A 57671-nucleotide genomic window follows, 5' to 3' on the forward strand; every position below is an offset into this window, starting at 1 on the left:
CTTCGTACTCACCCTCTCGGGCTTTCCTCCGGGCGCTTCCCTTCGGTATTTCGTGTTCCGACTCTATCAGACTCTTTCGTGTCCGATTTCCTCGGTGCCTTTCCGGTTCTCCCTCTCGGGTTTCCCTTTCCGGCGGTTCCGACTCTATCAGATCCTTTCGGGCCCGATTCCCGGTCTCCCGGGGCCAAGTCGGTTTGTCTTCCCGGCTGTTGGGCCGTTCGGACTCCCGAACTCTAGCGGATTTTCCCGGCGACCCGTAATCGGGTCTTCCGGGCCCGATCGAAATGAATTCGGCATGCCGAAAACACTCCCGGCCGGGAGATCGTGCTGAGTTGGGTTGCCGCAGATCCTGCGGCGGACGGTTGTTGCAGAACCGTATCGGCTCCGCGACAACTCGAAGAACCTTACGGACCGAGGAGGGCCGTGTCAACCCCGGCCCTCGCTCCTGTCCACTGGTTTTCTCAGTCGAGGTCGGTGAGCCGGCCGCCCGCGTCCGGCTGGGCGTGCTCCACCCGGCGGAGCAGGCGGATCAGCATCTCGCCGAGGACGCCGCGCTCGTCGGAGGAGAGGTCCTGGAGCAGGTCCTCCTCGAAGTCGCTGGCCATCCGCATGGCCTCCAGCCACTTCGTACGGCCCTCGTCCGTCAGCTCGACGATGACGCGGACCCGGTTGTTCTCGTCGCGGTCGCGCGTGACCAGGCCCTCGCCCGCCATGCGGTCGATGCGGTGCGTCATGGCGGCCGGGGTCAGGCCGAGGCGCTTGGCGAGTTCGCCGGGGCCCAGGCGGTAGGGCTCGCCCGCCAGGAGCAGGGTCTTGAGGACCTCCCACTCGGCGTTGCTGATGCCCAGGGCGGCGACCTGGCGACCGTACGCCACGTTCATCCGGCGGTTCAGGCGGCCCAGTGCCGAGACGACCTTTTCCACCTGGGGGTCGAGGTCGCGGTACTCCCGCTGGTACGCGGCGATCTGCTCGTCGAGGGTCGGCTCCTGGGGGCCGTCGGGCTCGGCGGGCTCGGTGGTCTCAGCCATGTCGCGAGTATGGCACGGGGGTCGTTGGCGTCTAAGTCCTTGAGTGTGTATTGTTAAGACTCTAATTTTAGTGTTGAAGTCTTCAGTCCTGAGCCCTTCAGGTTCGAGCCGTCCGGCTCACCGTTCCGGGGCCGGGTTCTTCGAGCTTCCAGACCTCCAAGGTGGTGAGTGTGACCAAGGCGATGGGTGCAGCGATGCGCCGGATCCAGGCAGGTAACGCGCTGAGCGCGTTCGGACTCGGGTTCACCGTTCCGTATCTCTACGTGTACGTGGCTCAGGTGCGGGATCTGGGTGCGACCACGGCCGGTGTCGTGCTCGCCGTCTTCGCCATGGCCGCGCTCGTGGTGCTGCCGTTCACCGGCCGCGTCATCGACCGGCGCGGGCCGCTGCCGGTGCTGGTCGGTGCCGCGCTGCTCGCCTCCCTCGGCGCGCTGAGCATGGGCTTCGCCTCCAGCGTGCCCGCCGCCGTCGCCTCGGCCGCGCTGCTCGGCGCGGGCACCGCCGTCATGCAGCCCGCGCTCGCGACGATGATCGTCTGGTGCTCCGGCCCCGCGACCCGCACCCGCGCCTTCGCCATGCAGTTCTTCCTCCAGAACCTCGGCCTCGGCATCGGCGGGCTCATCGGCGGCCAGATCGTCGACGAGAGCCACCCCTCCAGCTTCACGCTCCTCTTCTCCATCGAGGCGGTGATGTTCCTGGTGCTCGCCGGGATCGCGGGCTCCGTGCGGATGCCGCGCTCGGCGGTCGTCCCGGACGCGCGTCCCAAGGGTGAGCAGCAGCCCGGCGGCGGGATCCGGGCGATCCTCGGGCACCGGGCGATGGTCCAGCTGTGCGTGCTCGGGTTCGTGCTGTTCTTCGCCTGCTACGGGCAGTTCGAGTCGGGTCTCGCGGCGTACGGCACCGAGGCCGCCGGGATCCAGCCCGCCACCCTCGGGATCGCCCTCGCCGCGAACACGGCCGTCATCGTGGTCGCGCAGTTCCTGGTGCTGAAGTTCGTGGAGCGTCGGCGCCGCAGCCGGGTCATCGCGTCGGTCGGTCTCATCTGGGCCGTGGCGTGGATCGCGGCCGGTTACGCCGGGCTCGGGCACGGCAGCCAGGCGATGGCGACCGCGGCCTTCGTCTCGACGTACGCGCTCTTCGGGCTCGGCGAGGCGATGCTGTCGCCGACCGTGGCACCGCTGGTCGCCGACCTCGCTCCGGAGTCGATGGTCGGGCAGTACAACTCGGCGTTCGCACTGGTCAAGCAGCTCGCGCTGGCGGTCGGTCCGGCGGTGGGCGGGCCCATGGGGGCCGCGCTGCACGGCCCGTACATCGTGACGTTCGTGCTCTTCTCGCTGGGCATCACCGTCCTCGCGCTGCGGCTCGGCAAGAGGCTGACGCTCGCGCAGGACCATCCGATGCTCGCCGCGAAGTCGCGCGTGGTGGCGGTGCACCTGCCGGAGCAGGCGCCCGCCAACGCCTAACCGGGCAGCGCGAACTCGCACCACACCGCTTTGCCGCCGCCCGGTGTGCGGCGCGAACCCCAGGACGAGGCGATCGTCGCGACGATCGAGATGCCTCGTCCTGCTTCGTCCGCGGGGTCGGCGCGGCGGCGGCGCGGCAGGTGGTCGTCGCCGTCCGTCACCTCGATGATCAGGCGGCGGTCGGTGCGGCGGAGCCTGAGGCGCATCGGCGGGGTGCCGTGCTGGAGCGAGTTGGCCACCAGCTCGCTCGCGGCGAGGACGCCGAGGTCGCGCAGCTCCACCGGGAAGCGCCAGGAGGCCAGGACGCCGGAGGCGAACGCGCGGGCGCGGGGCGCCGCTTCGATGCCGCCCAGCAGGTCGAGGGCCGCGTTGTGGAACAGCTCGGCCGTCGGGCCGGTGCGCGCGGGGTGCTGGCAGACCAGGACCGCGACGTCGTCGTCGTGTTCGGCGGTGACGCCGAGCGCGCGCAGCAGCCGGTCGCACACCACCTGCGGGGTGCCGACCGCGCCGGACAGCGCGCGCTCCAGGGCGGCCACGCCCTCGTCGATGTCCTCGCGCCTGCGCTCGACCAGGCCGTCCGTGTAGAGGACGGCGGTGGCGCCGGGCGGCAGGGCGATCGTGCCGGAGGTGTGCAACCAGCCGCCGGTGCCGAGCGGCGGGCCCGTCGGGTCCTCGGCGCGGTGGACGGTGCCGTCCTCATGGCGTACGAGAACGGGCAGGTGGCCCGCCGACGCGTACACCAGGCGGCCCTCGTTGGGGTCGTGCACCGCGTAGACGCAGGTGGCGATCTGGCTGGCGTCGATCTCGGCGGCCAGGCCGTCCAGGAGCTGGAGCACCTCGTGGGGCGGGAGGTCCAGGCGCGCGTACGCCCGCACCGCCGTGCGCAGTTGGCCCATGACGGCGGCGGCGCGCACGCCGCGGCCCATCACGTCGCCGATGACGAGCGCGGTGCGACCGGCGCCCAGGGTGATCACGTCGTACCAGTCGCCGCCGACCGCCGCGTCCGTGCCGCCGGGCTGGTAGGTGGCGGCCACGCGCAGGTCGTCGGGCTGTTCCAGCTCCTGCGGGAGCAGGGAGCGCTGGAGCGTGACGGCGGTCTCGCGGTGGCGGCGCTCGCTGGCGCGCAGCCGCTCGGCGGCCTCCGCGTGGTCGGTGACGTCGGCGGCGAAGACCAGCACGCCGCCTTCGTCCTGGCCGGGGATCTCCACCGGGGTGCAGGTCACCGTGTACGAACCGGCGCCCTGGGTCTTGCGGGACTTGACCGTACGGGGCTTGCGGCTGCGCAGCACCTGGTCCATCAGCGGGAGCAGGCCGAGCTCGTCGAGCTCGGGCAGCGCCTTGGCGGCCGGGGCGCCGAGCGGGCGGGTGCCGAAGGCCGCCGCGTAGGCGTCGTTGACGTACGCCACGCGGTGCTCGGGGCCGTGCAGGAGCGCGACCAGGGCGGGGAGCTGGCCGAGGATGTCGCGCACGGAGAGGTCGTCCAGGGCCGGTGCCTCGGCCGCTTCGTCCGGCCAGGGCTGCGGCTGCGGCCCGGATTCACCGCGGGCCGCGGGCACGGAGCCCTGGCCGGCGCGGTCGGTCCGTGCTGCGGCGCGGCGTTGCGTACCGGGGAGCCGGGCGCTCCAACGCGTGAAGTTCACGGTGTTCCAAGCCTCGTGTGTTGCTGCGGGTGCTGTGCTGCCGGTCCTTGTGCGGTGCTGGGTCGCTGGATCACTCTGTGCAGGTGTGGGCCCACCTATGGTCACACGCTCAGTGTGACGGACCGCACTGACAACCGTCAGTTCTCCTGCGGGGCCGGGCCCTTGGCGGGCGGGCCGCCGCCGGCCGCGATCTCGAACTCGGCGCGCGGGTGTTCCAGCGAGCCGAGCGAGACGATCTCGCGTTTGAAGAGACCGGCGAGGGTCCATTCGGCGAGTACCCGGGCCTTGCGGTTGAAGGTGGGGACGCGGCTCAGGTGGTAGGCGCGGTGCATGAACCAGGCCGGGTAGCCCTTGAGCTTGCGGCCGTAGACGTGGGCCACGCCCTTGTGCAGGCCGAGCGAGGCGACCGAGCCGGCGTACTTGTGCCGGTACTCCTTGAGCCGGGCGCCGCGCACGGTCGCGGCGACGTTCTCGGCGAGGACCTTGGCCTGGCGCACGGCGTGCTGCGCGTTGGGCGCGCACTCCTTGTCCTTCTCCTGGGAGGTCAGGTCGGGCACGGCGGCCGCGTCTCCCGCCGCCCAGGCGTGCTCGGTGTCCGCCACGCGCAGTTCGGCGGTGCACCGGAGGCGGCCGCGCTCGTTCAGGGGCAGGTCGGTGGCGGCGAGGAGCGGGGCGGGCTTGACCCCGGCGGTCCACACGACGGTCCGGGTGGGGAAGCGGGCGCCGTCGCTGAGGACGGCGACCCGGTTCTCGCAGGTGTCGAGCCGGGTCTCCAGGCGTACGTCGATGTTGCGGGCGCGCAGCTCGCGGATCGCGTAGCGGCCCATCTCCTCGCCGACTTCGGGCAGGATCCGGTCGCTGGCCTCGACGAGGATCCACTTCAGGTCCCCGGGCTTGATGTTGTGGTAGTACCGCGCGGTGTAGCGGGCCATGTCCTCCAGCTCGGCGAGCGCCTCGACGCCCGCGTAGCCCCCGCCGACGAAGACGAAGGTGAGGGCGGCGTCGCGGATCGCCGGGTCGCGCGTGGAGGAGGCGATGTCCATCTGCTCGATGACGTGGTTGCGCAGGCCGATGGCCTCCTCGACGGTCTTGAAGCCGATGGCGTAGTCGGCGAGGCCGGGGACGGGGAGGGTGCGCGAGATCGAGCCGGGCGCGATGACGAGCTCGTCGTACGCCAGCCGGATGGCGCCGGTGCCGTCCTCGGGCGAGGCGAGGGTGGTGACGGTGGCGGTGCGGCGCGCGTGGTCGATGCGGTCGGCCTCGCCGATGACGATCCGGCACCGGTCCAGGACCCGGCGCAGCGGGACCACGACATGGCGCGGCGAGATGTTCCCGGCCGCCGCCTCGGGCAGGAACGGCTGGTACGTCATGTACGGGTCGGGGGTGACCACGGTGAGCTCCACGGCGCCGCTGCTCAGCTCGGACTTGAGCTTCCGTTGCAGGCGCAGCGCCGTGTACATCCCGACGTATCCGCCGCCGACCACGAGAATGCGCACAGGTTCTGTCACCACCCCATGACGCAACGGGCCCCGGGCTTTGTCCACAGGCCCGTCAAATTGTGTGACTGGAGGGCACTGCTGGGGCGGGTGGCTCATTCTTCGCGGCGCGGTGAGAGATGCGCAGGTCAGGCGGTGAGTGACACGTGATGGCGCGGGTCCGATTCGGTCAGGTTTCGGTCCTTGGTCCGATCGGGGGGCACACCGTGCGGAAGAACCTCTTCTGAATTGACTCCGGCTCAACTATGTTCGTATCCCGTCGGGGTGTCGGGTCAGGGACCGGTCCCCGGCTGTCAGGGCGGGGAGTCTCCGGGGGGAGACGTTAATACCGGGGGATAAATGCACATTCAGGACTCTCATTGGCAGACTGCCGTCGCAGCGTCCGACGGAAACGGTCGCGTGGGTACGGGTCCGGGCGCGGGCGGATCGCGTTCCGCGCCGCTGCGGGTGGATGCCCAGCGCAATCTTGAGCACGTGCTGCGCGCGGCGCGCGAGGTGTTCGGCGAGCTCGGTTACGGGGCGCCGATGGAGGACGTGGCGCGCCGGGCCAGGGTGGGGGTGGGCACCGTCTACCGGCGATTCCCGAGCAAGGACGTGCTGGTGCGCCGGATAGCCGAGGAGGAGACCTCGCGGCTGACCGACCAGGCGCGCTCGGCGCTCGGCCAGGAGGAGGAGCCCTGGTCGGCGCTCTCGCGGTTCCTGCGCACCTCGGTGGCCTCGGGTGCGGGCCGGCTGCTTCCGCCGCAGGTGCTGCGGGTGGGCGTGGACGCCGAGGAGACCGACGGCCCGCGGCCCGACCTGCTGCGCGACGGGCTCGACGAGGCGCGGGTGCCGCAGCAGCGTCAGGTGGGCCTGGCCGAGCAGGGCCCCGGCTGGGGACGGGTGATCGAGCAGCGGACCGCGCCCGAGCAGGAGCTGGAGCTGGACGACGCGGGGGCGGCCGAGCTGCTCGACGTGGTGGGCCAGTTGGTGGACCGGGCGCGCTCGGCCGGTGAGCTGCGCGGCGATGTGACCGTGGCCGACGTGCTGCTCGTGATAGCCACCGCGGCGCCCTCGCTGCCGGACCCCGCGCAGCAGGCCGCGGCCTCGGCACGGCTGCTCGACATCCTCCTCGAAGGGCTCCGCTCGCGGCCGGCGTAAAGGTGGCGCGGCTCCGTTCCCGGACGGGTCCGCACTCCCTTTCCGCGCTCAACTCCCGTACCCAGAGCGCCTGTTGGGGCTGACGTTGCCCGCTCCCGAGCCTACGAGCCTTCCCCGAACGGGTGACGGCTAGTGCTCGGGTGCGGGAAGTCTCCCCGGATGAGTGGTTGCCGGTCCTGAGGCTCGGCTCCGCTTGTGCTCTGTGGCACGCTTGCCCGGTGGTCGGGTCTGAGCGTGCTTACGGGAGCTTCCGCGATGGGCGTTGAAGAGCGGGACGAGTCGCGCTCGGGCGGCGGCGGGCCGGAATCCGGCGGTCCTGACGGCGGCCTTCCGCCGCGGCAGGTGCCGAGCCAGGGTGGTCCCGGCGGCGGTGCGCCGGGCGGTCACGCGGCCCTTCCGGGACAGCCCGACCGGGATTCCGTTTCCGAGTCCGCGGCCGCTCCCGATCTGGGCGGAACGGTACTGCCAGGCCCCTGGGGCCCCATGGACGGAGTCGGGGACCCCGGGGCGAGCGTGCCGCCGCAGCGCGAGGGCGGTCTCCGCGAGGGCATGACGCTGGAGATCGCCGAGGTCGGCCAGTCCGACGCCGACCTCATCCACGCGATGCGGACCGGCGACGACAGCGCGTACGAGGAGCTGTTCCGGCGTCACTCGCACGCCGTGCGGCGCTACGCCCGCAGCTGCTGCCGCGACGCGCACACCGCCGACGACCTGACGGCGGAGGTCTTCGCGCGCACCCTCCAGGCGGTGCGCGGCGGTGCCGGGCCCGAACAGGCCGTACGCGCCTACCTGATGACCACCGTGCGGCGGGTCGCGGCCTCCTGGACGCGGACCGCCAAGCGGGAGCAGCTGGTCGACGACTTCGCGGTCTTCGCCCAGCAGTCCGCGCGCTCGGCGGAGGTGTCCGACGACGACACCGTCGACCTGGGCGCCGAGGTGCGGGCCATGCACGAGGCCGAGCAGACGCTGGCGATGCAGGCGTTCCGCTCGCTGCCGGAGCGCTGGCAGGCGGTGCTCTGGCACACCACCGTCGAGGAGGAGTCGCCCAGCGACATCGCGCCGCTGTTCGGGCTCACCGCCAACGCCACGGCGGTGCTCGCCAGCCGGGCCAGGGAGGGCCTCAAGCAGGCCTACCTCCAGGCGCACGTCTCCAGCGCGCTGACCGCGGGCGGGGACTGCGCCCGCTATGCCGACCGGCTCGGCGCGTACGCGCGCGGCGGGCTGCGGATGCGGGCCGAGCGCGGGCTCAGCAAGCACCTGGAGGAGTGCGCCAGGTGCCGGGTCGCGGTCGTCGAGCTCAAAGACGTCAACGCCGGGATTCCCGCGCTGCTTCCGGTCGCGGTCATCGGCTGGTTCGCCGCCGGGTTCTCGCTCAAGGCGGCCGGTGTGGTGGCGGGTGGCGCCGCCGGGGCCGCGGGCGCCGGTGCGGCGGCCGCGGCGACGGGCGGCGGTTCGTCCGGCGGCGCGGCGGGGGGTGCCGCGGCCTCGGAGGGGCTGGGCGCCCCGGCCAAGGCGGGCATCGCGGCGGCGGTGGCCGTCGCGGTGGCGGCGGGGGTCGTGTTCGCACTGACCGGCAACGACGCGCCACCGCCGAAGCCCGACGCGAAGCCGCCCGCGGTGGCGCCCGTCGTCCCGCAGAAGCAGCCGCCGCCCTCGCCCGAGCCGCCCGCGGCGCCCGCGGCGCAGCTCCCGCCTCCCCCGCCTCCCCCGGCGCCGAAGAAGCCGTCGGCGAGGCCCACTCCGCCGAAGCCGACGCACCCCCGGCCCACGCCGCCCCGGCCGGTGCCGCCGCCCAAGCCGACACCCCCCAGGCCCACGCCGACACCGCCCCCGCCGCCGCCCGCGCCCGCCGTCTACCAGGTGAACCGCCTGCAGTACGGCCTGCTCGGCGACGGCACCAAGCCCGAGGTGCGGCTCGGCGGGTCGAGCTGGCTGTGGCAGCGCTCGGGCATGCGGGTCGGCGAGCAGCGCTATCCGTACGGCGTGACCGTGCACGGACGGTCCTCGGTGACCATCGACCTCAACCGCCAGTGCCGCACCTACGACGCCTACGCGGGCGTGGACGACCTCACGATGGGGCTCGGCGCGGTGCGGTTCTCGCTGTACGGGGACGGGGCCCGGCTGTGGCAGTCGCCGGTGATGCGCGGCGGGGACCCGGCGGTGCCGGTGCACGCCGACATCTCGGGCCGCAGGACCATCCGGCTGGTCGTCGAGCCCGCGGGCCCGTTCGGCGGGGCGGCGCTCGCGGACTGGGCGCAGTCGCGGATCAGCTGCCGCTAGCGGGCTCCTCGCCGCGGGCGCCGAGCACGGCGTCCAGGAGCGGCGGGATCCCGGCCGGGGTCAGGGCCGCCCCGGCGGCGTGCTCGGCCTCGTACCGTTCGGGCGGGAGCGACCGGCCCGCCCGGGTGGTGACGGACTCCTCGATCTCCGCCTCCGGCACGGAACGCGGGATTCCGGCCCGCCAGGCGGACGCCGCGCCCAGGACCCGTACCGCGAGGGCGGGCTCGTCCAGTTCGCCGAGCCATTGGGCGGCGCGTTCGGCGAGGCCGGCCAGGACGACCTCGCTGCAGTTGGCGGCCTCCGCCGAGCGCAGGGTGCCCGCCATGACGCGCAGGGCCGCCGACGGGCCCGACTCGGCGGCGGTGACCCGGGCCTTCAGAGCGTCGAGCAGCGCGACGAAATGCGGGGGCAGCGGGCCCAGCTGGGCGAACTCGACGGCCTCCTCGTACAGGGCGCGCGCGGTGGCGGTGTCCGCGCGGTCCAGGGCGATGGCGGCCAGGAGGGAGTTCACGTACGGCGTCGTGTCGCCGACCCGGTAGTGCTCGGCCTCCACGGACGCCTGCCTCAGGGCCTTCTCCGCGGCCTCCAGGTCCCCGCCGCGGTAGGCGAGTTCGCCGATCCGGGCGATGAGGAACGGCGTCTCGTGGAGGGCGCCCACCTCGCGCGCCAGCTCCAGCGCCTCCTCGTAGGCGGGCCGGGCCTTGTCGGGCAGGCCGCGCATCATCGCGGCCTCGGCGGTGGCGCTGGCCACCTGGGCGCGCATCCAGCGGTCGCCCACGCGGCGGCTGAGCCGGCGCAGTTCGGCGAGGTCCTCGTCGATGCCCTCGAAGCCGCCAGGGGTGTCGATGGCCATGTGCGCGCGGAACATCAGGGAGACGCCGATCTCCCAACCCCCGCCGTACCGGCGGCAGTTGACGACCACCGAGTCGATCGACTCGCGCATGATGGTCTGGGTGCCGACGTGGAACGTCGTGAACGGCCACAGCAGCCCCGGGAAGCGGGCCGCCTCCGGCCCGCCCGCCTCGAAGGCCTGCCGGAGCTGGAGCAGGCGGTCGCGCACGCCGGGGCTGTCGAGCCCCTGGCGGGGGTTGGTGTCGGAGAGCAGGAAGAAGCGGAGCAGGTCGAGGTGGAGCCGCGGCCAGCGGCGCGGGTCGGCCGGGTCGTCGGGCGGCGGGGAGAGCATCGCGATGGCCTCGCCCCAGGCGGCCCCCTCGATGCGGTAGTTGCGCACCCACCAGAACCAGCCCACCGACAGGGCGAGTTCGGTGGCGGCCGTCTCGTCGGCGGTGGCCGGGGCCGTGGTGCGGCGCAGGACGGCCCGGATGTTGTCGAGCTCCGTCTCCAGGCGCCGGATCCAGGGGAGCTGGTCGCCCGAGCGGATGCGGGGCTCGGCCCGGCGGGCCAGCTCGCGGTAGTACGCGGTGTGGGCGTCGGCGGCCGCGCGCAGCGTCCCGGGCGTCTCGGCGGCCCGCTCGGTGGCGTACTCGTGGATGGTCTCCAGCATGCGGTAGCGCATGCCGGTGCCGTCGGCCGCGGGGACCGCGCCGACCAGGGACTTTTCGACGAGGCCGGCGAGGGCGTCGAGGGCGGCGGTGCCGCCGCAGACCGCCTGGGCGGCGGCGAGGTCCCAGCCGCCCGCGAAGACGGAGGCGCGGCGCAGGACGGTGCGTTCGTCCTCGTCCAGGAGGTCCCAGGACCAGTCGACGACGGCCCGCAGGGTCTGCTGGCGCGGCAGCACGGTGCGGCTCCCGCTGGTCAGCAGCCGGAACCGGTCGTCGAGGCGGTCGGCGATCTGGCGCGGGGTGAGCAACCGCAGCCGGGCGGCGGCCAGTTCGATGGCGAGCGGCAACCCGTCCAGGCGGCGGCAGATCTCGGCGACGGCTTCGGCGTCGGCCTCGGGGTCGAAGCCGGGGCGCACGGCACGGGCGCGCTCGGCGAACAGGCGGTGCGCCGGGACCGGGGGCAGCGGCTCGACCGGGCGGATCGCCTCGCCGGGCACGCCCAGCGCCTCGCGGCTGGTGGCGAGGATACGGAGCCGGGGGCAGCGGGTGAGGAGCGTCTCGGCGAGCCGGGCGGCCGCGTCGATGACGTGCTCGCAGTTGTCGAGGACGAGCAGGGTGTCCGGGCGCCGGGCGAGGTCGTCGACGAGCAGCTCGGTGGGGTCGACGGGGCCGGGCGGCTGGCCCTCGCGCACCAGCAGCGACGTCTCGCGCAGACCGAGCGCGGAGACCACGGCGCCGGGGACGGCCTCGGGCTGGTCCAGCGGGGCGAGCTCCACGAGCCAGGCCGCGGTCTCCGCCCCGGCCGCCGCCCGCTCCGCGAGCCTGGTCTTGCCGGTGCCGCCGGGCCCGGTGAGGGTGACGAGGCGGGAGCCCGCCAAGTCGGCCCGGATCGCGGCGAGTTCGGGCTCGCGCCCCACGAAGGAGGTGAGACGGGGGCGGATGTTGCCTTCGGCGGGGGGCCGGTGGTCCACAGGGGAGCGCGGGAGGCCGTCCGCCTGCGACGCGCCCGCGGCCTGGGGGGCCGGGGGCGCCGGATCCTCCAGCAACTCGGCGTACAGGGCGGCCAGTTCGGGGCCCGGGTCCGTGCCGAGGGAGTCGGCCAGGGTGCGGCGGGCCGTCTCGTACGCGGCGAGCGCGTCGGCCCGGCGGCCCTCGGCCCGCAGCGTGCGGATCAGCTGGGCGTGCAGCGTCTCGTCGTACGGGTACGAGGCGAGCAGCTCCGTCAGCTCGGGCAGCAGCCCGCCCGTGGCGCCGCGCCGCAGGTCCGCCTCGATGCGGTTGCGGCGTGCGGCCAGGCGCTGCGCCTCGGGGCGTACGGCGGCGTCGCGTTCGGGAAGGTCGGCGAGGGCGGGGCCGCGCCACAGGGCGAGGGCCGCGCGCAGCGTCCGGGCCGCGGCCTCGGGATCGCCCGCCGCCAGCTGGGCGGCGCCCTGGGCCGCGCCCTCCTCGAACGCGTACAGGTCGATGTCGTGCGGCTCGGCGGCGAGCCGGTATCCCGCGGGCCCCGACTCCACGGCCTCCCGGCCGAGCGCGCGGCGCAGCCGGCCGACGAGCGCCTGGAGGGCTGCGGGCGCGTCCTGCGGCGGGTCGTCCGCCCATACGTCGTCGATCAGCGTCGCCACGGACACCGGCCGGGGGGCGCGCAGCGCGAGCGCGGTCAGCAGGGTTCGCAGCCTCGGCCCGCCGAGGGGGACGGCGGTGCCGGTGGTGTCATGCGCCTCGGTGGCGCCCAGGATCAGATACCGCACGGCAGCCATTGTGACGGGGACGGCGCGTGCAGGGGGAATCAATAAGCGCCGGGGCCCGCGGGCCGCCTCCCGCTCCCTCGCCGCTTCTCTGCCCTCTGGTCCGCCCTTCGGGCCCTCCCCGGGCTCGCGTTCGCGCCGTGACCTCGCCCGTCGAGGGCGGACCGGGACCGGGAGGGCCGGGCGGGGCGCACACCGCGGCCGACGGACGGTTTACGGAGGTCGCCAAGGGATTCGACCTGGCCTCGGACGCGTCCCGCCACTCCCGGGACGAGTGCGTGCAGGTCCTCCACGACTGCCTCCGGCTCATCCACGACCCGGCCGACGCCCACTCCGAGCGGGCGCACACGCAGATGAACGCCCGCCTCGGCGCCAACGGCGACCCGCGGTGGCGCGGGCCCCGTCAGGAGCGCAGGGTGGGGCGGCGCGGCGGGGTCACCCCGCCCGCCACCGCCCGCTGCCGGGGTGCGGCGGTGCCCGTCCAGCACGTGCCGCGGCGGGCCAGCAGGCGGCGCAGCCACAGCTCGGTGGAGATCAGGTCGGCGAGCCCGTCCAGCGGCAGCGGCTCGCCCGCGGCGGCCGCGCGGACCGCCTTGCGTACGGTACGGGCCTCGATCAGTCCCGCGTCGGCGAGCAACGGCGCCTCGAAGAGCGAGATCAGCGGGTCGGCCGACTGGCGCAGTCCCGCCCGGGACGCGGCGGTCGAGGGCGCGTGGGAGGGGGCGCCCCAGCCGGGAGGCAGATCGCGCACGCCGGACGCCGACAGGACCGTACGCAGGATGGTGGCGCGGGCGCCGGGCTGGACGCGCAGGGATTCCGGCAGGGCCCGGCAGGCGCGGACGACCTGGTTGTCGAGGAACGGGGCGTGCAGGCGCTGGCTGCGCACCTCGGCGGCCTGTTCCAGGATGCGGTGGTCGGCGGCGTACCGGGCGAGGGCCGCGGACGCACGGGCCTCGCCGGGGCGCTGGGAGGGGGCGGGGCGGGTCGCCGATGCCATCAGACGAACCGATACTTCGGCGAGTGCCTCCCCGGTCAGCCAGCGGGCCGCCGGGCCGGGGCGGGTCCACGACAGGGCGGCCAGGGAGATCGACAGGGGGCTCGCCGCGTCGTCGAAGCGGGGTGTGCGCAGGGCGTCCGCCGCCGACTCGATGCCGGTGCGGTAGGGCGTACGGGCCAGGCGGCGGGCCGCCCGGTAGACGGTCAGCGGGACGAAGAGGGAGTTGGCGCTCGGGCCGCCCGCCTTGGCCAGGGCCGTGGCCGGGCGGAGCAGATGGCGGCGCTGACGGTCCATCAACAGATCGGCCAGGCGCGCCGGATGGGCGTCCAGGACCTGGCGGGCGCCGCTCCCGGTGAAGTGGTCGGCGCTGCCGGCGAGGAGGCGGCGGCGGTGGCGCGGGGCCGCGATGAGGGAGGGGCCCGGCTCGTCGGTGAGCGGGCCTTCGAGGTCGGCGTACGGCAGCGACTCCTCGGAGCCCGTCACCACCACGTGGTGCAGGCGGGGGTTGGCGGCCATCGCGCCGGCCCGCTCCAGTTCGGCCTGACGGCCCGCGCCCGGCACGGTCAGGTCGTTGAAGGTGACCGCGAGCAGGCGCTCGCCCGCCCCGGTGCCGTGGCCGAGGACCGTGCCCGGCACTCCGGGCAGCCCGGCCGCGAGCAGGGCGAGGGTGGCGGACGCGGGGCCGCCGGACAGGTCGGCCCCTATGCCGGGGGCCGGGCCCCCGCGGGCGGCGCGCCGCTCGGCCGGGCCCATGCCCGGGACCGGGCCGGGGTCCGGCGGCAGGGTCTCGGGGGCGTGCCGGGGCGCGGTGAGTCTGGCCCGTACCGCCGAGACCAGCGCGTCGCGCACGCCCTCCACCGCGGCGACGGGCTCGCGTTGGGGCGCGGCGACCGCGAGGGAGGCGACCGGTTCGTACCCGGTGATCTCCCGCGAGCCCTCGCGCAGCACGAGCGCGTGGCCGGGCGGGATGCGCCGGACGCCCGCGTAGGGCGTCGAGTCGCCGAGCGCCTCGGGCACGTCGGGGCAGGCGAGGAGGGCGGCGAGGTGCCCGATGTCGAGCTGGGCCTCGATGAGGTCGGCGAGCGGAAGTGCCGCCGTGCCGTAGGCCGTTCCGCCCGCCCAAGGGGTGTAGAAGACGGGCCGCGCGCCGGCCAGGTCGCCGACGACCGTGACGCGGCGGGCGACCTGGGCGACGGCCGTGTAGCTGCCGGGCCAGGCGGTGAGGTGGCGCAGCGCGCCCCCGCGCGCGGCGAACAGGCCGACCCGGAGCTCCTCGTCGGTGGCGGCGCAGCAGCCCAGGACGGCGAGGCGGGTGTCGGCGCCCACGCTGACGATGCGGATCTCGTCGGGCCGCCAGTCGCCCACCGCCCACAGCGGATCCGGGTCGCCCCACAGGAGTTGGGCCCCGACGGGGTGAACGGTGCGCCCCTCCTCGGGCTCACCCACGGCCCCGGCGGTGCCGTAGCCGCCCGTGCCGTAGCCGCCCGCGCGGAAGCTTGCGGCGACGCTGCTCCACCCCACCAACCATCGCATCGCGCCTCCACAGGCTGTGGACAACTCGTGGACAACCCCGTCCGCCCGGACGGCCCGGGGCGGCCGTCGGACGTGCCGGTGACGGCCCCCGGCACGGGACCGGGCAGGGCCGAAGGAGTCCGGGACCCCATGCTGCCACGACAACGGCGCCCCGGAGGGGCTACGGGTAGCGGGCGCAAAAAGTGAACGCGCCCCGGCCGCTGGCCGATTGGCGTCGTCCCCGGGACGTACGGGTCGGGGCCCGGGTGATCGGGAAAGCGTTCCGGGGTCATCGGGCGAGGGTCGATATCCAGCCATTCTCGGGCCGTGGAGGGGCCGCCACACCAGCCTCCCGGGGCCCTCAACACACAGTCCGGGAGGCGCTGTTCGCCTCCCGGACCGGTCCGCCGCCCGCGGGGATTGAGGCGGCGGTGTCCCCCAGCCCACTGGATCCATGCAGCGGGCCGACCCACGCACCACACATGGAAGCGCTCCCCCGGGGGACCTGCGAGAGCGCACGGCCGGGCGCACGGCCACACGTCGGGAGCGCGGCGGCGGCCACTCCCGCCTCACCCCCGGCGCAACGGCCCCGCGATCACGGCGCGCCCCGGGGTGTCAGCAACTGTTCGTACGGAAAACAATCTCGCCATACGGAAGACCGCCTCTTAACGGTCGGGATGCGGCGAACTACGCTGTGTTTACTGCTGTTCCCCACGGGTGGCATATTCCCGAGGGCTCGGCCACATGCTTTTGCGGCCGACGATCCGGACACCACACCGCCCGGGGGAACGCCGTCTGTGTCGAGGGGTGGCGCATGTCCAGGGAGCAACGCGGGCCGAACGAGAAGCTCGGCACCGTTCTCGCCCTCGCGGGAATCAGCAATGCCGGCCTGGCGCGACGGGTCAACGACCTCGGCGCGCAACGGGGCCTGACCCTTCGCTACGACAAGACCTCCGTGGCCCGGTGGGTCTCCAAGGGCATGGTGCCCCAGGGCGCCGCGCCCCATCTCATAGCCGCGGCCATCGGCGCCAAGCTGGGCCGCCCCGTGCCGCTGCACGAAATCGGCCTCGCGGACGCGGACCCGGCCCCCGAGGTCGGGCTCGCCTTCCCGCGCGACGTGTCGGAGGCGGTGCGCTCGGCGACCGATCTGTACCGGCTGGATCTGGCCGGGAGGCGGGCGGGCGGCGGCATCTGGCAGTCGCTCGCGGGCTCGTTCGCGGTCAGCGCGTACGCCACGCCCGCCTCCCGCTGGCTCATCACACCCGCCGACTCCTCGGTGGCCCGCAGCGTCGACCTGACCGACCTGCCCCCGCTGAAGGTCGGCCACAGCGACGTGGCCAAGCTCCGCGAGGCGGCCGAGGACGCCCGCCGGTGGGACTCCAAGTACGGCGGCGGAGACTGGCGTTCGTCCATGGTGCCGGAGTGCTTACGGGTCGACGCGGCCCCGCTGCTGCTCGGCTCGTACAGCGACGAAGTGGGGCGCGCGCTGTTCGGCGCGACCGCCGAACTGACCAGACTCGCCGGCTGGATGGCCTTCGACACCGGCCAGCAGGAGGCCGCCCAGCGCTACTACATCCAGGCCCTACGGCTCGCCCGCGCGGCGGCCGACGTGCCGCTCGGCGGCTACGTCCTGGCCTCGATGTCGCTCCAGGCCACCTACCGCGGCTTCGCCGACGAGGGCGTCGACCTCGCGCAGGCCGCCGTCGAGCGCAACCGCGGGCTCGCCACCGCCCGCACCATGTCCTTCTTCCGCCTCGTGGAGGCGCGCGCCCACGCCAAGGCGGGCGACGGGCACCCGGCCGAGGCCGCGCTCAAGGCCGCCGAGTCCTGGCTCGAGCGCTCGCGCGACGGCGACTGCGACCCCTCCTGGCTCGGCTTCTACTCCTACGACCGCTTCGCGGCGGACGCGGCGGAGTGCTACCGCGACCTGAAGGCGCCCCGGCAGGTGCGCCGCTTCACCGAGCAGGCCCTGTCGCGGCCCACCGAGGAGTTCGTCCGCTCGCACGGGCTGCGGCTCGTGGTGAGCGCGGTGGCCGAGCTGGAGTCGGGGAACCTGGACGCGGCGTGCGCTGCGGGCACCCGCGCCGTCGAGGTCGCGGGCCGCATCTCCTCGGCCCGCACGACCGAGTACGTGCGCGATCTGCTGCACCGCCTGGAGCCCTACGGGGACGAGCCGCGCGTCGCCGAGCTGCGCGAACGGGCCAGGCCACTGCTCGTGACCCCGGCCTAGGGCCTCGACCGGACGTTTACCGGGATTGTCAGTGGGTCAGTGCAGTATGTGGTGAGGGGGTCCGGGGCCGTCCTCCGGGAAGGAACACGGCCGGGGTGGGAGGTGTGTGGGTGACGACGTACGACTGCGACGTGCTGGTGATCGGCGGCGGGATCGTCGGTCTGTCGACGGCGTACGCCCTCACGCAGGCATCGCCCGGGACGCGCGTGACGGTCCTGGAGAAGGAGAGCGGCCCCGCCCGGCACCAGACCGGGCGCAACAGCGGGGTCATCCACAGCGGCATCTACTACAAGCCCGGCTCCCTCAAGGCGCGCTTCGCGGTGCGGGGCGCGGCCGAGATGGTCGAGTTCTGCGCACGGCACGGCATCGCCCACGAGGTGACCGGCAAGCTGATCGTGGCCACCGAGCGCGCCGAGCTGCCGCGGCTGCACGCGCTGGTCCAGCGCGGCCGGGAGAACGGCATCCCGGTGCGCGAGCTGGGCCCGGCGCAGATAGCGGCGTACGAGCCGGAGGTGCGCGGGCTGGCCGCGATCCACGTCGGCACGACGGGGGTGTGCGACTACGGGGCGGTGGCGGCCCGCCTCGCCGAGCTGTCCGGTGCGGACGTGCGCTACGGCGCGGAGGTCGTCCACGTCTCCCGGCGCCCGGAGCTGGGCGCCGCCGTGCGCACGGCCGACGGCACGGTGCTGCGCGCCCGCGCCCTGGTCAACTGCGCGGGGCTGCACTGCGACCGGGTGGCACGGCTCGCGGGCGACGATCCCGGGGTGCGGATCGTGCCGTTCCGCGGCGAGTACTACGAGCTGGCCCGGCCCGGTCTGGTCAAGGGCCTGGTCTACCCGGTGCCCGACCCCGCCTTCCCCTTCCTCGGCGTCCACCTCACCCGGGGTGTCGACGGCTCGGTCCACGTCGGCCCCAACGCGGTGCCCGCCGCGGCCCGCGAGGGCTACGACTGGCGGACGGTGCGCCCCGCCGAGCTGGCCGGCACCCTCGGCTGGCCCGGCACCTGGCGGATAGCCCGCCGCCACTGGCGCTACGGCGCGGGCGAGGTGCGCCGCTCCCTGTCGAAGCGCGCCTTCACGGACGCGGTACGCCGGCTGCTGCCCGCCGTCGAGGAGTCCGACCTGCGCACGGCCCCGGCGGGAGTCCGCGCACAGGCCGTCCTGAGGGACGGCACCCTGGTGGACGACTTCCTGATCCGGGAAACTCCGAGAGTGGTCCACGTCCTGAACGCCCCGAGCCCGGCGGCGACGGCGTCGTTGCCGATCGGAAGAGAAGTGGCGGGAAGGGTACTGGCATCCCTGCCCCACCCCTAGCGCCCCTGGCGAAGCGACGCCGCACCCCTGCCAGCAGCAGGGTCGTAGAATTGGCCGCATTGTGTCTGAGCACCCCCACACCCCAGAAGCCCCGGCCGCGGCGGCCACCGAAAAGGTCCTGCCCAGGGACAAGGCGCCCCGCTTCCCGGGCGGCCCGGCGGCCGACCCCGCCGGCTCGCACCACGAACGCCGCATCCGCAGCTTCCAGCCCCGCCGCAGCCGCGTCACCACCGGCCAGGGCGAGTACCTGGAGCGCCTGTGGCCGGTGTGGGGCTTCGACATCGACGGGCTGCGCAGGATCGATCTGGCCGAGATGTTCGACGGCCTCCCCGTGGTCCTGGAGATCGGCTTCGGCATGGGCGAGGCCACCGCGCAGATGGCCGCGGACGACCCGTCCACCGGCATCCTCGCGGTCGACGTGCACACCCCCGGCCAGGGCAACCTCCTCGGCCTCGCCGAGCGCGGCGGCCTGAGCAACGTCCGCGTGGCCAACGGCGACGCGATCATCCTGCTGCGCGAAATGCTGGAGCCGGACGCCCTGGACGGCCTGCGCGTGTACTTCCCCGACCCGTGGCCCAAGAAGCGGCACCACAAGCGCCGCCTGATCCAGCCCGAGTTCCTCTCGCTCGCCGCGACGCGGATGAAGCCCGGCGCGGTACTGCACTGCGCGACGGACTGGGAGGACTACGCCGAGCAGATGCTGGAAGTCCTCGAAGCCCACCCCGACTTCGAGAACACGGTCGAGGGCGGCGGCTACGCGCCCCGCCCCGCGTTCCGGCCGCTGACCCGGTTCGAGGGCCAGGGCCTCGACAAGGGCCACGTCGTGCACGACCTGCTGTTCCGGCGTGTCGGGCACAGCGGGTAGTGCAGGCACCGTCGCGCATTGTCAGTGACCCTCGTTAGGGTCGTCTGGTGTCCTTCGAGTCGCTTCCGCACCGCCCGCACCCCGGGCAGGCGCCCCAGCAGGCCGGGCCGGGTCTCACGGCCCAGCCCGTTCCGGCGTGCGCGGACGAGCCCCGGTTCGACGCGGTCCCGCCGGACCGGGCGAAGTGGCGCTACCGCCCGCGCCGCGACTTCTGGCGTTCCAAGGCGGTCCGCGCGGGCGCGCTGATCACCCTGCTCGCGCTGTGCGGCCTGGTCATCTTCGCTCTCGTACGGGACCAGACCGGCACCGAGGGCTTCCTGGTGGGGCTCGGGCTCGCGGTGCTTCCGGTGCCGCTGCTCGGCGCCGCGTTCCGCTGGCTGGACCGGGTCGATCCCGGCCCGTGGCGCAACCTCCTGTTCGCCCTGTCGTGGGGCGCCTGCGCCGCCGCCCTGGTCGCGATCATCGCCAACTCGTTCGCGACGCGCTGGATAGCCACGGCCACCGCCGACCCGTCCTCCGCCGACCATCTGGGCGCCAGCGTCATAGCGCCCATCGTCGAGGAGAGCGCGAAGGCGGTGGCCGTCCTGCTGCTGTTCCTCTTCCGCAGACGCGACTTCAAGGGGATCGTCGACGGCGTCGTCTTCGCCGGTTTCACCGCCACCGGCTTCGCCTTCACCGAGAACATCCTGTACCTGGGCAACGCCTTCGGAGAGGACCAGGCCAGCCACAGCGGGGGCCTCGCCTCGACCACGGCGGCGACGTTCTTCGTACGGGTCGTCATGTCGCCGTTCGCGCACCCCCTGTTCACCGTGCTGACCGGCATCGGCTTCGGCATGGCCGCGCTCGCGCCGCCCGGCAGGCGGCTGCGCCGGGTCGCCTTCCCGCTGCTGGGCCTGGTGTGCGCGATGGGCATGCACGCCCTGTGGAACAGTTCGACGCTGTTCGGGGTGTACGGCTTCTACATCGTGTACGGGGCCTTCATGGTGCCGGTGTTCGGGCTGCTGACCTGGCTCGCGATCTGGAGCCGCCAGCGCGAGCTGCGGACGATCGCCGCCGAGCTGCCCGCGTACGCCGCGGCCGGCTGGCTCGGTCCCGCCGAGCCGCTCGCGCTGTCCTCGATGCGGGCCCGCGCCACAGCCCGCGACTTCGCGCACCACCGCTTCGGCGGGAAGCCCGCGGCACGGGCGGTCGCCGAGTACGAGGCGTTCGCGACCGCGCTCGCCTTCCTGCGCCACCGCGCCTACCGCAGCGCGGGAGCCACCGGCCCTGGGCCCGACTTCGCGGCCCGCGAGCAGGAGCTGCTCCACCATCTGTGGGAGCGCAAGCCGGTCGCAGCCCCGGCGCTGCTGTACGCGGCGGGCGCGACGGGCCGGATCTGGCTGCCCCCACAGCCGGGCCCCCCGCACCCCTACACCCAGCACGTGCAGTACACGCCCTACGCTCCGCATCCCCCCTACAACCAACCAGCCCCGGCCCACCACAACCCGTACTTGCACTGACCCCAGACCAAAACGGGCCAAGGGGCGCGGGGAACTGCGCGAGCAAGCGGTCACGGCCCGCAGACGAAAGAGGGGTTCAGGGGCGCGGGGAACTGCGCGAGCAACCACCCACGCCGGACGGACGACAGCGCATCAAGGGGCGCGAGGAACTGCGCGAAACGGGCCACCCCGCAGGGCCACCTCAGGGATTGAGGCCCTTCGACTGAAGCCAGGCCATGGGATCGATACCCGTACCGGACGGCGTGTGCACCTCCAGGTGCAGATGCGGCCCGGTCACATTCCCCGTCGCACCGACGCGCCCGATGACATCCCCCGCCGCCACCTGCTGCCCCACCGACACCGCGAGGGACGACTGGTGGCAGTACCAGAGCTCGCTGCCGTCGTCGAGCGCGATGACCGTGCGGTAGCCGTACGCCCCCGCCCAGCCCGCCGACTTGATCGTCCCGGAGTGGATCGCCTTGAGCGGCGTACCCGTCGGGGCCGCGAAGTCGAGGCCGGTGTGGTGGCCGGAGGACCACATCGAGCCGGCCTCGCCGAACGTGGAGGTGAGCGTGTACGAGCCCACCGGCAGCGAGTAGCTCGCGGCCAGCTTGGCGAGCCGCTCCTCCTCCGCCTTCTTCGCCGCGGCCTCCTCGGCCGCCTTCTTGTCGGCCGCGGCCTGGGCGGTGGCCGCGTCCTGCTTGGCCTTGGCCTCGGCGGCCGCCTTCTCGGCGGCGGCCTTCTGCGCGGCCGCCTTCGCCTCGGCCGCCGCACCGGCCTTCTGCTGCTCGGCCTGCTGGAGGATGCGGGCGCGCAGCGCCTCACCGGCGTCGGTGGCGCCCTGTTCGGCCTCGGCGGTGGACAGGCCGGCCATGGTGAGCGGCGCGGCGGCGATCTTCTGGTCGGCCCGGGCCGCGGCGGTCTTCGGGGCGTCCGCGCCGTGCGCGACGAGTTCGCCGACGCCGGGCAGCGACCCGAGGTCGGGCAGGTTGTCCTTGACGGAGTCGGGCAGGGATATGGAGACCGGCGGCTTGGTCTGCGCGGTGGCCATGCCGCCCGCGCCGACCGCGGCTATGACGCCGACGCCGAGGACGGTGGAGCTGCGGGCGAGGCCGCCGCGCTGCTTGGCCACCCGGTGGCGGCCGCGTACCGGGCGGACGGACTCCTCGGTCGGGTCCCACTCCTCCCAGCTCTCGGTCTCGCCGGGTACGTCCCCGTACAGCGAATGCGGAGGCATGGGGGTGTCGAGGGCAGGCTCGTTGGACGCCACGAAGGCGCGCTCCTTTCCTTCCTTCTCGCCTACCGGGTTAGCTGACGGGTTCGGAGCAGGAAGGTCTCCTACGAGCGCCCGGGAAGGCGCCCGATTCACCCCAAGTTGGTGGTTCCCCGGTTCCCTTGCGGAATTCGGCGCAGGCGCGCGGCGCCGCCTTGGCGGCGGCTGGGACGACCGCGCTGCGTTATCGAACGTTAATAGACAGCAGGGGTGGTTTCCAAGCCGTTCCCACTGATCGTTAACGGTCCTGGCCTGGACTTACCGCACCATAGCCGGGCCAAGCCGGGCGAGTTGACGGCTCCTCGGGGTCACGCGCGTCACACTCCATTTCTGACGGTGTGTCAATTGTTATGCGCAGCGACACCCTTCGGGCACGCACCGTGAGCGCCTCATTTCACGATCCTGACGGTGCGCCGCCGCTCGGGCTGCCCCTCGCTCGGCCGGGTCACCGCGAGCAGCGCCATGTCGTCGCTCGCGCCGCCGCCCGTGTACCGGCGCACGTCGTCGACGAGCGCGTCCAGGACCTCCTCCGGGCCGGGGAAGATCGCCCCGCGCAGCCGGGTGCCCGGGTCGTAGAAGACTCCCTCGGCGTCCCGCGCCTCGGACAGGCCGTCGGTGTAGAGGAGCAGCGTCGACCCGGCGGGAAAGGGGTGCGGATCGGACCGGTCCGGCCACACCCCGAGGTCCGCCATGCCGAGCGGCAGCGCGGGCTCGCTCGGCACGAGGGTGTCGAGGGAGCCGTCCGCGTGCAGCAGGAACGGCTCGGGGTGCCCCCGGTTCACCAGACGTACGGTGCCGTCGCCGCGCGGGATCTCGGCGAGCAGCGCGGTGGTGAACCCCTCGACCGCGTCGAGCCGGTCGCGGCGGGTGCCCTCGCGGGCCAGCGCCCGCTCCAGGCGCTGGGTCACCGCCTCCAGGGACGACTCGTGCTCGGCGGCCTCGCGGAAGGCGCCGATCACCACGGCGACGGCCTCCACCGCCTGGAGGCCCTTGCCGCGTACGTCACCGACGATGAGCCGCACCCCGTACGGGGTGTCCTGCACGGCGAACAGGTCACCGCCGATGAAGGCGTCCGCCTGCGCCGCCTCGTACCGCGCGGCCACGTGGAGGCCGCCGATCCGGGCCGCGGGCGTGGGCAGGACGGCGCGCTGCGCTGTCTCGGCGATGACGCGGGCCGAGGCGAGCTGCTCGTCGCTGCGGCGCAGGATGCGGTTGATGACGAGGGCCAGGGCACCCACCGTCAGCACGGTGAACAGCTCGCTGGCGCCTTCACCCAGGTTGGGAAGATCGTGTATGAACCAGAGCGCCACCACCGCGAGCATCGAGCCCAGGCCGATGGCGGCGGTGGCGCGGGCCGAGTGGAACGGGGCGGCGATCACGGGGGCGCCGGCGAACAGCGCGGCGAACGTCAGGTCGGGCGGGGTCGAGGCGTCGGAGACGAAGCCGACGACGATGAGCAGTACGGGTAGCGCCCGTACCAGGCGCCCGTCGCCCTCCGCTGCCTGCCGCACCCGTCCAGCCTGGCGCCTTCCGGCCGCCCCGGCGACTCGGCGCGCCCAAGCGGGTGCCGGTCAGTGGCGGCGGCAGCGGTGCGGGCCCGGGCGTCCCCGGGCGCAGCTCCCTGGGGTGTGGCGGTGGTTCGCGCCCCGATCGGGCACGCACGGCAGCTCGACCCAGCCGCCGCGGTTCAGTCGGCAGCCGTGCGCGGGGGCCGCGGTCCCGGCGGCCGGCACCCGGGCGACCGGGGCGGGCCCGGCCGTCTTCTCACAGCCGCTCAGGACGAGCGCGCAGACGACGAGCAGCAGCACGGCAGGCACCTTCCGCCGTGTCCTTCGCTGTCCCGACCGCGTCGCCGCTCTCCCGTGCTCACTCATGGCGAGCGCGAGACTACTCCGCGCACGTGCTCCCGGTGGCGGCCGGACCGTCGGTGAGGTGCCGCTCGGCGTACACCGTCAGGGCGTCCCGGACGAATTCCGCCGTCCCCTCGCCGTGCTTGTCGTAGTTGACGCCGAAGCGCGGGTCCTCGACGTACATCCGGCCGAGGCCGATGACGTACGACCTGCCCGCGGGCGCGGTGGCGGACAGCCAGGCGACGTGGCGCCGCGCGATGTCCTGGGCCACGTCGCCGTCGGCGGCGTGGGCGGCCGCGTGGGCGGCTCCCCAGTCCCGGGCGATGTCCTCGTGCTCCTTGAGGAACCCCTTCTTCTGCTCCTCGGTGAGCGAGCGCCACCAGCGGTCGCTCTTGCGGTAGGCCTCCCGGCCCCAGCGCCGGGTCACCTCCTCCTCGTACCGCGTGTGGTCGAAGCCGTCGAACACTTCCTCGGCCATGAGCTCTTCTCCCTTCTCGGTCTTGTGCAGGGTGGTCCGCACGGACGCGATCTGCCGCGCGATGCGCTCGCGCTCCTGTTCCAGGAGGCGCAGATGGGTGCGCAGGGCGGCGCTCGGATCGCGTTCGCCCTCCAGGACCTCGCCGATCACCGGCAGCGACAGGCCCAGCTCCCGCAGGAGCAGGATCCGCTGGAGGCGGACCAGGGCCGCCTGGTCGTAGTAGCGGTAACCGTTGCTTCCGATCCGGCTCGGGGCGAGCAGGCCGAGGTCTCCGTAGTGCCGGAGGGTGCGGCTCGTCGTCCCGGCCTTCTTGGCGATCTCCTGGATCGACCACTCCTTGCTGTTCACATCGACCACGCTAGAACTTGACGTTGCGTAAAGGTCAAGCGTCGTCGGGCGGCACCGGGAAACGCGAAGAGGCCCGGCACTCGAAAGTGCCGGGCCTCTTCGTTCAGTAGCGGGGACAGGATTTGAACCTGCGACCTCTGGGTTATGAGCCCAGCGAGCTACCGAGCTGCTCCACCCCGCGTCGGTAAACACAACTGTACGCCATTCGGAGAGGTGCTCCGCACCATTTACCGTTCCGCCCCCGCGTCGGCGGGAGCCATGCGCCCACCCGCCGGTCGGCGCCACCGGACGCGCCGCACCGTCGGGGGCCGAACACGCTTGAGGGGCCCGGCAGTTGGCGCTTCGCGCCGGTGCCGGGCCCCTCGGGGCGTGCGGGGTGACCGGGTCAGACGGACGAGCCGCGACGGCGGCGCGCGCCGAGCCAGGTGACCGCTCCGCCGAGGGCGACCAGGGCGGCGGCGACACCGGCGTACAGGCCGGTGCGGGAGTCCGTGCCGGTGTGGGCGAGGCTGCCGGTGGCCGGGGCGGTGGTCAGGTTGGCGTTGGCCGCGGCGGCCGGGGCGGCGGCGACGGACGCGGCGGACGCGGAGGCGGGCTTCGCGGACGGCGTTCCGGTGGGCTTGGCGGACGGCTTCCCGGCGGGCGCGGTCCCCTCGCTCTTCGGGCCGAGCGGGAACTGCACCTGGGCGTCGCCGAACGGGTAGTCGTTGTCGGAGGACAGCGCCACCCGGACCTCGGCCGTGATCGGGGTGGCCTTCTTGATCTGGGTGTGGACGCCCAGCGTGATCCGCAGCGGCAGGGTGCGCACGCCGGAGGCGGCGCCGAAGCCCTTCGCGATCGTGGGCAGGGTGACGCTGTTGTCGCCCTCCACCTTCAGGTCCTGCCAGCGGCCGTCGATCAGGCCCTGCACGAAGAAGGCCGGGTTCTTGACCTGCGGGTCGGCGTACGAGAGGTAGAGGCGGCTGGTGAGCGCGCTGTTGAAGACGCCGTCGCCGGTGGCCCGGTAGTTCAGGTCGAGGAACTGGCGCTCGTGCGGGCCGTCCATGGTGGAGCCGGGCTTCTTCGCGAACCAGGTCTTCAGGGAGCCCGCCTTGATCTGCGGGTCCGCCTTGAAGGTGTGGGAGGCCTGGTGGTTTTGCGCCACCTCGCCGTTGAGGCTGGTGGCCGTGAGCTTGAAGTCGCCGTCGTTGGTCGGGTAGTCGGCGCCGAGGCCGACGGTGACCTTCCAGGTCAGCTTGCCGTTGGCCGGAACGTCGAAGCCGTCGCCCATGCCCTTGCCGGCGGGGTAGAACATGCCCTGCCAGCCGCCGTCCTGGTGCCCGACGAAGTACTTGGTGGCGGGCGCGTCCTCCGCGTCGACCTTGAACACCACGTCGTTCGTCCGCAGCGGGCTCGCGCCGGTCACGTCGCCGAGCATCCACGGGTGGAACGCCTGCGTCGTCTGCGTGGGGTTGCGCACCGTCAGCTCGAACGTCTCGGTCGCCCCGCCCCGGGTCAGCGGGCCGTTCGGCGCCGGGGTCCCCATCTCCATCACCAGCGGGCGCCGCGCGTCCTCGGACGGCGCGGCCTGCGCCGACATCGGCATCAGGACGGTGCCGGCGACGGCGGCGACGACAACGGCGGTGGCCGCGGGGCGGAAGAGGCGGTGGGCGATGCGAGCGGACATGGTGGACTCCCCCCAAGGAATCACAAGGGCTCTCTGCGCGGCGGCAGTCGGCGAAGAGGAACGAGAAGGTTCAGCGGGCGCACGGCCGACCGCGGCAGAGCGCCGGGCCGACGGATGTGCTGGGTGGTGCGAAGGTGTCGCCGCTTCGCCGGTCCTGCATCCCCCCGGCCGCTGCGATGTGCTCATCCTCTGTCAGAACCTGACCCTGAACGATCTCCACTCTGTCACCGCTGGGCAACAGCGGTTCCGGCCCCCGAAACGGCGCTCGGGCCCTGGTCAGCCGGTGGTCGGCGCGAGGCTCCGGGCCAGGTCGAGCCAGCGGGCGAGGGTGCGGGCGGCCGCGCCGGAGTCGATCGCGTGCCGGGCCTCGTCGAGGGCCTCGCCGAACGCGTCGCGCAGCTCGCGCTCCTCCAGTCCCCGGTACGCGGCCAGCGCTCCCGCGGCGTTGGCCAGCACGGCGTCGCGCACCGGCCCCTCTTCGCCGTTCATGACGCGGTGCACGGCACGCGCGTTGTAGGCCGCGTCACCGCCGCGCAGCGCGTCCGGCGGGCAGCGCGGAAGCCCGAAGTCGGCCGTGTCCAGACGCTCCTGGCGCACCCGCTTGCCCGCCGCGATCCACACGTCGGTGGGCGCCGCCGTGGTGATCTCGTCGAGCCCGTCACCGCCGCACACCACCAGCGCGCAGGCCCCGCGCGCCGCGAGGACGTCCGCGAGGACCGGGGCGAGCGCCGTGTTGGAACAGCCGACGACGGCGGTGGCCGGGCGGGCCGGATTGGTCAGCGGGGCAAGGTAGTTGATGACCGTCGGCACGCCGAGTGACTTCCTGACCGGCCCGGCGTGACGCAGCCCGTGGTGGAAGCGGGGCGCGAAGGTGAAGGCGATGCCGTTCTCGCGGACGCAGCGCGCCACGGCGTCCGGGGTCAGGTTCAGCGGCAGCCCGAGCGCCTCCAGCACGTCGGCGGCCCCAGCCTTGCTGGACACGGACCGCCCGCCGTGCTTGACCACCGGCACCCCGGCCCCGGCGACGACAACGGCCGCCATGGTGGACACGTTCACGGTGTGCGTGCCGTCGCCGCCGGTTCCGACGATGTCCACGACCGCGGACCCGTCCACGTCCAGCGGAACGACCCGCTCCATCAACGCGTCGAGCAGCCCGTGAACCTCCTCGGCACACTCGCCCTTGGCCCGCAGCGCCACCAGGAACCCGGCGAGCTGCGCCGGTTCGGCCCCGTCGTCCATCACCTGGCGCATGGCCCAGCGGGTGTCGTCGGCGCCGAGGTCCTCGCCCCTGAGGAGTGCGGCCAGCAGGCGCCGCCAGGAGCGGTCGGAATCGGTCACGGGGCTCCCTCGGATGCGGGCCCGGCCGCGGCGAGGAGGCCGAGCGTGTTCCCGCACCCTACCGACCACCGCAGCGAGGAAGCCTCCCCTATCGTGCGCCCATGACCGCCCCGTCCCAGCACCCGCTCCTCTTCCTCGACGTCGACGGCCCACTCATCCCGTTCGGCGGCCCGGACGGACACGCGACCTACGGAACGCCGGGCCCCGAGACCGCCAACCCCCTCCTGAACAGGCTGAATCCGAAGTACGGGCCCCGCCTGGCCGCGCTCTCCCGCTCCTGCGACCTCGTGTGGGCCACCACATGGATGGCCGACGCGAACGAGTGCGTCGCACCCCGGCTCGGCCTCCCCGAGCTGCCGGTCCTCGACTGGCCCGAACCGTCGGACGGGGACGAAGGGGCCGAACGGGCGGGCCTGCACTGGAAGACCCGCGCCGTGCTCGCCCACGCGGCCGGGCGCCCGTTCATCTGGATCGACGACGAGATCACGGAGATCGACCGCACCTGGGTGTCCGCCCACACCGGGGCCCGAACCCTGCTCCACCGCGTCGACCCCCGCCGGGGCCTCACCGACGCGGACTTCACGACGATCGAGGAGTGGCTGCGCGGCACAGGGTGAGGCGCGGACACGGTGATCGCCCCCGCCCGGCGGGGCCACGTCGGTACGCGCCCGGGCCGCGACGGGCCGAAACGGCTTCGGCCCGACCGGAGTCATCCGGTCGGGCCGAGGAATCACCAGGTCAGAAGAGGCGTCTCCGCCGCGCCGACCGGTAGGCCATGTCGGACTCGAACCGACAACCAACGGATTAAAAGTCCGCTGCTCTGCCAATTGAGCTAATGGCCCTTGGCGAGTCACCCCCGAGCATAGCCCGACGCCGCCCGGCAGCCGATCGGGTATCGGCTGTCGGGGCCGTCGCGGGTCGGGGGCAGGGGTCGTCCCGCCGCTCGCGGGGTGGACACAGCGGGTCGAATCCCCCGGGCGCGGCGCTACTCCCGCGGCCGGGCCGAGTCCGTGGGCCGCAGGAACCAGTGCCGGGCGGACGCCAGCCACCACACCGTCGCGAAGCCCAGGACGGCGAGGACCGCGATCGGGGCGTAGTTGAAGGTCTCCCACGTCACCGGGGACACCTGCGGCAGCATGAACAGGACTGTGATGACCGCCACCCAGGCAACCGCCACGACGCCGATCGGGCGCGACCAGCGGCCCAGGTGCCAGGGGCCCCGGGCGAAGGAGTCCCCGCGGAACAGGCGCAGCAGGGTCGGGATCACGTACGCGATGTAGAGGCCGATCACCGCGATCGAGGTCACGGCCGCGTACGCCGTCACGTTGATCAGGTAGGGCAGGCCCAGGACAAGGGCCGCTCCCGCCGCGAGCCACACCGCCGCGACCGGCGTGCGGGTACGGGGGCTCACCGTGTGCCAGAGCCGCGAGAAGGGCAGCGCGCCGTCGCGTGAAAAGGCGTAGATCATGCGGGAGTTGGCGGTCACCGAGGCCATTCCGCAGAACAGCTGGGCGCCGATCACCACGAGCAGGAGCAGCTTGCCGCCGGCCTCGCCGAGGGAGTCCAGGAGGATCTGGGCGGGCGGCGCGCCGGTGTCCGAGTTCAGCTGGGTGTCGTACGAACCGATCGCGTACGTGAAGCCGAGGAGGAGGACGAAGCCCGCTATCCAGGACGTCCAGATGGAGCGGACGATGCCGCGCGGGCCCGCCGTGGAGGCGTCGTGGGTCTCCTCCGTCATGTGCGCGGAGGCGTCGTACCCGGTGAAGGTGTACTGCGCCATCAGCAGGCCGATCAGGACCACGTACGCGCTGTTCGTGAAGCCGGTCTCGTTCACGAAGCGGGTGAAGACGAACGAGGTGGACTGGTGCTTACCGGGGACGAGGGCCAGCGCGGCCACGATCGCCACCACGCCAAGGACGTGCCACCACACGCTCACGCTGTTGAGGAACGCGACGATGCGCACCCCGAAGGTGTTCAGGAGGCCGTGGAGCAGCAGGATCGCCGCGAACAGCAGGATCGTACGGGCCGCGGTGACCTCGAAGCCGAACTGGAGGTTCAGGTACGCCCCGAGGAAGGACGCCGCGCCGAAGTCGACGCCCGCCGTCACCGCGATCTGGCCCAGCACGTTGAACCAGCCCGTGAACCACGCCCACGCCGCGGCCTGGCGGGGCGGGGCGAGGCGGTGGGCCCAGAAGTAGAGGCCGGCCGAGGTGGGATAGGCCGAGCAGATCTCGGCCATCGCGAGCCCGACGACCAGCGTCATCAGGCCGACCACGACCCAGCCCCACGTGATGAGCGCCGGGCCGCCGGTCTTCATGCCGTACGCGTACATCGTCAGGCAGCCGGAGAGCACCGAGATGATCGTGAACGAGACGGCGTAGTTGGAGAAGGCCGACATGCGGCGGGCCAGGACCTGCTTGTAGCCCAACTGGGCCAGGCGTTCCTCGTCCGACCCCGGGGCCCCCTCGGGGGCGCCCTCGCTGGTGGTGCCGACGTCACTTGTCATGCCCCCGGTGATGCCCGCACCGGGGTCCTGACATGCCATCAGCCGGACCAAGGAATGACCAGATCCGATCGCCTACCCGCCCAACGTGGCCGCTAATAGAGCGACTTGTACATGTTCCAGCCCCCGCCGAGCAGCTTCCGCTCGCCGAAGGCACCGTTGCCCGCGCCCGGGTAGAGCCAGAGCGTGCCGTTCTGCTCGCGGGCCAGCAGGTCGGGCCTGCCGTCGCCGTCCAGGTCGCCCGCGCCCACCAGGGCGTCGAAGCCGCCCCAGCCGGCGCCGAGCCGGATCCGGTCGCCGAAGCCGCCCGTGCCGTTGCCGGGGTACGTCCACAGGACACCGGCCGCGTCCCGGGCCAGCAGGTCGCCCCTGCCGTCGCCGGTCAGGTCGCCCGCGCCGACGACCAGGAGCCCGCCCCAGCCCCAGCCCGCCTTGACCGGGTCCTTGAAGCCCAGGGTGCCGTTGTCGGAGTAGACGTACAGGTCACCGCCCGGCGTGCGGGCCACCAGGTCGGCGCGGCCGTCGCCGTCCACGTCGCCGGGCGAGACCAGGGTGTCGTACGCGTCCCAGCCCTTGCCCAGGCCGCGGTACGCGGTCGAGGGCCTCAGCGGGGCCCCGCACTCGGGGGTGTACGCCCGCAGCTCGCCGCTCGCCATCCGCACCAGGACGTCGTTGCACCGGTCGCCGTTCACGTCCCGGTACGGGATCGCCGCGGTCAGCGCGTTCGCCCCGGTCCAGCCCTCGCCCTGGGCCTGCGCCTCGCCGGCGACACCGGGTCCGGTCCGCAGGTCGAAGCGGCCGGACGGAGTCAGCGCGAGGAGGTCGGCGCGGCCGTCGGGGCCGCCCGCGCCGACGAAGTCCCGCGCGACGGGAGCGCCGCCGGTCAGGCCGACCGTTCCGGTCCTGGTGAGGGCCGGGCCCTGTCCGTCGGCCGGGGTCACGGTCAGGGTCCAGGTGTAGGCGCCGTTGGGGGCGTACTGCCCACCGTCGGCCTTCCCGTCCCACTCGGGCAGCACCAGGCCGCGCGTCTCACCGCCGGTCAGGGTGCGGACGGTCGCGCCCGCGCCGTTCCTGAGGGCGAGCTGCCAGGAGGCGGCGGGCTTGCTGAGCCACCAACGGGGCCGCCAGGAGCTGGAGTTGAGCTCCACGCGGGCGGGTGTCTCCGTGTCGAGCGCGCTCAGCGGCGAGGTGGGGACGCCGCTCGGGACGACGTGGACGGTGTCCTCGGCGTCCGCGTACGCGACCGGCCCGCCGAACCGGTCCACGGCCCAGCCCTTGCCCGGCTCGGACCGCTTGGGCGTGCCCAGCGCGCGGGTGCCCGAGGCGCCCCGCACATCGGTGACGCTCAGCACGCCGCCCTGCTGCCACGCCACGTACCCGTCGCCGAGCCGGGCGCTCTGGTGCGCGGGCAGCGCGACGTTCCGCCTGGCGGCGGTGTCGTACACCCCGGAGCTCGAACTCCCGCACTCCCACAGGAGGTTGGTGCCGTTGGCCTGGAGCGAGGTGAGGTCGCAGTCGCTCACCTTGGCGGTGGCGAGGGTCTTCCCGGTGCGCACGTCGACGGCCTCGGCGGAGCCGGTGCCGGTCTCCAGCCAGAGGGTGGAGCCGTTCAGGGCGTAGGCCTGCTGGCCCACCACCGTGTCGGCCTTGCCGGTGTAGACCGGCTGCCATGTGTCCAGGTCGAAGACCTCGACTCGCGAGGGCAGCCCCGCGACCCGGGCGACTCCGTACCTTCCGGAGGCCTCGAAGGGCGAGCCGGGCTGCTGGTAAGTGGCCACCGGACTGGACGTCGTACGGGGCAGCGACTCACCCTCGCCGAGGGCACTGAGGCCGTCGCCGTTGATCCCCTGGAAGGCGAGTCTGCCGTCGCCTGTGGACTGGATGTCCGCGCACCAGAGCGTGTCGCAGTCGCGGAAGAGGTTGGTACTGGCGCCCCGGTCCACCCGCTCGCCTGCCTTCAGCGGTCCGCCGACAGTGAGGTCGATGCCGCGCAGCCCCGTATCGTTCCAGGGCTTCTGCTCGACCGTGCTCAGCCTTCCCTGCCCGAGGGAGATTCCGGTGACAGCGGTACGGATCTGCGGGGCCGCGCCCGTCTTCGTCACGGTGAGCGCGCCGTCGGCGCTCTGCCGCACCGATACCACCTCGGAACCGGCGCCGTCGTCGGCGGCCCGCGCGATCAGCATGCTCCCGTCGGGCGTGAACGCCGCATTCCACCCCGCCTTGTCGAGCACGAGCTGTTCGGCGCCGCCGGTCAACGGCACCGCGAAGATGCCCTGGTTGCCCGGCCCGACGTACCTGGCCAGGAGCAGTCTGTCCCCCACCACGCCCACCAGCCGCGCACCCGTACGGTTGACCGTCACCTCGGCGACCGGCTTCGACAGATCGGCGGCACTCCACACCCGGACGCGTGGGGTCGTGCCCCACCACGAGGCGAACCGGTCACCGTTCATGGGCGTGCTGCTGGAGAACGGCACCGCGGTCGTCCGCGCCTGGCCGGACCTGTCGACCCAGAGCATGGTCCGCTTCTCACCGCTCGGCGTCGACGGGTCTCGCATCGACGTGTAGATGAGCACGCCGTCCCTGTTCTGCGCGCCTCCCGTCTGCAGGACGTTGGTACCGTCGGGCACACCGGTCACGGCGCGGTCCTGGACCTCGGCGCCGTCCCAGGTCAGCACGTGCAGGCCCACGGCGCCCGCATACGTCAGAACGGAGTCGCCGAACGCGGCGGCGAACGACTGCCCCGGGCTGAGCGTGAGGGTCCGTTCCGAGCCGTCCTTCATGTTGCGCTGGACGACCGTGTGCGCACCGGGTCCCCAGAAGACGACGGTGTCCCCGCCCGTCGGCTCTGCTACCCGCAGCCCCTCCGGGACGGGCACCGGCGTGACGGATCCGTCGGCGTAAGAGGTCCAGTTGTAGCCGTCACCCGCCTGACCCCACAGGTAGCCCGTCGCCCCGCCGCCGACCAGGAGGCCCGCGTTCGGGTCGGGCTGGTGCACCGCCGGAATCGTCACCTCCCCCGGAGCGGAGTCCGCGTACGCCGCTCCCCCCGTCAGCGGCACCAAGCCCGTCGCCATCCCGACGACGGCCGCGGACACCGCGACCGCACCCCGCATCCGCATGTGCTGTCTCAATTCCGGTTCCTCCCCAGCGGCCCCGACGGGCCCCGCCCTCAGTGGCGCACGGGGAAGCGCGGCACGCCGACGCGTGTCGTGCTCAGTGTGAAGCCCAAGCCCCCCGGCCCTGCCCCCCGTGCGAAGTGTGCGCCGACCCTAACAGCAGGCCCACAGGAATCTCCCAGGACAAACAGCAGGGCCCGCACCACACCCGGAGGGTGTCGTACGGGCCCTGATGAGCCGTCAGGCAAAGGCGTCAGCCGTTGCGCTTCCAGCGGGGCTTGTCGTCGCGGCGGCCGCCGAAGGAACCGGTGTTGGAGCCAGAACCGCGGTGGTCGTCACGGCGGCCGTAGGGGCGGTCGTGGCCGGAGCGGAAGCCGCCGCCCGAGGGACGGTCGTCGCGGCGGTCGCGGTTGAACGGACGGTCGCTGCCACCGCGGTTGAAGCCGCCACGGTCGCCACCGCGGTCGTCACGGTTGAAACCACCCGAGGGACGGTCGTCGCGACGGAAACCACCCGAGGGACGGTCGTCACGGCGGAAGCCGCCACGGTCGCCACCACGGTCATCGCGGTTGAAACCACCGGAGGGGCGGTCGTCACGGCGGAAACCACCGGACGGACGGTCGTCACGGCGGAAGCCGCCACGGTCGCCACCACGGTCGTCACGGTTGAAACCACCGGAGGGGCGGTCGTCGCGACGGAAACCACCGGAGGGGCGGTCGTCACGGCGGAAGCCACCGGAGGGGCGGTCGTCGCGACGGAAGCCACCCGAGGGGCGGTCGTCACGGCGGAAGCCACCGGAGGGACGGTCGTCGCGGCGGTCGCGGTTGAAGCCACGGTCTCCGCCACGGTCACCACCACGGTCGCCACCGCGGTTGTCGCGGCGGTCGAAGTTGCCCCGGTCGTCGCGGCGCTGGAAGCCACCGCGGTCCTCGCGGGACTCCTGCTGGGCCGGCATGGCAGCGGCGGCGGCAGCAGCCGCGACCTCGGCCTCGGCTTCGGCGACGACCTCGGCGACGGCGGCCTCCGGGTCCTCACCGCGCTCGCGGGCGGCGCGGGCCACCAGGCGGTCGGCCTCCTCGCGCAGCTCGGCGGCACGCCGGGTCAGGCGCTCCAGCTGCTGGGTGAGGTCGGCGACCTCGCGCTCGGCCTGCTTGGCCGAGTTGTTCGCGGAGTCGGCCTGGACCTCGGTCAGCGAACGGGCGCCGGTGATCTCGGCGACCTCCGGGTCGAACGCGCCGGCGCTCTGGATGATGTGGCGCGAGGCGTCGACGCCCGCGTCCTCCATCAGCCGGAAGATCTGGCGGCGCTGGTGCGGCAGCGACAGCGAGACGACGACACCGGACTTGCCGGCACGGGCGGTACGGCCCGAGCGGTGCAGGTAGTCCTTGTGGTCACCGGCCGGGTCCACGTTGAGGACCAGGTCGATGCCGTCGACGTGGATGCCGCGCGCGGCGACATCGGTGGCGACCAGGGCGTTGACGTAGCCCTTCTTGAAGTCCTCCAGGACGCGGGTGCGGGCACCCTGCGTCATGCCGCCGTGCAGCGCGTCGGCCTTCACGCCCGACTCGCACAGCTGCTCGGCGATGCGGTCCGCGCCCAGCTGGGTGCGGACGAAGATGATCGTGCGGCCCTTGCGGGCGGCGATGGCGGCCGTGACCGGCGCCTTGTCCTTCGGCTTCACGACGAGGACGTGGTGGGTCATGGTCGAGACGTTGCCCTGCGCGCTGTCGACCTCGTGCGTGACGGGGTTCGTCAGGTAGCGCTTGACCAGGGTGGAGATCTCGTTCTCCATCGTGGCGGAGAAGAGCATGCGCTGGCCGCCGCCGGGGATCTGGTCGAGCAGCTCGGTGACCTCGGGCAGGAAGCCCAGGTCGGACATCTGGTCGGCCTCGTCGAGGACGGCGACCTGGACGTTGGCGAGCGAGCAGGCGCCGCGGTTGATGAGGTCGCGCAGACGGCCCGGGGTGGCGACGAGGACGTCGACGCCGCGCTCCAGGGCGTAGATCTGGTTGCTCATCGACGTACCGCCGCAGACGACCTTCATCTTCAGGCCGAGCACGTCGCCGTACGGCTGGAGGGCGTCCGCGACCTGCATCGCGAGCTCACGCGTCGGCGTGAGGATGATCGCGCGGGGCTTCTTCTTCTCGGTGTGCCCGCCGGCCAGCGCGGCCAGGGTGGGCAGACCGAAGGAGAGGGTCTTGCCGGAGCCGGTGCGGCCACGGCCGAGGATGTCCTTGCCGGCCAGGGCGTCCGGGATGGTCGCGGCCTGGATCGGGAAGGGGGTGGTCACCCCGTTCTGGGCGAGCTTGCGCACGACGCCCTCGGGCAGACCGAGGTCCGCGAAGGTGACGGTCGGCTCGGTGTTCTCGTCCGCCTCGGACTCGACGATCTCGACGACCTCGATGACGTCGGAGGCCGCTACGGCCTCGACGACGTCGTTCTCACGGGGCTCGATCGAGTCGTTGTTCTCGTTCTCGGGCAGGACGGAGTGATCAGTGCTGGAAATGGACATGCGAAATGCGAAACCTTCCGGAGTCTCGGCACGCGCCCGTCAACTCCGTGAATTCGCAATTCGACCGCCTCAATGCGGTCAGCCACGGCTAGGGAGAGTACGCGCCACACGGCGCTCTTCTGTGTCGGCGCCGGGCAATGGGATCAAACGATCTACTACCATACGCACCCCCACCCCCCTAAGGCAAACCGAGTCCCCCTAAACCGGTCCGACCTGCGGTGATGCGCTGGGCTCCGACTGAAGCGGAGGCTGGTTCCGGCGCAGCGCGCTGTTGTGCGTGTCGGCCCCCGGGGTCGTGGACGGCGAGGGCGCCGGGGTCGGCGGCGCCGGGCTCGGCGACGGCGAGGCGGGCGGCGGGCTGGGCGCGGGGTGGCTGGCCGGCGGGGCCGGCTGCGAGGCGCCGCCCCGCGAGGGTTTGGCGGGCCCCGGGCCGCCGGGCTTCGGATTGCCGCCCGCCGAGGGGGCGGCCGCGGCCGCGGCCCCGGGCGACCCGCTGGGGCCGGCCGCACCGGACGGCCCGCCGGCCGTCTTCGCGTCGTGCTTGCCGGTACGCCCCTTGCCCGCGCCTGCTCCGCCCTTGCCCTCCTCCGGCCTGGCCGCCTCGCCGTGCCGCCCGCCGGACGCCGAGGGCTTGGGGCCGCTCTCGTTGTCGCTCACGCTCATACAGCCCGCCGACGCCGTGAGCACCAGGACGGTCACGGCCAGCTCGGCCAGGCGGGCAGGGGTGGTCAACTGGCGCACGGGGGCACCTCCGGGACGGGAGAGCGATGGGGTCGTACGTTCCAACTCCCGGCCCCCCGCCGGGGACACGCCCGGGCCGCACCCGGCTTGCGCCCGACATCCGTCCGAGCGCGACCAGAGGGCCGGGCGGCCGCACCCGCCCCCATCGGCAGCCCCCGGGGTCTCAGCCGTACCCGAGCGCGTGCAGCCGTTCGTCGTCGATGCCGAAGTGGTGGGCGATCTCGTGAACCACCGTCACCTCCGTCTCGGCGACGACTTCCTCGCGGGTGGCGCACATCCGCAGCGTGGGGCCGCGAAAGATGGTGATCCGGTCGGGCAGCACCCCCGCGTACCACTCGCCGCGGTCGGTGAGCGGGGTTCCCTCGTAGAGGCCGAGCAGCTCGGGGTCGTCCGCCGGGGGCTCGTCCTCGACGAACACCGCCACGTTGTCCATCAGCCGCGTCAGCTCCGGCGGGATCCGGTCCAGCGCCTCGCCGACCAGTTCCTCGAACTCCTCGCGCGTCATCTCCAGCACCCGGCCATTGTCGGGCACGCTCCGGCATACGGGCGCGCCGAAAAGGGCATACGGCCCCAATGCGAGCCATGTCCGTATCCCGCCAGGCCCTGGCCCGGGCGGCGGGCCTGTGCTGCGTCGTGCTGGTCGGCGCGTGGCTCGGGCTCCTGGTCGTCGGCAACGTCCGCACCCCCGTGGGCCCCATGGACACCACCATGACCCTGCGTCCCTCCCTGACCGGCGGCACCAAGATCAACGTGTCGCCGCTCGGCGCCCTCGAACTCCGCTCGCACCTGGCGCCGCTCCGCCTGGACGTCGATGTGGACCGGCTCGACCCGGAACGCGCCCAGGCCCTGGTCAGCCACCCCGAGCGGATCTCCGGGCTCCAGCAGGAGATCGCCCGCGACGTCGGCCAGGGCGCCCGGGACGTGGCCCTGCGCTCGTGCGTGGCGGTCGTCTCGGGCGCGACCGCGCTCGGCCTCGCCGTCTACCGCCGCCCGCGCCGCGCCCTGGCCGCCGGCGGGCTCTCGCTCACCCTGCTCGCCGCGTGCGGCCTCTCGGCGTACGCCACCTGGAACCCCGAGTCGGTCATGGAGCCGAAGTACTCGGGCCTGCTCACCTCGGCCCCGCAGGTGGTGGGCAACGCGCGCTCGATCGTGACCGAATTCGGCGTCTACCAGGAGGAGTTGGCGAAGCTCGTCACCAACGTCACCAAGCTGTACGACGCCGCCTCCACCCTCCCCGCCTACCAGCCGGACCCGGCCACCCTGCGCGTGCTGCACGTCTCGGACATCCACCTCAACCCGGCCGCGTGGCACATCATCGCCTCGCTGGTCACCCAGTACCGGATCGACGTGATCATCGACTCCGGCGACACCATGGACCACGGCAGTACCGCCGAGAACCGCTTCCTGGACGCGATCCCCGACCTGGGCGCCCCCTACGTCTGGGTGCGCGGCAACCATGACTCGACGGCGACCCAGCGCTATGTGGCCGGGCTCAAGGGGGCGCACGTCCTGGACGACGGGCAGGCCGTCACGATCGCGGGCGTACGCATCGCGGGGATCGGCGACCCGGAGTTCACCCCGGACCGCTCGACGGCGGACACCGACCCCGACGGCGCCGAACGCGCGGCCGGGGGCCGGCTCGCCGCCGCCCTGCGCGCCCAGAGCCGCGCGGGCACCCCGGCCGACATCGCGGTCACCCACGAGCCGGCGGCGGCGCGGGAGACCGACGGCACGGTCCCGCTGGTCCTGGCCGGGCACCTGCACCGCCGCGAGACGGAGGTCATGAAGCTCGGCACCCGCCTGAAGGTGGAGGGCTCCACGGGCGGCGGCGGCCTGCGCGCCCTCCAGAACAAGGACCCGGAGCAGGTCCGCGCCTCGGTGCTCTACCTCGACAGCACCACCCGCCGCCTCCAGGCCTGGGACGAGGTGACGCTGGGCGGCCTGGGCCTGACCACGGCCGAGGTGAGCCGCCATCTGCCCACCCCCCGGTGACCTCCCGGGAAACCGTTTTGGCGATACCTCCCCGCATCCCATATGCTTCTCACGTCCCCGACGCGCTGCGAAGCGCCCAGGCGGGCCAATTAGCCCTCATCGTCTAGTGGCCCAGGACGCCGCCCTTTCAAGGCGGTAGCACGGGTTCGAATCCCGTTGGGGGCACGCACAATCCTGTGCGAGACTTGTTCTCGCACAAAGCTTGGTCCTGTGGAGCAGTTTGGAGTGCTCGCCACCCTGTCAAGGTGGAGGCCGCGGGTTCAAATCCCGTCAGGACCGCTGTAGTTCACTTCGGTGGACTACGTGGCTGGGTAGCTCAGTTGGTACGAGCGATCGCCTGAAAAGCGATAGGTCGCCGGTTCGACCCCGGCCCCAGCCACCACCCGAAGGCCCCGCTCCCCGAGCGGGGCCTTCGCCGTTCCCGAGCCGCCCCCACCCGCGGCCCGCGCCCACGCCGTTCCCCGCGCCCTGGAGGAGCACCCCAGGGAGAGCGCGTCCAGGGCCGAGTGGTCGCGCCCTCCCCCAGGGAGCCCCCGTAGGGCGCCCGGAGTTACGTGTCCTCCCCCGAGCGGGCCCGGGACCGCAGGCCCCGTACGGCCAGGGCCAGCCCTGCCGCTGCCACCAGCACGGCCAGCAGGGCCCAGTCCGGGACCGTGTCGCCGATGTTCTTGGTCCACTCCTCCACCGCGTACGAGTCGTCCACATTGAGCAGGCCGGGCAGTGCCGTCGCTCCGTCGTAGGCCAGGAACAGGGCGCCCAGGGCGATGAAGAACAGGCCGGAGAGCAGGGACGTCGTGTGGAGTTCGAGGCGGCCGAGCTTCAGGACCCGGCCGCGCAGCCACTTGCGGCCGCCCAGTTCGAAGCGCTCCCAGAGCAGGGCGAGCAGGAAGAGGGGGACCGCCATGCCCAGGGCGTACACCGCGAGGAGCAGGCCGCCGTAGACCGGGCTGCCGCTCACCGCCGCCACCGTCAGGACGCTGCCCAGGATCGGGCCCGCGCAGAACCCCGCGAGGCCGTAGACCGCGCCCAGCGCGTACACGGACAGCGCGGTCGTGGGGCGGATCCGCCCCGACAGCTCGGTCATGCGGCGGCTCGCGAAGCCCATGCCGACGATCTGCGCGACGCCGAGCGCGATGATCAGCCAGCCGCCGAAGAGCACCAGCTGGTCGCGGTGGCCGTAGAAGATCCGCCCCGCGTACGAGCCCGCCGCGCCCAGCGGCACCAGGGTGGTGGCCAGGCCCGCGTAGAAGATGCCGGTGCGGGCCAGCAGCTTGGTGCGGCTGGAGATCGAGTACGCGAAGAACGCGGGCAGGAGCAGCGCGCTGCACGGGCTGAGGAGGGCGAGCAGGCCGCCCAGGAATGCCGCGAGGTAACCGATGTCCGGGGTCACTTCTTGGCCGCCGCCGCGTCGATGACCTGCTCGAACGAGTCCAGCGGCTGGGCTCCGGCGAGCGGGGTGCCGTTGATGAGGAAGGACGGGGTGGAGCTGGCGCCCAGCCCGTACGCCTCGTCCTGGTCCTTCTTCACCGCCGCCTTCGCCGCGGCGCTGTCCAGGTCCGCCGCGAAGCGGGCCGCGTCCGGCACGCCCGCCTCCTTGGCCAGCTCCTTCACGCGCTCGGCGCCGAACCCCTTCTCCTTGGAGCCCTCGGCGTAGGCCGCCGCGTGGAACTGCCAGAACTTCCCCTGCTGCCCGGCCGCCCAGGCCCCGCGCGCGGCCGCCTCCGACTCGGCGCCGAAGATCGGGAAGTTGCGCCACTCGATGCGCAGGGTGCCGTTGTCGACGTACTTCTTCACCAGCGCGGGCTCGGTGTCGCGGGCGAACTTGCCGCAGTAGGAGCACTTGAAGTCGGCGTACTCGATCATCACGACCGGCGCGTCCGCGCGGCCCTGGGCCAGCGGGTCCTTCGCGTCGCGCCGGGCCAGCCCGGCCAGTTCGGGGTGGGCGCCGGTGGTCGGGTCGGCGGCGGACGCGGAGTCGTTCACGGTGGGCTTCGCGCCCGGGGACGTCGCCTGGTAGGAGGCGATCCCGAGGACGGCCGCGGCGGCCAGCACGGCCGCGCCGATCAGATACGGCTTCCGGGACGCGGCGGCCCCACTGCTCTTCGCGGACTTGCTGGACTTCGGGGACTGCGTGTTCTTGGGCATGCGGAACTCCGGTGCGTACGGCGAATCCCGTACGAGAAGGGACCCGTACGAGAAGGGAAGCTGAGGGAGAGGGGACGGCGGTCGCTGGACCGGCCGTCTAGACCCTGAGCACCGAGAGTTCGACGGGGCCGGGCGCGGTGAGCGTGGGGCCGCGCACCGGCGGGTTGCGGTGGGCCGCGTACAGGCCGCACAGCGCGGCGGGGGCGCCCCGGTCCTCCAGGACCGGCGCCTGGTCGTGGGCGGTGCGGGCCCGCACGGGTGCGGCGGGATCGGAATCCTGGTGCCGGCCGCCCTGCTTGCAGCCGGGCGCGGCCGAGCCGTCCGTGAAGGCGGGCGCAGACGCCTTCTTCGCCGCCACACCGGAGGCGGGGGCGGCCGAAGCCGTCGAGGCCGGCCCGCACAGCACCGCCGCGAGCACCCCGAGCACGAGCAGCAGCGCCGCGGTGAGGCGGCGGCGCGGGGCACGGGAGCGGGGCATGCCCGAAATGGTACGGGGTGGGCTCCGGATCACGCCGAAATGCGTTCGCCACTCGTCCGCGGCGGGTGAGATCCTGAATCAGGTATGTCTACTTCCTTCGCCGATCTCCAGACGCTGCTCGACGGGGCCTCGCTGCGCGACGCCCACCGCCTGGGCCGCCGTCTCGAAGGCGCCCGCCGCATCCGCAAGCCCGAGGCCCGGCAGGCCGTGCTCGACGAGATCGCCGCCGAGGCCCAGAAGTCCGCCGACCGCATCGCCCGGCGGTCCGCCCGCGTGCCCGGGATCACCTATCCCGAGCAGCTCCCGGTCAGCCAGAAGAAGGACGAGATCCTCGAGGCGATACGCGACCACCAGGTCGTGATCGTCGCGGGTGAGACCGGCTCGGGCAAGACCACCCAGATCCCCAAGATCTGCATGGAGCTGGGCCGCGGGGTGCGCGGCATGATCGGGCACACCCAGCCCCGCAGGATCGCGGCCCGCACGGTCGCGGACCGCATCGCGGAAGAGCTGAGGACCCCGCTCGGCGAGGCGGTCGGCTGGAAGGTCCGGTTCACCGACCAGGTCGACCAGGACGCGACGTTCGTGAAGCTGATGACCGACGGCATCCTGCTCGCCGAGATCCAGACGGACCGCGAGCTGCGCGCCTACGACACGATCATCATCGACGAGGCCCACGAGCGGTCCCTCAACATCGACTTCCTGCTCGGCTATCTGGCCCAGCTCCTGCCGAAGCGCCCCGATCTCAAGGTCGTCATCACCTCGGCGACCATCGACCCCGAGCGGTTCTCGCGGCACTTCGGCGACGCCCCGATCGTCGAGGTCAGCGGCCGTACGTATCCGGTGGAGGTGCGCTACCGCCCGCTCCTCGAAGAAGACACGGCAGACTCCGACCGCGACCAGATCACCGCGATCTGCGACGCCGTGGACGAGCTCCAGTCCGAGGGCCCCGGCGACATCCTGGTCTTCCTCTCGGGCGAGCGCGAGATCCGCGACACCGCGGACGCGCTGATCAAGAAGAACCTCCGCTCGACCGAGGTGCTCCCCCTCTACGCGCGCCTCTCGCACGCCGAGCAGCACCGCGTCTTCCAGCAGCACAGCGGCCGCCGGATCGTGCTGGCGACCAACGTGGCCGAGACCTCGCTGACCGTGCCGGGCATCAAGTACGTCATCGACCCCGGCACCGCCCGCATCTCGCGCTACAGCCACCGCACCAAGGTGCAGCGCCTGCCGATCGAGCCGGTCTCGCAGGCCAGCGCCAACCAGCGCAAGGGCCGCTGCGGCCGTACGTCCGACGGCATCTGCATCCGGCTCTACTCCGAGGACGACTTCCTCACCCGCCCGGAGTTCACGGACGCCGAGATCCTGCGCACCAACCTGGCCTCCGTCATCCTCCAGATGACCGCGGCCGGCCTCGGCGACATCGAGAAGTTCCCCTTCATCGACCCGCCGGACCACCGCAACATCCGCGACGGCGTCCAACTCCTGCAAGAACTGGGCGCGTTGGACCCGACGGAGAAGGACCCGAAGAAGCGGCTCACCCAGCAGGGCCGCAAGCTCTCGCAGCTTCCCGTGGACCCGCGCCTGGCCCGCATGGTCCTGGAGGCCGACAAGAACGGCTGCGTCCGCGAGGTCATGGTGATCGCGGCCGCGCTCTCCATCCAGGACCCGCGCGAGCGCCCCAGCGACAAGCAGACGCAGGCCGACCAGCAGCACGCCCGCTTCAAGGACGAGACCAGCGACTTCCTCGCCTTCCTCAACCTGTGGCGGTACGTCCGCGAGCAGCAGAAGGAGCGCGGCTCCTCCAGCTTCCGCCGGATGTGCAAGCAGGAGTTCCTGAACTTCCTGCGCATCCGCGAGTGGCAGGACATCTACTCGCAGCTGCGCACGGTCGCCAAGACCATGGGCATCCACCTCAACGAGGAGGACGCGCCCGAGCAGTCGGTGCACACCTCGCTGTTGGCGGGCCTGCTCTCGCACATCGGGCTGAAGGACACCGACAAGAACGAGTACCTGGGCGCCCGCGGCGCCAAGTTCGCGGTCTTCCCGGGCTCGGCGCTGTTCAAGAAGCAGCCCAAGCTCGTGATGTCGGCGGAGCTGGTGGAGACCTCCCGGCTGTGGGCCCGGGTCAACGCGAAGATCGAGCCCGAGTGGGTCGAGCCGCTCGCCCAGCACCTGGTCAAGCGCACCTACAGCGAGCCGCACTGGGAGAAGGACCAGGCCGCGGTGATGGCGTACGAGCGCGTCACGCTGTACGGCGTGCCGATCGTGGCCAACCGCAAGGTCAACTACGGCCGGATCGACCCCGAGGCCTCCCGCGAGCTGTTCATCCGCAACGCGCTGGTCGAGGGCGACTGGCGCACACACCACAAGTTCTTCGCGGACAACCGCAAACTCCTCACCGAGGTCGAGGAGTTGGAGCACCGCGCCCGCCGCCGCGACATCCTGGTGGACGACGAGACGCTGTACGACTTCTACGACCAGCGGGTGCCCGAACACGTCGTGTCCGGCGCCCACTTCGACTCGTGGTGGAAGCACAAGCGGCGCGACGAGCCCGAACTCCTCGATTTCGAGCGCGAGATGCTCATCAACGAGAAGGCCGGGGCCGTCACCAAGGACGACTATCCGGACTCCTGGCGCCAGGGCCCGCTGAAGTTCCGGGTGACCTACCAGTTCGAGCCGGGCGCGGACGCGGACGGCGTGACCGTGCACGTGCCGCTCCAGGTCCTGAACCAGGTCACCGACGAGGGCTTCGACTGGCAGATCCCGGGCCTGCGCGAGGAGGTCGTCACCGAGCTGATCCGCTCCCTGCCCAAGCCGATCCGCCGCCATTACGTACCGGCGCCCAACTACGCCGCGAAGTTCCTGGACCGTGCGGTGCCGTTGCAGGAGCCCCTGCCGGTGACGCTGGCCCGCGAGCTCCAGCGGATGGTGGGCGTCCCGGTCACGGCCGACGACTTCGACCTGAGCCGCGTCCCGGACCACCTCAAGATCACCTTCCGGATCGTCGACGAGCGGCGCCGCAAGCTCGCCGAGGACAAGGACCTGGAGGCGCTCAAGCTCCAGCTGCGCCCCAAGGCCCGTCAGGCCCTCTCGAAGGCCGCCGCGGCGACCGCGGGCCCCTCGGGCGAGTCCATCGAGCGCTCGGGCCTCACGGACTGGACGATCGGCACCCTGACGAAGGTCTTCGAGACGCGCAGGGCGGGCCAGCCGGTGAAGGCGTACCCGGCGCTCGTGGACGCGGGCGAGACCGTCTCCGTACGCCTCTTCGACACCGAGGCCGAGCAGCAGCAGGCGATGTGGCGCGGCACCCGCAGGCTGATCCTCCTGAACATCCCGGTGAACCCGGCCAAGTTCGCCTCGGACAAGCTCACCAACCAGCAGAAGCTCGCCCTGTCGCGCAATCCGCACGGCTCGATCCAGGCGCTCTTCGACGACTGCGCGATGGCGGCGGCGGACCAGCTGATCGCCGACCACGGCGGCCCGGCATGGGACGAGGAATCGTTCCGCGCGCTGTACGACAAGGTCCGCGCGGACCTGGTGGACACGACGGTGCGCACCGTCGGCCAGGTGCAGCAGATCCTGGCCGCCTGGCAGGCCTGTGAGCGCCGCCTGAAGGCCACGAACAGCCTGACCCTGGTCGCCAACGTGACGGACGTACGGAACCAGCTGGCGGCCCTCGTGCCGCCGGGCTTCGTGACGAGGACCGGCCTCAAGCGCCTGCCCGACCTGATGCGCTACCTGGTCGCGGTCGACCGCCGGCTCCAGCAGATGCCGACGGCCGTCCAGCGCGACACCACGCGCATGGAGAAGGTCCACGAGATGCAGGACGAGTACGCCTGGCTCCTGGAGCAGCTGCCGCAGGGGCGGCCCGTCCCGCAGCAGGTCCTGGACATCCGCTGGATGATCGAGGAGCTGCGGGTGAGCTACTTCGCGCACGCGCTGGGCACGGCGTTCCCGGTCTCCGACAAGCGGATCGTGAAGGCGATCGACGCGGCGGCGCCGTAGCGCGGCTATCGCTGTGAGTGAGTTCGACCTGACCCGCTGACCTGCTGTACAGTCTCACTCGCAGCCAAGCACCAACGGGCTGCGAAACAAGGTCCTGTGGAGCAGTTTGGAGTGCTCGCCACCCTGTCAAGGTGGAGGCCGCGGGTTCAAATCCCGTCAGGACCGCAGTAGATCAAGAGCCCGCATCCGTCACCGGATGCGGGCTCTGGTGTTTCCGGGCACCGACGCCTGCCGGGCGCAGCCGTCGCCGGGCGCCCTTCCCCCGCCGGGCGCGGCCCTGCGGGCCTCCGTGCGGCCCTCGCGGCCCCCGGCGGCCCCGCGGCGGAAGCCCCGAGCGTTCGGCCCCCTCGGGGCCCGCGGGAGCCGGCCGCCCCCGGTCGCCCCGGATACGGGGTTCTCGCCGTCTTGACGGGGGCACCTGCCGCCGGTACCCCTGCAAGGGAGAGGGGTTCGGGGGCTCCCCAGGAGGTGGTGCATGACGGCGCCGTCGAGGCACGAGATAAGGGCGCTGCTGCGCGCCCACCTGTCGGCCGCTCTGGGCTACCGCCACCTCACCCGGCACTGCGCGGTCTGCCACCGGCTCCTGCGGCTCGCCATGGAGGTCGGCGAGCCCGCGCGGCCCGAGGACGAAAGTCCCCCCAACCGGTGACCTATGGCGGGCCGGTGGCCGTCCGCGCGGTGGGAGGCTCGAACAGGAGGGCTCCTGACGGTGTGACGGGAGTCACGGAATGAGTTTCGGGAACGGGTGAACTTACACACCTCATACAACGCCCCGATTTAATATGTGCAATTGCACCGCCCGTGAGGGCCGGGACGGGGGGCCACCGGAACCACCCCCTCCGGTGCGGCGGCGGGACGGCCCGGGAGCCTGTCGGAAGTGCCGGACAAGGCCGGACATAAAAAAATCGCGCTGGACCCGGCGGAGTCCAGCGCGATCAATGACGCAGCCCGTTGGGGCGGGCTGGGCGTCATGTGGAGCTATAGGCGGGCCGATCGGGGTGGGGGCCCCGGAAACGCCCGGATTATTGGGGTGTTGTTCAGGCCTCGCTGCGCTGCTGCGGAATACCCGCCAGCAGTGCGCGGACCTCTGCCTCGCGGTACCGGCGATGCCCACCCAGCGTGCGGATGGACGTGAGCTTGCCGGCCTTGGCCCAGCGGGTCACCGTCTTCGGGTCCACGCGGAACATCGTGGCAACCTCAGCCGGGGTCAGCAGCGGCTCGGCATCAGGGGTGCGAGCGGTCATGAGCGGCCTCCTCGGGAGAACCGAACCTTCTCGGTTCTTTCCTCTAAATTCTGCACCTTGACCCGCGTTGCCCGAAATGGCGGACGCGAGCCGAGTCGGTTATAGGACGAACGGCTTGTCCTCGGCACTACAACTACACCATCCGTCCAGCCACGTCGGCCAAACCGATGGAATTGCCCTCCCAGGTGTTCATCAGCGACGGAAGCCGATGGACCATGCCATAGCGGACAGTCACGCCACAGTGACGATCAGTCACAGAGCGATCAGGAGTCGTCAGACCCCCCATAGCAAGCAATACCGAGCAATCCGCCCTTAGTTGGGCGGAAGGGATCCTCCCCGGACCCCTTGTCCTATTTTGGCACGAGGGTGGGGTCTGGGCGCAAGGGTGAGATAAGTGCGGTCCGTCACGCTTGGGGCAAAGGCCCGGATCAGGACCTACGTCCTGCGACGAATCCGTGAAGACCCGGTGAAGCGCCCACGAACCGCCCCGAAGCGGCCGCGCGGACCGCACGACGGTCCCACGACGGCCCCTCAGAACCGGCCGCGGGACCTCAGTTGGCCATCCTGCGTTCCTTGACGGCCCGCCAGCGCTCCGTGAAGCGGCCGTACGCCTCCTGCGCGCCCGCGTCGTCACCGGCCCGCAGCGCGGCGATCCCCTCGGCCACATCGGCCGCCGAGCGGTCCGCCTCCAGACTGTCCCGCGAGAGCGCGTGCACGAGGCCGCCGTAGTCCAGCTCGACCAGCGAACGCGGATGGAATTCCTCCAGCCAGCGCCCGACGTCCACCAGACCCTCGGTCAGCGGCCCCTCGTCGATGTGGTCCCGCAGCGTCCGCAGTGCCCTCGCCAGGCGGCGGCGCGCCTGGACCATCGGGGTCCGGTAGCGCAGCACGGGCGCCGTCGCGCCCTCACCCCGGGCATACTCGCGCTCTTCGTCCGAAAAGACTGTGAACCAGCTCACAGGCACGTGCCAAACGCTGGTCAAGATCCAGGGCCGGGCGTCCGGGTTCCGCTCCCGCCAGCGCTCGTAGTCCGCCTCGGCCTGCCGGCGCACCACCGGAGGCAGCAGCGCGTCCAGGACCGGCTCGGGGAACTGCCCCGCGAGCCCCTCCAGCGCCTGCCAGCCGCGCAGCCGGGTCCGCCAGGGGCACACGCAGACCACCCCGTCGACCTCCGCCACGAACGCCTCGCCGCTCTCGTGCACCGGCACCGGGACGGGCGGGGTGGGCACCAAGTCGGCCAGCGCGCGCCGGAGTTCGTCCTGGGCACTGGGAGCGCGGCCGCGCTCCGCGTAGCGCAGCCAGTGCCCGCGCTCGGGCTCGGGAAAGGCGGCAAGGGGCTCGTACACCCGCAGGTAGGACGCGTACGGAACGATCACCGAGGACACCACCGCCATGCCCCGCATCGTCCCACGGGCGCGCCCCCGCGTGCTCCCCGCGGGGTGATCCTGAGCACTGCGCCTGATCTACGGGCGCGTAGGACTTAACCTGCTCCCGAACCAGGCCTGCCCCACCCGCAGGCGGGCCGTCAACCGCCGCTTCGTACTTGGGAGTCACCACCGTGACCGATGTGACCGGAGCCGATGACGTACTGCACACCCTCTTCCGCTCCGACCAGGGCGGACACGAGCAGGTCGTGCTGTGCCAGGACCGAGCCACCGGGCTCAGGGCCGTCATCGCCATCCACTCCACCGCCCTGGGCCCGGCCCTGGGCGGTACGCGCTTCTACCCGTACGCGACCGAGGCGGAGGCCGTCGCCGACGCCCTCAACCTGGCGCGCGGCATGTCGTACAAGAACGCCATGGCCGGGCTCGACCACGGTGGCGGCAAGGCCGTGATCATCGGTGACCCCGAGACGATCAAGACGGAAGAACTCCTGCTCGCCTACGGCCGGTTCGTGGCCTCCCTCGGCGGGCGCTACGTGACGGCCTGCGACGTCGGCACCTACGTCGCCGACATGGACGTCGTGGCACGCGCCTGCCAGTGGACCACCGGCCGCTCCCCCGAGAACGGCGGCGCGGGCGACTCGTCCGTGCTGACCGCCTTCGGCGTCTTCCAGGGCATGCGGGCCTCGGCCCAGCACCTGTGGGGCGACCCGACGCTGCGCGGCCGCAAGGTCGGCGTCGCGGGCGTCGGCAAGGTCGGCCGCCACCTCGTGGAGCACCTGCTCTCCGACGGCGCCGAGGTCGTGATCACGGACGTGCGCGAGGAATCGGTACGCCTCATCACGGACCTGCACCCCGGTGTCACCGTCGCCGCCGACACCGAGGCGCTGATCCGCACCGAGGGTCTCGACATCTACGCCCCCTGCGCGCTCGGCGGCGCCCTGAACGACGACAGCGTGCCGGTGCTCACCGCGAAGGTGGTGTGCGGCGCGGCCAACAACCAGCTCGCGCACCCGGGCGTGGAGAAGGACCTCGCGGACCGCGCGATCCTCTACGCGCCCGACTACGTCGTGAACGCGGGTGGCGTGATCCAGGTGGCCGACGAGCTCCACGGCTTCGACTTCGACCGCTGCAAGGCCAAGGCCTCGAAGATCTTCGACACCACGCTGGCCATATTCGCTCGTGCGAAGGAAGACGGCATTCCGCCGGCCGCCGCGGCCGACCGGATCGCCGAGCAGCGCATGGCGGAGGCACGTCAACACTGAGCCCGTGGGGGACTCGCCGACCGGGCTGAGAGACATGACTCACGCCGGTCGGCGGGTCGGGCGCCAAGAAGAGGTTAAAATCGCGGTTGACCAGCGAGGACAGGGCTCTTTGTTGGTTCTGCCAAGTGGCGCGTCATGCGGGCGGCGTACCGTATGGCCGCGGAAGCAGGTACCGTTGAAGCCCTACGGACGCGGTCTCTCCACGGAGAGTCCGTTCCGGATCATGAACGCGTGTCAAGACTCTGGGGCCGTCGAGCCCCGTCACCGAGGGGGTCGAGCCATGGGGCGCGGCCGGGCAAAGGCCAAGCAGACGAAGGTCGCCCGCCAGCTGAAGTACAGCAGCGGCGGGACTGACCTGTCGCGTCTGGCCAACGAGCTGGGCGCATCTACTCCGAACCCGACAGTGAGCCAACCGCCGAACGCGGAGCCACTGGAGGACGACGAGGACGACCCGTATGCCCGCTATGCGGACCTGTACGGGAATGACGACGAGGACGAGGACGAAGAGTCCGGCCCGTCGTCGCAGCGCCGCGGCGCTTGACTTCGCTGATCCCGCTTTTCGCAGCAACGCACGTTTTCGCTGCTCTGAGCACACCGACCCGGTCCGGGGCCTTCGCCCCAGACCGGGTTTCGTGCTGCCGGTAGCGGCCTACTTGGCGTAGTCGCCGGTGAGCTCGGCGCCGTCGCGGTGGTCCCCACGCTCCAGGACCTCCCCGGCGACCCAGGCGTCCACGCCGCGGTCCGCGAGGGTCTGGAGCGCGACGTCGACCGAGGCCTCCGGGACGATCGCCATCATGCCGACGCCCATGTTGAGCGTCTTCTCCAGTTCGAGCCGCTCCACGTTGCCCGCCCTGCCGACGAGGTCGAAGACCGCGCCCGGCGTCCAGGTCGAGCGGTCCACGGTGGCGTGCAGGTGGTCCGGGATGACCCGGGCCAGGTTGTTGGCAAGACCGCCGCCGGTGATGTGGCTGAAACCGTGCACCTCGGTGGTGCGGGTCAGCGCCAGGCAGTCGAGCGAGTAGATCTTGGTGGGCTCCAGGAGCTCCTCGCCGAGCGTGCGGCCGAACTCCTCGACCTCCTGCTCCAGCGTCATCCCGGCCCGGTCGAACAGCACATGACGGACGAGTGAGTACCCGTTCGAGTGAAGACCGGAGGACGCCATCGCGATGACCGCGTCGCCCTCGCGGATCCGGTCCGCGCCCAGGAGCTGGTCGTACTCGACCACGCCGGTGCCGGCGCCCGCGACGTCGAAGTCGTCGGGACCGAGCAGGCCCGGGTGCTCGGCGGTCTCGCCGCCGACCAGCGCGCAGCCCGCCAGGACACAGCCCTCGGCGATGCCCTTCACGATGGCCGCGACCCGCTCGGGGTGCACCTTGCCGACGCAGATGTAGTCGGTCATGAACAGCGGCTCGGCACCGCACACGACCAGGTCGTCGACGACCATGCCGACGAGGTCGTGGCCGATGGTGTCGTACACGCCCATCCTGCGGGCGAGGTCGACCTTCGTGCCGACGCCGTCGGTGGCCGAGGCCAGCAGCGGGCGCTCGTAGCGCTTGAGGGCGGAGGCGTCGAAGAGTCCGGCGAATCCGCCGAGGCCGCCCATGACCTCGGGCCGCTTCGTCTTCTTCACCCACTCCTTCATCAGCTCGACGGCGCGGTCGCCCGCTTCGATGTCGACGCCCGCGGCTGCGTAGCTGGCACCAGTGGTCTCGGATGACATGGCTCAGAGAACTTTCGTGTCGTACTGCAGGGTTTTACGGGCGGCGCAGGGCGTCGGCGGCCGCGGTCGCGGCGGGGCCGGAGGCCAGCTCGGACTCCAGGAGCTGCTTGCCGAGCAGCTCGGGGTCGGGGAGCTCCATCGGGTACACGCCGTCGAAGCAGGCGCGGCACAGGTCGTCCTTGGGGATCGTCGTCGCCTCGATCATCGCGTCGGTCGAGATGTACGAGAGCGAGTCGGCGCCCAGGGACGTGCCGATCTCCTCGATGGTCATGCCGTTGGCGATCAGCTCCGCGCGGGTGGCGAAGTCGATGCCGAAGAAGCAGGGCCACTTCACCGGCGGCGACGAGATCCGGATGTGGACCTCGGCGGCGCCCGCCTCGCGGAGCATCTTCACGAGCGCGCGCTGGGTGTTGCCGCGGACGATCGAGTCGTCGACGACCACCAGGCGCTTGCCGCGGATGACTTCCTTCAGCGGGTTCAGCTTGAGTCGGATGCCGAGCTGACGGATGGTCTGCGAGGGCTGGATGAACGTACGGCCCACATAGGCGTTCTTCACCAGGCCCGAGCCGTACGGGATGCCGCTGGCCTCCGCGTATCCGATGGCGGCGGGGGTGCCGGACTCCGGAGTCGCTATCACCAGGTCGGCCTCGACCGGTGCTTCCTTGGCGAGTTTCCGGCCCATCTCCACTCGGGAGAGGTAGACGTTCCGGCCCGCGATGTCGGTGTCCGGGCGCGCCAGGTAGACGTACTCGAAGACACAGCCTTTGGGCTTCGCTTCTGCGAATCGGGAGGTGCGCAGGCCGTTCTCGTCGATGGCGACGAGCTCGCCCGGCTCGATCTCGCGGACGAAGCTGGCGCCGCAGATGTCGAGGGCGGCGCTCTCGGAGGCGACGACCCAGCCGCGCTCCAGGCGGCCGAGCACCAGCGGGCGGATGCCCTGGGGGTCCCGGGCGCAGTACAGCGTCTGCTCGTCCATGAAGACCAGGGAGAAGGCGCCCCGCACCTGGGGAAGGACCTGGGCGGCCGCTTCCTCGACGGTCAGCGGCTTGCCGTCGTCGTCCGTCTGGCCCGCGAGCAGCGCGGTGACCAGGTCGGTGTCGTTGGTGGCGGCGAGCTGGGTGGCCCGGCCGTTCTCCTTGGGCAGCTCGGCGACGAGCTCCGCGAGCTGCGCGGTGTTCACCAGGTTGCCGTTGTGGCCGAGCGCGATCGAGCCGTGGGCGGTCGCCCGGAAGGTCGGCTGAGCGTTCTCCCACACGGAGGCACCCGTGGTCGAGTAGCGGGCGTGACCGACCGCGATATGACCCTGGAGGGAACCGAGCGAGGTCTCGTCGAAGACCTGGGAGACAAGTCCCATGTCCTTGAAGACGAGGATCTGGGAGCCGTTGCTGACCGCGATGCCCGCGGATTCCTGGCCCCGATGTTGGAGGGCGTAGAGCCCGAAGTAAGTGAGCTTCGCGACCTCTTCACCCGGAGCCCAGACACCGAAGACGCCGCAAGCGTCCTGGGGGCCCTTCTCACCGGGGAGCAGGTCGTGGTTGAGTCGTCCGTCACCACGTGGCACGCCACCGAGTGTAGGCGAGATCGACCACTGGTCCGAATTGGGGATACGGACAGCTGGGCGCCCTGCCCGCTTTTGTAGCTTTCGCGCTTCGGCCTCCCGCGGCCGTCCCCTTGTGGGCTTCGATCACGTCCCCGCAGGTGGGCCCGGGTGCGGGTCGGCCCCCGTGGTGTTTGCGACTGCGTCCGGGGTGGGGCGCGGGGCCGGGCCGAGTGTGACGGAGTTCGCTTCCGGCGCGGGGTCGGGCCGGGAGCCGGGTCCTGAGGCGTGTGCGCTGCGTGAGGAGGCCGCGGCCCGCAGTCGCCGCTCGCGCGCCTTCCCGTGCCCCTGAACTGGGTCCGGGCCCCGGGCTGCGCACCGCACATCGACGATCTTCAGCCCGCGGACCGTACGTGTCCGGTCGCGCCCTCGCGGCGGAGCCGCACCATGTCACAGGCCCGCGCCCCCAGCGGCGTCCATGCCGCCGGGCTGAGCAGCTTCAGCCCGTCCGGCGCGAGGCGGGGTCCGGGGCGGAGCCCCAGGAAGACGGCCTGCACACCTCTCGCCCGGGAGGCGACGCGGCGGAGTGTCACAGCGGGAAGGGGCGGGGCGCTCCGGACTACGACATCACCGGCAGCACCGCCGACAGGTCCGCGCGCTCGCCGCTCGCCGCGGCCTTCGCCGACTCCAGCGCCTCGGCCCAGCCCGTGCGGCCGGTGGCGAGGCGGATCCAGGTGAGGGGGTCGGTCTCGACGACGTTCGGCGGGGTGCCCCGGGTGTGCTTCGGACCGGCCACGCACTGGACCACCGCGTAGGGCGGGATCCGCACCTCCACCGAGCCGCCGGGCGCCTTCACGGCGAGCGCGTCGGCGAGCAGCCGGGTGCACGCGGCGAGCGCCTGCCGGTCGTGGGGGACGGCGAGTTCGGGCACGGCGTGGTTCAAGTCGTCGGTGTGGACGGTCAGTTCGACGGTCCGGGTCACCACGACGTCGGCGAAGGTCATCGCACCGAACCGGGTCGGCATGAGCCGGGTGTCGGCGGTGGTCGCGAAGAGCTCGGCGGTGCGGGCGGCCCGCTGCTCGTACAGCGCGTCGAGATCGTTGACCGAGGACGCCAACTCCCTTGTGCCGTCCGAGACTTGACCGGCGACGTCGGCCGTACGGAACGGCCACTCAAGGAGCGCCACCTCCTGCTTGAGCGGCTCGGCCTCGGCGAGGTAGCGGTCCAGCATGCCGAGGGCCATGGTGAGGTGCACGGCGAGCTCGCGCACCGTCCAGTCGCCGAGCCGGGTGGGCCGGGCGAGCTGCTCGGGCGTGAGCGTGCGGACGGCTTCGCGTACGAGGGCGAACTGGGCGAGGACGGCGGCCCGGGTCTTCGCCGGGTCGAACCTGCGGGTGCGCTTGGAGGCCGGGGGCATGAAGACGAGCCTACGCCGGACCGGGGTAGCCCCCCAGACCGTTTTCGACCTGCGCGAACGCCCGCTCGGCGCGCTCCGCGGCATCGGCCACGACACAGCGGGCGGCGTCGCCACCGAGGATGCGGCGCCGCCCAGTCGATGGCGCTGGTGAACGCGCTGGGCGCCGCCGTGTTCGGCACGCTGCTCAGCCGGGTGTACGAGGCGAAGGTTCCGGGCGGCTCGACCAGCGCCGTCGCCCAGTTGACGGGCGGAGCCCGCGACCACGCGGTGCACGGGTTCGTCACCGCGATGGACGTGGTGTCCGGTCATGGCCCCGGCTGCGGCCTTGGCCGCCGCCGGGCGGCTCGACCAGCGCCGTCGCCCAGTTGTCGGGCGGAGCCCGCGACCACGCGGTGCACGGGTTCGTCACCGCGATGGACGTGGTGCCCCTGGCGGCCGCCGGGGTCATGGCGTCGGCCGCGGCCTTGGCCGCCCGACTGCCCGCCGAGCCCCGCGCCACCGCAGCACCGGTCGAAGACCGCGAACTCGCCGCCGCCTGAACGTACTTCGGCCCCGTACTCCCTCAACAGGGGTACGGGGCCGAGGAGTTGGCGTACGGCTAGGCCAGCAGGGCCGGGATGGTCGCCTCGTGGGCCGTGCGCAGCTCGTCCAGGCCGAGGCTGAACTCGCCCTGAACCTCGACGGCTTCGCCGTCCACGACACCGATCCGGGTCGCCGGGAGGCCGCGCGCGCCGCACATGTCGGTGAAGCGCAGCTCCTCGGAGCGCGGCACGGACACGATCGCCCGGCCGGCCGACTCGGAGAACAGGAAGGTGAAGGCGTCGAGCCCGTCCGGCACGACCAGGCGCGCGCCCTGGCCGCCCTTGAGGCAGGACTCCACCACGGCCTGGATCAGACCGCCGTCGGACAGGTCGTGCGCGGCGTCGATCATGCCGTCGCGCGAGCCCGAGATCAGGATCTCGCCCAGCAGCTTCTCGCGGTCCAGGTCCACCTGGGGCGGCAGGCCGCCGAGGTGGTTGTGCACGACCTCGGACCAGGCCGAGCCGCCGAACTCCTCGCGCGTGTCACCGAGGAGGTAGAGCAGCTGGCCCTCCTGGGCGAACGCGATCGGGGTGCGCCGGTTCACGTCGTCGATCACGCCGAGCACCGCGACCACGGGGGTCGGGTGGATCGCGGTCTCGCCGGTCTGGTTGTAGAGGGAGACGTTGCCGCCGGTCACCGGGGTGCCGAGCTGGAGGCAGCCGTCCGCGAGACCACGGGTGGCCTCGGCGAACTGCCACATCACGTCCGGGTCCTCGGGGGAGCCGAAGTTCAGGCAGTCCGAGATGGCGAGCGGCTTCGCGCCGGAGGCCGCCACGTTGCGGTAGGCCTCGGCGAGCGCGAGCTGCGCACCGGTGTACGGGTCGAGCTTGGTGTACCGGCCGTTGCCGTCGGTCGCCATGGCCACGCCCAGGTTCGACTCCTCGTCGATCCGGACCATGCCCGCGTCCTCGGGCATCGCGAGCACCGTGTTGCCCTGTACGAAACGGTCGTACTGGTCGGTGATCCACGCCTTGGAGGCCTGGTTCGGCGAGGCGACCAGCTTGAGGACCTGGTCCTTCAGCTCGTCACCGTTCGACGGACGGGCCAGCCTGCCCGCGTCGTCGGCCTGGAGCGCGTCCTGCCAGGAGGGGCGCGCGAACGGGCGGTTGTAGACCGGGCCCTCGTGCGCCACCGTGCGCGGCGGTACGTCCACGATCTGCTCGCCGTGCCAGAAGATCTCCAGCTGGGAGCCCTCGGTCACCTCACCGATGACGGTGGCGATGACGTCCCACTTCTCGCAGATCTCCATGAAGCGCTCGACGTGCTGCGGCTCGACGACCGCGCACATCCGCTCCTGCGACTCGCTCATGAGGATCTCCTCCGGCGAGAGGGAGGAGTCGCGCAGCGGCACGGTGTCCAGCTCGACGCGCATGCCGCCGGAACCGGCGCTCGCCAGCTCGGAGGTCGCGCACGACAGGCCCGCGCCACCGAGGTCCTGGATGCCCGCGACGAGCTTCTCGCGGAAGATCTCCAGGGTGCACTCGATGAGGAGCTTCTCCTGGAACGGGTCGCCGACCTGGACGGCGGGCCGCTTGGCGGGACCCGTCGACTCGAAGGTCTCCGAGGCCAGCACCGAGACGCCGCCGATGCCGTCGCCGCCGGTGCGGGCGCCGTACAGGATGACCTTGTTGCCGGGGCCGGACGCCTTCGCGAGGTGGATGTCCTCGTGCTTCATCACGCCGATGCAGCCCGCGTTGACCAGCGGGTTGCCCTGGTAGCAGGCGTCGAAGACGACCTCGCCGCCGATGTTCGGCAGGCCCAGGCAGTTGCCGTAGCCGCCGATGCCCGCGACGACGCCGGGCAGCACGCGCTTGGTGTCGGGGTGGTCGGCCGCACCGAAGCGCAGCGGGTCCACGACCGCGACCGGGCGGGCGCCCATGGCGAGGATGTCGCGGACGATGCCGCCCACGCCGGTGGCCGCGCCCTGGTAGGGCTCGATGTAGCTGGGGTGGTTGTGCGACTCGACCTTGAAGGTGACCGCGTACCCCTGGCCGACGTCGACGACGCCCGCGTTCTCGCCGATGCCGACGAGCATGGCGTCGTTGTCGGGGACCTTCTCGCCGAACTGGCGCAGGTGGACCTTGCTGCTCTTGTAGGAGCAGTGCTCGGACCACATGACGGAGTACATGGCGAGCTCGGCACCGGTCGGGCGGCGGCCGAGGATCTCCCGGATGCGCGCGTACTCGTCCTCCTTGAGGCCGAGCTCCTTCCAGGGCTGCTCGACGTCGGGCGTCTCGGCGGCGTGCTTGACGGTGTCGAGGCTCATGAGGCGTTGACCAGCTTCTTGAGGATCGAAGTGAAGAATCCGAGACCGTCGGTACGACCCGTACCGATCAGCGGCTCCACGGCGTGCTCGGGGTGCGGCATCAGGCCGACGACGTTTCCGGCGGCGTTGGTGATGCCGGCGATGTCACGGAGCGAGCCGTTGGGGTTCACGTCCAGGTAGCGGAACGCGACCCGGCCCTCGGCCTCCAGCTCGTCGAGCGTGCGCTCGTCGGCGACGTACCGGCCGTCCATGTTCTTCAGCGGGACCTGGATCTCCTGGCCCGCCTCGTAGTCGGCGGTCCAGGCCGTCTCCGCGTTCTCCACCCGCAGCTTCTGCTCGCGGCAGATGAAGTGCAGGTGGTTGTTGCGGAGCATGGCGCCCGGCAGCAGGTGCGACTCGGTGAGGATCTGGAAGCCGTTGCAGATGCCGAGGACCGGCAGACCGGCCTTCGCCTGCTCGATGACGGTCTCCATCACCGGCGAGAACCGGGAGATGGCACCGGCCCGCAGATAGTCGCCGTAGGAGAAACCACCGGCGAGGACGACCGCGTCGACCTGCTTGAGGTCCTTGTCGCGGTGCCAGAGCGAGACCGGCTCGGCGCCCGCGATGCGGACGGCGCGCAGACTGTCCCGGTCGTCGAGCGTCCCGGGGAAGGTGACCACCCCGATACGAGCGGTCACTTGGACCGCTCCTCGACCTTGACGGTGAAGTCTTCGATGACGGTGTTGGCGAGGAAGGTCTCGGCCATCTCGTGGATGCGGGCGAGAGCGGCCTCGTCGACCGGCCCCTCGACCTCGAGCTCGAAACGCTTTCCCTGACGTACGTCGCCGATCCCCTCGAAGCCGAGACGGGGCAGTGCGCGCTGCACCGCCTGTCCCTGCGGGTCGAGGATTTCCGGCTTGAGCATGACGTCGACTACGACGCGTGCCACTGGCACTCCCGGTGTGGTGTGGTGCGAAGGCGGTTCCCTCAGAGTACCCGCCCCGAAAATCTACGCGGGTAGATATCGCTAACGCCTGATCACGTTCCGGTTTCGGCCGCGACAACGCGTGGGAAAAATCCCGAGAAAAAGTCGCCGAAGTCATTGCGTCGGGACACGCGGATGCAATTGGCTGGGCTTCACA

General features: G+C 72.4%; 43 protein-coding genes, 6 tRNA genes and 1 riboswitch. Of the genes, 19 read left to right on the forward strand and 30 right to left on the reverse strand.

The genetic code is table 11. The features are described from left to right. Positions 1–461 precede the first annotated feature (461 nt). Complete coding sequence (locus tag AC07F3_RS37530) at positions 462–1028, reverse strand: MarR family winged helix-turn-helix transcriptional regulator (RefSeq protein ID WP_479119294.1); 567 nt, start codon at positions 1026–1028, stop codon at positions 462–464. Between the two features lie 182 nt (positions 1029–1210). On the opposite strand from AC07F3_RS37530, the gene AC07F3_RS37535 reads away from it, so the two are divergent. Beyond that, positions 1211–2491: an MFS transporter gene (locus AC07F3_RS37535; protein ID WP_479119390.1), complete on the forward strand. Its 1281-nt coding sequence runs from the start codon at positions 1211–1213 to the stop codon at positions 2489–2491. Here AC07F3_RS37535 and AC07F3_RS37540 read toward each other — a convergent pair. Together AC07F3_RS37540 and AC07F3_RS37545 are read right to left on the reverse strand one after the other, a co-directional pair. Further along, complete coding sequence (locus AC07F3_RS37540; RefSeq protein WP_479119296.1) at positions 2488–4131, reverse strand: ATP-binding SpoIIE family protein phosphatase; 1644 nt, start codon at positions 4129–4131, stop codon at positions 2488–2490. The two genes, AC07F3_RS37535 and AC07F3_RS37540, sit on opposite strands and share 4 nt — an antisense overlap. A gap of 137 nt (positions 4132–4268) precedes the next feature. Next, complete coding sequence (locus tag AC07F3_RS37545; protein ID WP_479119391.1) at positions 4269–5627, reverse strand: NAD(P)/FAD-dependent oxidoreductase; 1359 nt, start codon at positions 5625–5627, stop codon at positions 4269–4271. Positions 5628–5966: 339 nt separating this feature from the next. On the opposite strand from AC07F3_RS37545, the gene AC07F3_RS37550 reads away from it, so the two are divergent. Together AC07F3_RS37550 and AC07F3_RS37555 are read left to right on the forward strand one after the other, a co-directional pair. Further along, positions 5967–6767: a TetR/AcrR family transcriptional regulator gene (locus AC07F3_RS37550; protein ID WP_479119297.1), complete on the forward strand. Its 801-nt coding sequence runs from the start codon at positions 5967–5969 to the stop codon at positions 6765–6767. A 255-nt stretch (positions 6768–7022) separates the two neighbouring features. Then, a complete protein-coding gene (locus tag AC07F3_RS37555; protein ID WP_479119298.1) occupies positions 7023–9047 on the forward strand; it encodes a sigma-70 family RNA polymerase sigma factor in 2025 nt (674 codons plus the stop codon). Here AC07F3_RS37555 and AC07F3_RS37560 read toward each other — a convergent pair. Together AC07F3_RS37560 and AC07F3_RS37565 are read right to left on the reverse strand one after the other, a co-directional pair. Next, positions 9034–12297 (reverse strand): AfsR/SARP family transcriptional regulator, encoded by a 3264-nt coding sequence (locus AC07F3_RS37560; RefSeq protein ID WP_479119299.1) that lies wholly within the window; start codon positions 12295–12297, stop codon positions 9034–9036. The two genes, AC07F3_RS37555 and AC07F3_RS37560, sit on opposite strands and share 14 nt — an antisense overlap. Positions 12298–12697: 400 nt before the next feature. Then, complete coding sequence (locus tag AC07F3_RS37565; protein ID WP_479119300.1) at positions 12698–14824, reverse strand: asparagine synthase-related protein; 2127 nt, start codon at positions 14822–14824, stop codon at positions 12698–12700. Between the two features lie 793 nt (positions 14825–15617). Between AC07F3_RS37565 and AC07F3_RS37570 the strand changes: the two genes are divergently transcribed. From AC07F3_RS37570 to AC07F3_RS37585, 4 genes are all read left to right on the forward strand, one after another. After that, positions 15618–17033 carry an MFS transporter gene (locus AC07F3_RS37570; RefSeq protein ID WP_479119301.1) on the forward strand — a complete coding sequence of 472 codons (1416 nt, stop codon included), beginning with the start codon at positions 15618–15620 and terminating at the stop codon, positions 17031–17033. Positions 17034–17143: 110 nt separating this feature from the next. Continuing rightward, positions 17144–18346, forward strand: a complete 1203-nt coding sequence (gene lhgO / locus AC07F3_RS37575; protein ID WP_479119303.1) for an L-2-hydroxyglutarate oxidase — start codon at positions 17144–17146, stop codon at positions 18344–18346. 118 nt (positions 18347–18464) lie between these two features. Beyond that, positions 18465–19211, forward strand: a complete 747-nt coding sequence (trmB, locus tag AC07F3_RS37580) for a tRNA (guanosine(46)-N7)-methyltransferase TrmB (protein ID WP_479119393.1) — start codon at positions 18465–18467, stop codon at positions 19209–19211. 47 nt (positions 19212–19258) lie between these two features. Beyond that, positions 19259–20710 carry a PrsW family intramembrane metalloprotease gene (locus tag AC07F3_RS37585; RefSeq protein WP_479119304.1) on the forward strand — a complete coding sequence of 484 codons (1452 nt, stop codon included), beginning with the start codon at positions 19259–19261 and terminating at the stop codon, positions 20708–20710. Between the two features lie 181 nt (positions 20711–20891). On the opposite strand, the gene AC07F3_RS37590 is transcribed toward AC07F3_RS37585, so the two are convergent. The 7 genes from AC07F3_RS37590 to trpD all read right to left on the reverse strand — a co-directional run bounded on the left by AC07F3_RS37590 (position 20892) and on the right by trpD (position 27642). Continuing rightward, positions 20892–21959 (reverse strand): M23 family metallopeptidase, encoded by a 1068-nt coding sequence (locus AC07F3_RS37590; protein WP_479119306.1) that lies wholly within the window; start codon positions 21957–21959, stop codon positions 20892–20894. Between the two features lie 11 nt (positions 21960–21970). Then, a riboswitch (cyclic di-AMP (ydaO/yuaA leader) is annotated at positions 21971–22109 on the reverse strand. 242 nt (positions 22110–22351) lie between these two features. After that, a complete protein-coding gene (locus AC07F3_RS37595; RefSeq protein ID WP_479119307.1) occupies positions 22352–23473 on the reverse strand; it encodes a PP2C family protein-serine/threonine phosphatase in 1122 nt (373 codons plus the stop codon). A gap of 60 nt (positions 23474–23533) precedes the next feature. After that, entirely contained in the window at positions 23534–23779 is a 246-nt protein-coding gene (locus tag AC07F3_RS37600) for a hypothetical protein (RefSeq protein WP_479119309.1), read from the reverse strand. Positions 23780–23849: 70 nt separating this feature from the next. After that, positions 23850–24638, reverse strand: a complete 789-nt coding sequence (locus tag AC07F3_RS37605) for a MerR family transcriptional regulator (protein ID WP_479119311.1) — start codon at positions 24636–24638, stop codon at positions 23850–23852. Positions 24639–24745: 107 nt separating this feature from the next. After that, positions 24746–24819, reverse strand: a tRNA-Met gene (locus AC07F3_RS37610). A gap of 204 nt (positions 24820–25023) precedes the next feature. Next, on the reverse strand, positions 25024–26304 hold the full coding sequence (locus AC07F3_RS37615) for a hypothetical protein (protein WP_479119313.1): 1281 nt from the start codon (positions 26302–26304) through the stop codon (positions 25024–25026). A gap of 276 nt (positions 26305–26580) precedes the next feature. Next, complete coding sequence (gene trpD, locus AC07F3_RS37620) at positions 26581–27642, reverse strand: anthranilate phosphoribosyltransferase (RefSeq protein WP_479119315.1); 1062 nt, start codon at positions 27640–27642, stop codon at positions 26581–26583. A 101-nt stretch (positions 27643–27743) separates the two neighbouring features. On the opposite strand from trpD, the gene AC07F3_RS37625 reads away from it, so the two are divergent. Then, positions 27744–28259, forward strand: a complete 516-nt coding sequence (locus AC07F3_RS37625; protein ID WP_479119316.1) for an HAD domain-containing protein — start codon at positions 27744–27746, stop codon at positions 28257–28259. A 152-nt stretch (positions 28260–28411) separates the two neighbouring features. Here the strand turns inward: AC07F3_RS37625 and AC07F3_RS37630 are convergent. The 6 genes from AC07F3_RS37630 to AC07F3_RS37655 all read right to left on the reverse strand — a co-directional run bounded on the left by AC07F3_RS37630 (position 28412) and on the right by AC07F3_RS37655 (position 37028). Continuing rightward, positions 28412–28484, reverse strand: a tRNA-Lys gene (locus AC07F3_RS37630). A gap of 143 nt (positions 28485–28627) precedes the next feature. Then, positions 28628–30148, reverse strand: coding sequence for an amino acid permease (locus AC07F3_RS37635; RefSeq protein WP_479119317.1), 1521 nt, complete (start codon positions 30146–30148; stop codon positions 28628–28630). Positions 30149–30240: 92 nt separating this feature from the next. Further along, positions 30241–33276 (reverse strand): FG-GAP-like repeat-containing protein, encoded by a 3036-nt coding sequence (locus AC07F3_RS37640; protein ID WP_479119319.1) that lies wholly within the window; start codon positions 33274–33276, stop codon positions 30241–30243. A 238-nt stretch (positions 33277–33514) separates the two neighbouring features. Continuing rightward, positions 33515–35773 (reverse strand): DEAD/DEAH box helicase, encoded by a 2259-nt coding sequence (locus AC07F3_RS37645; protein WP_479119321.1) that lies wholly within the window; start codon positions 35771–35773, stop codon positions 33515–33517. 198 nt (positions 35774–35971) lie between these two features. Next, a complete protein-coding gene (locus AC07F3_RS37650) occupies positions 35972–36514 on the reverse strand; it encodes a hypothetical protein (RefSeq protein WP_479119322.1) in 543 nt (180 codons plus the stop codon). 163 nt (positions 36515–36677) lie between these two features. After that, positions 36678–37028, reverse strand: a complete 351-nt coding sequence (locus tag AC07F3_RS37655; protein WP_388972199.1) for a metallopeptidase family protein — start codon at positions 37026–37028, stop codon at positions 36678–36680. Positions 37029–37096: 68 nt separating this feature from the next. On the opposite strand from AC07F3_RS37655, the gene AC07F3_RS37660 reads away from it, so the two are divergent. From AC07F3_RS37660 to AC07F3_RS37675, 4 genes are all read left to right on the forward strand, one after another. Beyond that, a complete protein-coding gene (locus AC07F3_RS37660; RefSeq protein ID WP_479119324.1) occupies positions 37097–38506 on the forward strand; it encodes a metallophosphoesterase family protein in 1410 nt (469 codons plus the stop codon). 92 nt (positions 38507–38598) lie between these two features. Continuing rightward, positions 38599–38671: transfer RNA gene (locus tag AC07F3_RS37665), tRNA-Glu, on the forward strand. Positions 38672–38710: 39 nt separating this feature from the next. After that, a tRNA-Asp gene (locus AC07F3_RS37670) sits at positions 38711–38785 on the forward strand. Between the two features lie 26 nt (positions 38786–38811). Next, positions 38812–38888: transfer RNA gene (locus AC07F3_RS37675), tRNA-Phe, on the forward strand. Between the two features lie 168 nt (positions 38889–39056). Here the strand turns inward: AC07F3_RS37675 and AC07F3_RS37680 are convergent. From AC07F3_RS37680 to AC07F3_RS37690, 3 genes are all read right to left on the reverse strand, one after another. Then, positions 39057–39896, reverse strand: a complete 840-nt coding sequence (locus AC07F3_RS37680; RefSeq protein ID WP_479119325.1) for a cytochrome c biogenesis CcdA family protein — start codon at positions 39894–39896, stop codon at positions 39057–39059. Continuing rightward, complete coding sequence (locus tag AC07F3_RS37685) at positions 39893–40651, reverse strand: DsbA family protein (protein ID WP_479119326.1); 759 nt, start codon at positions 40649–40651, stop codon at positions 39893–39895. The genes AC07F3_RS37680 and AC07F3_RS37685 overlap by 4 nt, the downstream gene beginning before the upstream one ends. A gap of 97 nt (positions 40652–40748) precedes the next feature. Next, entirely contained in the window at positions 40749–41129 is a 381-nt protein-coding gene (locus tag AC07F3_RS37690) for a hypothetical protein (RefSeq protein WP_479119328.1), read from the reverse strand. A gap of 84 nt (positions 41130–41213) precedes the next feature. On the opposite strand from AC07F3_RS37690, the gene hrpA reads away from it, so the two are divergent. From hrpA to AC07F3_RS37705, 3 genes are all read left to right on the forward strand, one after another. Next, positions 41214–45134: an ATP-dependent RNA helicase HrpA gene (gene hrpA / locus AC07F3_RS37695; protein WP_479119329.1), complete on the forward strand. Its 3921-nt coding sequence runs from the start codon at positions 41214–41216 to the stop codon at positions 45132–45134. Positions 45135–45224: 90 nt separating this feature from the next. After that, a tRNA-Asp gene (locus tag AC07F3_RS37700) sits at positions 45225–45299 on the forward strand. Between the two features lie 310 nt (positions 45300–45609). Next, the gene (locus AC07F3_RS37705) at positions 45610–45783 is read left to right on the forward strand and encodes a DUF6274 family protein (RefSeq protein ID WP_189390238.1); all 174 of its coding nucleotides are present in this window, start codon (positions 45610–45612) and stop codon (positions 45781–45783) included. Between the two features lie 388 nt (positions 45784–46171). On the opposite strand, the gene bldC is transcribed toward AC07F3_RS37705, so the two are convergent. Both bldC and AC07F3_RS37715 read right to left on the reverse strand, forming a co-directional pair. Beyond that, positions 46172–46378, reverse strand: a complete 207-nt coding sequence (bldC, locus tag AC07F3_RS37710; protein ID WP_003949541.1) for a developmental transcriptional regulator BldC — start codon at positions 46376–46378, stop codon at positions 46172–46174. A gap of 551 nt (positions 46379–46929) precedes the next feature. Then, positions 46930–47772 carry a DUF8083 family protein gene (locus AC07F3_RS37715; protein ID WP_479119331.1) on the reverse strand — a complete coding sequence of 281 codons (843 nt, stop codon included), beginning with the start codon at positions 47770–47772 and terminating at the stop codon, positions 46930–46932. Between the two features lie 164 nt (positions 47773–47936). Here AC07F3_RS37715 and AC07F3_RS37720 point away from each other — a divergent pair, with 164 nt between their 5' ends. Both AC07F3_RS37720 and AC07F3_RS37725 read left to right on the forward strand, forming a co-directional pair. Beyond that, complete coding sequence (locus tag AC07F3_RS37720) at positions 47937–49025, forward strand: Leu/Phe/Val dehydrogenase (RefSeq protein WP_479119333.1); 1089 nt, start codon at positions 47937–47939, stop codon at positions 49023–49025. A gap of 280 nt (positions 49026–49305) precedes the next feature. Then, positions 49306–49566 carry a DUF3073 domain-containing protein gene (locus AC07F3_RS37725; RefSeq protein ID WP_114041155.1) on the forward strand — a complete coding sequence of 87 codons (261 nt, stop codon included), beginning with the start codon at positions 49306–49308 and terminating at the stop codon, positions 49564–49566. A gap of 108 nt (positions 49567–49674) precedes the next feature. Here AC07F3_RS37725 and purM read toward each other — a convergent pair whose 3' ends face one another. The 4 genes from purM to AC07F3_RS37745 all read right to left on the reverse strand — a co-directional run bounded on the left by purM (position 49675) and on the right by AC07F3_RS37745 (position 53699). Next, positions 49675–50745: a phosphoribosylformylglycinamidine cyclo-ligase gene (purM, locus tag AC07F3_RS37730; RefSeq protein WP_479119334.1), complete on the reverse strand. Its 1071-nt coding sequence runs from the start codon at positions 50743–50745 to the stop codon at positions 49675–49677. 34 nt (positions 50746–50779) lie between these two features. Next, a complete protein-coding gene (gene purF, locus AC07F3_RS37735) occupies positions 50780–52306 on the reverse strand; it encodes an amidophosphoribosyltransferase (RefSeq protein ID WP_479119335.1) in 1527 nt (508 codons plus the stop codon). Positions 52307–52677: 371 nt separating this feature from the next. Next, the gene (locus AC07F3_RS37740; protein WP_479119337.1) at positions 52678–52875 is read right to left on the reverse strand and encodes a hypothetical protein; all 198 of its coding nucleotides are present in this window, start codon (positions 52873–52875) and stop codon (positions 52678–52680) included. Positions 52876–52901: 26 nt separating this feature from the next. Continuing rightward, the gene (locus tag AC07F3_RS37745) at positions 52902–53699 is read right to left on the reverse strand and encodes a maleylpyruvate isomerase family mycothiol-dependent enzyme (protein WP_479119338.1); all 798 of its coding nucleotides are present in this window, start codon (positions 53697–53699) and stop codon (positions 52902–52904) included. Here AC07F3_RS37745 and AC07F3_RS37750 point away from each other — a divergent pair. Next, entirely contained in the window at positions 53698–53850 is a 153-nt protein-coding gene (locus AC07F3_RS37750) for a hypothetical protein (protein ID WP_479119339.1), read from the forward strand. The two genes, AC07F3_RS37745 and AC07F3_RS37750, sit on opposite strands and share 2 nt — an antisense overlap. A gap of 214 nt (positions 53851–54064) precedes the next feature. Further along, entirely contained in the window at positions 54065–54238 is a 174-nt protein-coding gene (locus AC07F3_RS37755) for a hypothetical protein (RefSeq protein WP_479119340.1), read from the forward strand. Positions 54239–54297: 59 nt separating this feature from the next. On the opposite strand, the gene purL is transcribed toward AC07F3_RS37755, so the two are convergent. Genes purL through purS form a run of 3 tightly spaced genes read right to left on the reverse strand, consistent with a single transcriptional unit; the run spans position 54298 to position 57478 of the window. Further along, positions 54298–56547, reverse strand: a complete 2250-nt coding sequence (purL, locus tag AC07F3_RS37760; RefSeq protein WP_479119341.1) for a phosphoribosylformylglycinamidine synthase subunit PurL — start codon at positions 56545–56547, stop codon at positions 54298–54300. After that, positions 56544–57227, reverse strand: a complete 684-nt coding sequence (gene purQ, locus AC07F3_RS37765; protein WP_386151645.1) for a phosphoribosylformylglycinamidine synthase subunit PurQ — start codon at positions 57225–57227, stop codon at positions 56544–56546. Before purQ ends, purL begins: the two co-directional genes overlap by 4 nt. After that, a complete protein-coding gene (gene purS / locus AC07F3_RS37770) occupies positions 57224–57478 on the reverse strand; it encodes a phosphoribosylformylglycinamidine synthase subunit PurS (protein ID WP_479119342.1) in 255 nt (84 codons plus the stop codon). Before purS ends, purQ begins: the two co-directional genes overlap by 4 nt. Positions 57479–57671 lie beyond the last annotated feature (193 nt).

Source organism: Streptomyces sp. NPDC045846, assembly GCF_056431605.1.

Excerpts from the sequence above, each read along its gene's own strand:
- AC07F3_RS37530 (WP_479119294.1), bottom strand. The coding sequence starts at position 1,028 with ATGGCTGAGACCACCGAGCCCGCCGAGCCCGACGGCCCCCAGGAGCCG.
- AC07F3_RS37535 (WP_479119390.1), top strand. The coding sequence starts at position 1,211 with ATGGGTGCAGCGATGCGCCGGATCCAGGCAGGTAACGCGCTGAGCGCG.
- AC07F3_RS37550 (WP_479119297.1), top strand. The coding sequence starts at position 5,967 with ATGCACATTCAGGACTCTCATTGGCAGACTGCCGTCGCAGCGTCCGAC.
- AC07F3_RS37555 (WP_479119298.1), top strand. The coding sequence starts at position 7,023 with ATGGGCGTTGAAGAGCGGGACGAGTCGCGCTCGGGCGGCGGCGGGCCG.
- AC07F3_RS37565 (WP_479119300.1), bottom strand. The coding sequence starts at position 14,824 with ATGCGATGGTTGGTGGGGTGGAGCAGCGTCGCCGCAAGCTTCCGCGCG.
- AC07F3_RS37570 (WP_479119301.1), top strand. The coding sequence starts at position 15,618 with ATGTCCAGGGAGCAACGCGGGCCGAACGAGAAGCTCGGCACCGTTCTC.
- AC07F3_RS37615 (WP_479119313.1), bottom strand. The coding sequence starts at position 26,304 with ATGTCCGCTCGCATCGCCCACCGCCTCTTCCGCCCCGCGGCCACCGCC.
- AC07F3_RS37625 (WP_479119316.1), top strand. The coding sequence starts at position 27,744 with ATGACCGCCCCGTCCCAGCACCCGCTCCTCTTCCTCGACGTCGACGGC.
- AC07F3_RS37635 (WP_479119317.1), bottom strand. The coding sequence starts at position 30,148 with ATGACAAGTGACGTCGGCACCACCAGCGAGGGCGCCCCCGAGGGGGCC.
- AC07F3_RS37645 (WP_479119321.1), bottom strand. The coding sequence starts at position 35,773 with ATGTCCATTTCCAGCACTGATCACTCCGTCCTGCCCGAGAACGAGAAC.
- AC07F3_RS37660 (WP_479119324.1), top strand. The coding sequence starts at position 37,097 with ATGTCCGTATCCCGCCAGGCCCTGGCCCGGGCGGCGGGCCTGTGCTGC.
- AC07F3_RS37685 (WP_479119326.1), bottom strand. The coding sequence starts at position 40,651 with ATGCCCAAGAACACGCAGTCCCCGAAGTCCAGCAAGTCCGCGAAGAGC.
- AC07F3_RS37690 (WP_479119328.1), bottom strand. The coding sequence starts at position 41,129 with ATGCCCCGCTCCCGTGCCCCGCGCCGCCGCCTCACCGCGGCGCTGCTG.
- hrpA (WP_479119329.1), top strand. The coding sequence starts at position 41,214 with ATGTCTACTTCCTTCGCCGATCTCCAGACGCTGCTCGACGGGGCCTCG.
- AC07F3_RS37705 (WP_189390238.1), top strand. The coding sequence starts at position 45,610 with ATGACGGCGCCGTCGAGGCACGAGATAAGGGCGCTGCTGCGCGCCCAC.
- bldC (WP_003949541.1), bottom strand. The coding sequence starts at position 46,378 with ATGACCGCTCGCACCCCTGATGCCGAGCCGCTGCTGACCCCGGCTGAG.
- AC07F3_RS37715 (WP_479119331.1), bottom strand. The coding sequence starts at position 47,772 with ATGGCGGTGGTGTCCTCGGTGATCGTTCCGTACGCGTCCTACCTGCGG.
- AC07F3_RS37725 (WP_114041155.1), top strand. The coding sequence starts at position 49,306 with ATGGGGCGCGGCCGGGCAAAGGCCAAGCAGACGAAGGTCGCCCGCCAG.
- purM (WP_479119334.1), bottom strand. The coding sequence starts at position 50,745 with ATGTCATCCGAGACCACTGGTGCCAGCTACGCAGCCGCGGGCGTCGAC.
- AC07F3_RS37750 (WP_479119339.1), top strand. The coding sequence starts at position 53,698 with ATGAAGACGAGCCTACGCCGGACCGGGGTAGCCCCCCAGACCGTTTTC.
- AC07F3_RS37745 (WP_479119338.1), bottom strand. The coding sequence starts at position 53,699 with ATGCCCCCGGCCTCCAAGCGCACCCGCAGGTTCGACCCGGCGAAGACC.
- purL (WP_479119341.1), bottom strand. The coding sequence starts at position 56,547 with ATGAGCCTCGACACCGTCAAGCACGCCGCCGAGACGCCCGACGTCGAG.